This window comes from Pseudomonas sp. ADAK18, from assembly GCF_012935695.1.
In the GTDB taxonomy this organism is placed as follows: domain Bacteria; phylum Pseudomonadota; class Gammaproteobacteria; order Pseudomonadales; family Pseudomonadaceae; genus Aquipseudomonas.
On record NZ_CP052859.1, the window covers coordinates 3,770,703 to 3,828,373 of the forward strand.

At 53.8% G+C, this 57,671-nt stretch carries 49 protein-coding genes and 1 tRNA gene (2 of these 50 cut by a window edge); 22 read left to right on the plus strand and 28 right to left on the minus strand.

Going from position 1 to position 57,671, the window contains the following annotated elements; all coding sequences use genetic code 11:
* The 10 genes from HKK55_RS16920 to HKK55_RS16965 all read left to right on the plus strand — a co-directional run.
* Positions 1–1,257, plus strand: the 3' portion of a protein-coding gene (locus HKK55_RS16920; RefSeq protein WP_169355730.1) for a TldD/PmbA family protein. Its footprint begins 144 nt before the window's first position; the window shows 1,257 of its 1,401 coding nt (coding positions 145–1,401); its start codon lies beyond the left edge, outside the window; it ends in the stop codon at positions 1,255–1,257.
* Positions 1,257–2,591 (plus strand): TldD/PmbA family protein, encoded by a 1,335-nt coding sequence (locus tag HKK55_RS16925; RefSeq protein ID WP_169355731.1) that lies wholly within the window; start codon positions 1,257–1,259, stop codon positions 2,589–2,591. Before HKK55_RS16920 ends, HKK55_RS16925 begins: the two co-directional genes overlap by 1 nt.
* A 485-nt stretch (positions 2,592–3,076) precedes the next feature.
* A complete protein-coding gene (locus HKK55_RS16930; RefSeq protein WP_169355732.1) occupies positions 3,077–3,871 on the plus strand; it encodes an energy transducer TonB in 795 nt (264 codons plus the stop codon).
* A gap of 62 nt (positions 3,872–3,933) precedes the next feature.
* Positions 3,934–4,638, plus strand: coding sequence for a MotA/TolQ/ExbB proton channel family protein (locus HKK55_RS16935; protein WP_178128852.1), 705 nt, complete (start codon positions 3,934–3,936; stop codon positions 4,636–4,638).
* Positions 4,638–5,039 (plus strand): biopolymer transporter ExbD, encoded by a 402-nt coding sequence (locus tag HKK55_RS16940; RefSeq protein WP_169355733.1) that lies wholly within the window; start codon positions 4,638–4,640, stop codon positions 5,037–5,039. Before HKK55_RS16935 ends, HKK55_RS16940 begins: the two co-directional genes overlap by 1 nt.
* Positions 5,040–5,252: 213 nt before the next feature.
* Positions 5,253–7,970, plus strand: coding sequence for a TonB-dependent receptor (locus tag HKK55_RS16945; protein WP_169355734.1), 2,718 nt, complete (start codon positions 5,253–5,255; stop codon positions 7,968–7,970).
* 191 nt (positions 7,971–8,161) lie between these two features.
* Positions 8,162–9,979, plus strand: coding sequence for an extracellular solute-binding protein (locus HKK55_RS16950; protein ID WP_237151375.1), 1,818 nt, complete (start codon positions 8,162–8,164; stop codon positions 9,977–9,979).
* A gap of 1 nt (position 9,980) precedes the next feature.
* Entirely contained in the window at positions 9,981–11,051 is a 1,071-nt protein-coding gene (locus HKK55_RS16955; protein ID WP_169355736.1) for a microcin C ABC transporter permease YejB, read from the plus strand.
* Positions 11,051–12,073: an ABC transporter permease gene (locus HKK55_RS16960; RefSeq protein WP_169355737.1), complete on the plus strand. Its 1,023-nt coding sequence runs from the start codon at positions 11,051–11,053 to the stop codon at positions 12,071–12,073. Before HKK55_RS16955 ends, HKK55_RS16960 begins: the two co-directional genes overlap by 1 nt.
* Before the next feature lies 1 nt (position 12,074).
* Complete coding sequence (locus tag HKK55_RS16965; protein WP_169355738.1) at positions 12,075–13,667, plus strand: ABC transporter ATP-binding protein; 1,593 nt, start codon at positions 12,075–12,077, stop codon at positions 13,665–13,667.
* Positions 13,668–13,852: 185 nt separating this feature from the next.
* Here the strand turns inward: HKK55_RS16965 and HKK55_RS16970 are convergent, their stop codons facing one another.
* The 12 genes from HKK55_RS16970 to HKK55_RS17025 all read right to left on the minus strand — a co-directional run bounded on the left by HKK55_RS16970 (position 13,853) and on the right by HKK55_RS17025 (position 28,528).
* Positions 13,853–16,219 carry a DUF3772 domain-containing protein gene (locus HKK55_RS16970; RefSeq protein ID WP_169357889.1) on the minus strand — a complete coding sequence of 789 codons (2,367 nt, stop codon included), beginning with the start codon at positions 16,217–16,219 and terminating at the stop codon, positions 13,853–13,855.
* A gap of 179 nt (positions 16,220–16,398) precedes the next feature.
* On the minus strand, positions 16,399–17,337 hold the full coding sequence (locus HKK55_RS16975; protein WP_169355739.1) for an alpha/beta hydrolase: 939 nt from the start codon (positions 17,335–17,337) through the stop codon (positions 16,399–16,401).
* A gap of 58 nt (positions 17,338–17,395) precedes the next feature.
* A complete protein-coding gene (locus tag HKK55_RS16980) occupies positions 17,396–18,574 on the minus strand; it encodes an acetyl-CoA C-acyltransferase (RefSeq protein WP_169355740.1) in 1,179 nt (392 codons plus the stop codon).
* Positions 18,575–18,591: 17 nt separating this feature from the next.
* A complete protein-coding gene (locus HKK55_RS16985) occupies positions 18,592–19,473 on the minus strand; it encodes an SDR family NAD(P)-dependent oxidoreductase (RefSeq protein ID WP_169355741.1) in 882 nt (293 codons plus the stop codon).
* A gap of 5 nt (positions 19,474–19,478) precedes the next feature.
* On the minus strand, positions 19,479–21,017 hold the full coding sequence (locus HKK55_RS16990) for a class I adenylate-forming enzyme family protein (RefSeq protein ID WP_169355742.1): 1,539 nt from the start codon (positions 21,015–21,017) through the stop codon (positions 19,479–19,481).
* Between the two features lie 181 nt (positions 21,018–21,198).
* Positions 21,199–22,173, minus strand: a complete 975-nt coding sequence (locus tag HKK55_RS16995) for a LysR family transcriptional regulator (protein ID WP_169355743.1) — start codon at positions 22,171–22,173, stop codon at positions 21,199–21,201.
* Positions 22,174–22,398: 225 nt separating this feature from the next.
* On the minus strand, positions 22,399–24,240 hold the full coding sequence (locus HKK55_RS17000) for an SMP-30/gluconolactonase/LRE family protein (protein WP_169355744.1): 1,842 nt from the start codon (positions 24,238–24,240) through the stop codon (positions 22,399–22,401).
* A gap of 142 nt (positions 24,241–24,382) precedes the next feature.
* Entirely contained in the window at positions 24,383–24,973 is a 591-nt protein-coding gene (locus HKK55_RS17005) for a membrane integrity-associated transporter subunit PqiC (protein ID WP_169355745.1), read from the minus strand.
* 5 nt (positions 24,974–24,978) lie between these two features.
* Positions 24,979–26,643 (minus strand): intermembrane transport protein PqiB, encoded by a 1,665-nt coding sequence (locus HKK55_RS17010; protein WP_169355746.1) that lies wholly within the window; start codon positions 26,641–26,643, stop codon positions 24,979–24,981.
* On the minus strand, positions 26,636–27,223 hold the full coding sequence (locus HKK55_RS17015) for a paraquat-inducible protein A (protein WP_169357890.1): 588 nt from the start codon (positions 27,221–27,223) through the stop codon (positions 26,636–26,638). Before HKK55_RS17015 ends, HKK55_RS17010 begins: the two co-directional genes overlap by 8 nt.
* 23 nt (positions 27,224–27,246) lie before the next feature.
* The gene (locus tag HKK55_RS17020) at positions 27,247–27,855 is read right to left on the minus strand and encodes a paraquat-inducible protein A (RefSeq protein WP_169355747.1); all 609 of its coding nucleotides are present in this window, start codon (positions 27,853–27,855) and stop codon (positions 27,247–27,249) included.
* Positions 27,856–27,955: 100 nt separating this feature from the next.
* Positions 27,956–28,528: a hypothetical protein gene (locus tag HKK55_RS17025; protein WP_169355748.1), complete on the minus strand. Its 573-nt coding sequence runs from the start codon at positions 28,526–28,528 to the stop codon at positions 27,956–27,958.
* A gap of 508 nt (positions 28,529–29,036) precedes the next feature.
* Between HKK55_RS17025 and HKK55_RS17030 the strand changes: the two genes are divergently transcribed.
* Positions 29,037–31,412, plus strand: a complete 2,376-nt coding sequence (locus HKK55_RS17030) for a membrane-bound PQQ-dependent dehydrogenase, glucose/quinate/shikimate family (protein ID WP_169355749.1) — start codon at positions 29,037–29,039, stop codon at positions 31,410–31,412.
* A gap of 34 nt (positions 31,413–31,446) precedes the next feature.
* On the opposite strand, the gene tnpB is transcribed toward HKK55_RS17030, so the two are convergent.
* On the minus strand, positions 31,447–31,758 hold the full coding sequence (gene tnpB / locus HKK55_RS17035) for an IS66 family insertion sequence element accessory protein TnpB (RefSeq protein ID WP_169355750.1): 312 nt from the start codon (positions 31,756–31,758) through the stop codon (positions 31,447–31,449).
* On the minus strand, positions 31,755–32,087 hold the full coding sequence (locus HKK55_RS29505; RefSeq protein ID WP_169355751.1) for a transposase: 333 nt from the start codon (positions 32,085–32,087) through the stop codon (positions 31,755–31,757). The genes tnpB and HKK55_RS29505 overlap by 4 nt, the downstream gene beginning before the upstream one ends.
* Before the next feature lie 46 nt (positions 32,088–32,133).
* Here HKK55_RS29505 and HKK55_RS17045 point away from each other — a divergent pair, with 46 nt between their 5' ends.
* The 4 genes from HKK55_RS17045 to HKK55_RS17060 all read left to right on the plus strand — a co-directional run bounded on the left by HKK55_RS17045 (position 32,134) and on the right by HKK55_RS17060 (position 34,032).
* The gene (locus HKK55_RS17045) at positions 32,134–32,349 is read left to right on the plus strand and encodes a hypothetical protein (protein WP_169355752.1); all 216 of its coding nucleotides are present in this window, start codon (positions 32,134–32,136) and stop codon (positions 32,347–32,349) included.
* A 34-nt stretch (positions 32,350–32,383) separates the two neighbouring features.
* Entirely contained in the window at positions 32,384–32,713 is a 330-nt protein-coding gene (locus tag HKK55_RS29305; protein ID WP_169355753.1) for a hypothetical protein, read from the plus strand.
* A gap of 91 nt (positions 32,714–32,804) precedes the next feature.
* The gene (locus HKK55_RS17055) at positions 32,805–33,773 is read left to right on the plus strand and encodes a DUF932 domain-containing protein (RefSeq protein WP_034120719.1); all 969 of its coding nucleotides are present in this window, start codon (positions 32,805–32,807) and stop codon (positions 33,771–33,773) included.
* Between the two features lie 67 nt (positions 33,774–33,840).
* A complete protein-coding gene (locus HKK55_RS17060; RefSeq protein WP_169355754.1) occupies positions 33,841–34,032 on the plus strand; it encodes a hypothetical protein in 192 nt (63 codons plus the stop codon).
* 29 nt (positions 34,033–34,061) lie between these two features.
* Here the strand turns inward: HKK55_RS17060 and HKK55_RS17065 are convergent, their stop codons facing one another.
* Positions 34,062–34,370, minus strand: a complete 309-nt coding sequence (locus HKK55_RS17065; protein ID WP_124415349.1) for a helix-turn-helix domain-containing protein — start codon at positions 34,368–34,370, stop codon at positions 34,062–34,064.
* A 121-nt stretch (positions 34,371–34,491) separates the two neighbouring features.
* On the opposite strand from HKK55_RS17065, the gene HKK55_RS17070 reads away from it, so the two are divergent.
* Both HKK55_RS17070 and HKK55_RS17075 read left to right on the plus strand, forming a co-directional pair.
* A complete protein-coding gene (locus HKK55_RS17070; RefSeq protein WP_169355755.1) occupies positions 34,492–35,148 on the plus strand; it encodes a hypothetical protein in 657 nt (218 codons plus the stop codon).
* A gap of 33 nt (positions 35,149–35,181) precedes the next feature.
* Entirely contained in the window at positions 35,182–35,514 is a 333-nt protein-coding gene (locus tag HKK55_RS17075) for a hypothetical protein (protein ID WP_169355756.1), read from the plus strand.
* A gap of 580 nt (positions 35,515–36,094) precedes the next feature.
* On the opposite strand, the gene HKK55_RS17080 is transcribed toward HKK55_RS17075, so the two are convergent.
* The 5 genes from HKK55_RS17080 to HKK55_RS17100 form a co-directional block, all read right to left on the minus strand.
* Positions 36,095–36,562 carry a HEPN domain-containing protein gene (locus HKK55_RS17080; protein ID WP_169355757.1) on the minus strand — a complete coding sequence of 156 codons (468 nt, stop codon included), beginning with the start codon at positions 36,560–36,562 and terminating at the stop codon, positions 36,095–36,097.
* Between the two features lie 191 nt (positions 36,563–36,753).
* The gene (locus HKK55_RS17085) at positions 36,754–37,143 is read right to left on the minus strand and encodes a hypothetical protein (protein ID WP_169355758.1); all 390 of its coding nucleotides are present in this window, start codon (positions 37,141–37,143) and stop codon (positions 36,754–36,756) included.
* 309 nt (positions 37,144–37,452) lie between these two features.
* On the minus strand, positions 37,453–37,761 hold the full coding sequence (locus HKK55_RS17090; protein WP_169355759.1) for a hypothetical protein: 309 nt from the start codon (positions 37,759–37,761) through the stop codon (positions 37,453–37,455).
* Between the two features lie 78 nt (positions 37,762–37,839).
* Positions 37,840–38,715 (minus strand): hypothetical protein, encoded by an 876-nt coding sequence (locus HKK55_RS17095; RefSeq protein WP_169355760.1) that lies wholly within the window; start codon positions 38,713–38,715, stop codon positions 37,840–37,842.
* Between the two features lie 272 nt (positions 38,716–38,987).
* Positions 38,988–41,024 carry an SEC-C metal-binding domain-containing protein gene (locus HKK55_RS17100; RefSeq protein ID WP_237151264.1) on the minus strand — a complete coding sequence of 679 codons (2,037 nt, stop codon included), beginning with the start codon at positions 41,022–41,024 and terminating at the stop codon, positions 38,988–38,990.
* 788 nt (positions 41,025–41,812) lie between these two features.
* On the opposite strand from HKK55_RS17100, the gene HKK55_RS17105 reads away from it, so the two are divergent.
* The 3 genes from HKK55_RS17105 to HKK55_RS17115 all read left to right on the plus strand — a co-directional run bounded on the left by HKK55_RS17105 (position 41,813) and on the right by HKK55_RS17115 (position 48,658).
* Complete coding sequence (locus HKK55_RS17105; protein WP_169355762.1) at positions 41,813–46,306, plus strand: ATP-binding protein; 4,494 nt, start codon at positions 41,813–41,815, stop codon at positions 46,304–46,306.
* Positions 46,306–47,748, plus strand: a complete 1,443-nt coding sequence (locus tag HKK55_RS17110; RefSeq protein ID WP_169355763.1) for a multidrug DMT transporter permease — start codon at positions 46,306–46,308, stop codon at positions 47,746–47,748. The genes HKK55_RS17105 and HKK55_RS17110 overlap by 1 nt, the downstream gene beginning before the upstream one ends.
* A 325-nt stretch (positions 47,749–48,073) precedes the next feature.
* On the plus strand, positions 48,074–48,658 hold the full coding sequence (locus HKK55_RS17115; RefSeq protein ID WP_169355764.1) for a hypothetical protein: 585 nt from the start codon (positions 48,074–48,076) through the stop codon (positions 48,656–48,658).
* A 247-nt stretch (positions 48,659–48,905) separates the two neighbouring features.
* Here HKK55_RS17115 and HKK55_RS17120 read toward each other — a convergent pair whose 3' ends face one another.
* The 7 genes from HKK55_RS17120 to HKK55_RS17150 all read right to left on the minus strand — a co-directional run bounded on the left by HKK55_RS17120 (position 48,906) and on the right by HKK55_RS17150 (position 56,034).
* The gene (locus HKK55_RS17120; RefSeq protein ID WP_169355765.1) at positions 48,906–49,787 is read right to left on the minus strand and encodes a plasmid partitioning protein RepB C-terminal domain-containing protein; all 882 of its coding nucleotides are present in this window, start codon (positions 49,785–49,787) and stop codon (positions 48,906–48,908) included.
* Entirely contained in the window at positions 49,784–50,683 is a 900-nt protein-coding gene (locus tag HKK55_RS17125) for a plasmid partitioning protein RepB C-terminal domain-containing protein (RefSeq protein WP_034120738.1), read from the minus strand. The genes HKK55_RS17120 and HKK55_RS17125 overlap by 4 nt, the downstream gene beginning before the upstream one ends.
* Positions 50,680–52,218, minus strand: coding sequence for a recombinase family protein (locus HKK55_RS17130; RefSeq protein WP_169357891.1), 1,539 nt, complete (start codon positions 52,216–52,218; stop codon positions 50,680–50,682). The genes HKK55_RS17125 and HKK55_RS17130 overlap by 4 nt, the downstream gene beginning before the upstream one ends.
* Before the next feature lie 205 nt (positions 52,219–52,423).
* Complete coding sequence (locus tag HKK55_RS17135; protein ID WP_169355766.1) at positions 52,424–52,882, minus strand: hypothetical protein; 459 nt, start codon at positions 52,880–52,882, stop codon at positions 52,424–52,426.
* A 143-nt stretch (positions 52,883–53,025) separates the two neighbouring features.
* A complete protein-coding gene (locus HKK55_RS17140) occupies positions 53,026–53,991 on the minus strand; it encodes an inovirus-type Gp2 protein (protein WP_169355767.1) in 966 nt (321 codons plus the stop codon).
* Positions 53,992–54,391: 400 nt separating this feature from the next.
* A complete protein-coding gene (locus tag HKK55_RS17145) occupies positions 54,392–54,580 on the minus strand; it encodes an AlpA family transcriptional regulator (protein WP_169355768.1) in 189 nt (62 codons plus the stop codon).
* A gap of 53 nt (positions 54,581–54,633) precedes the next feature.
* Positions 54,634–56,034 carry a hypothetical protein gene (locus HKK55_RS17150; RefSeq protein ID WP_169355769.1) on the minus strand — a complete coding sequence of 467 codons (1,401 nt, stop codon included), beginning with the start codon at positions 56,032–56,034 and terminating at the stop codon, positions 54,634–54,636.
* A 162-nt stretch (positions 56,035–56,196) separates the two neighbouring features.
* On the opposite strand from HKK55_RS17150, the gene HKK55_RS17155 reads away from it, so the two are divergent.
* A complete protein-coding gene (locus HKK55_RS17155) occupies positions 56,197–56,868 on the plus strand; it encodes a hypothetical protein (RefSeq protein WP_169355770.1) in 672 nt (223 codons plus the stop codon).
* A 275-nt stretch (positions 56,869–57,143) separates the two neighbouring features.
* Here the strand turns inward: HKK55_RS17155 and HKK55_RS17160 are convergent.
* Positions 57,144–57,233, minus strand: a tRNA-Ser gene (locus tag HKK55_RS17160).
* A 333-nt stretch (positions 57,234–57,566) separates the two neighbouring features.
* Between HKK55_RS17160 and HKK55_RS17165 the strand changes: the two genes are divergently transcribed.
* Positions 57,567–57,671: the start of a crotonase/enoyl-CoA hydratase family protein gene (locus HKK55_RS17165; RefSeq protein WP_169355771.1), read on the plus strand. Its footprint extends 585 nt past the window's final position; the window shows 105 of its 690 coding nt (coding positions 1–105); the start codon lies at positions 57,567–57,569; its stop codon lies beyond the right edge, outside the window.

Here is a 57,671-nt window from a genome sequence, read left to right on the forward strand (position 1 = left end):
GGCCAGCAAGGTTTCGCCGCCACCAGCGATATTACCCAATCCGGATTACGCTACGCCCTTGACCGTGCCAGCCAAACCGCCAGAGCATTACGCGGTCGCGGCCTGTTGAATTACAGCCGCGCACAAAACCCGCCCACCCAGGCCCATTACCTCTCCCCCGAACTGGACCTGCCATTTCCCGAGACCGCTGACTGGCTGGCGCTACTGATGGAAACCTCACAGCGGGTGCCCGCTGACCCGCGCCTGGTGCATTGGTCAAGCAGCCTGCAGGTGATGCATGAACAACAGCTGTACCTGGATAATCAGGGCAACGACATTCAGCGCAGCCAGCAACAACTGTTTCCGGCGCTCGCGGTGACCGCGTTTGATGGCCATGAAAGCCAGCACCGCACCTATCAGCTTGCCAGGCAAGGCGGCGCGAGCCTGATCACCGAATCCGGTTTTATCGACGAGGCCCGGCGTGTGGCGGATGAGGCCTTGCAACTGCTGCTGGCGCCCAACACCCCGGAAGGCACACGGGACGTGCTGTTGATGCCAGACCAAATGATCCTGCAAATCCACGAATCCATCGGTCACCCCCTTGAGCTGGATCGCATCCTCGGGGATGAGCGCAACTATGCTGGCACCAGCTTCATCACACCGGACATGTTTGGCCATTACCAGTATGGCTCCGAGCTGCTTAATGTCAGTTTCGACCCCAGCGTCAGCGGCGAACTGGCCAGCTACGGCCACGACGATGAAGGCTTGAAGGCCGAAAAACACTTTCTGATCGAACAAGGCATCCTGCAACGCCCCATGGGCGGTGCCTTGTCCCAGGCCCGCAGTGAAATGCCGGGCGTTGCCAATAGCCGTGCCTGCAACTGGAACCGCGCACCGATTGACCGCATGGCCAACTTGAACATCGAGCCGGGCGATCAGTCGATGCGGCAACTGATTGGCGGGATCGAGCACGGCATTTTAATGGCCACCAACCGCTCGTGGTCGATCGACGATGCGCGCAACAAGTTCCAGTTCGGCTGCGAATGGGGGCAGTTGATCGAAAACGGCGAGCTCGGAGGTGTAGTCAAGAACCCGAACTATCGCGGGATTTCATCGCAGTTTTGGCGCAATTTGCGCGCCGTAGGCGATGCCTCGACGTCCAGCGTGATGGGCACCCCCAACTGCGGCAAGGGTGAACCCAACCAGGCTGTCACCGTGGGCCATGCGTCCCCGGCATGTGTGTTCAGCCGTATTGATGTGTTCGGAGGTCAGATCTGATGAACGTTTGTCTATTCGCCAGCGAATTCAAGGCGCTGGAACAATGGCTTAAACGCCAGCTGCGCGCCGACGAACATTTCACCCTGAGATACGAGGCCGAAGACAGCCAGTTCGTGCGCTTCAATCACGGCAAGGTGCGCCAGGCCTACCCCGTCCTGCAAATGGAATTGACCGTTCGTTTAATCCGTAACCAACGCCACTCCAGCGCACGCATCAACCTCAGCGGCGCGTTTGAACACGATACCGTGCAACTGGGGGACACACTGCAACAGTTGCGTGGCCTGCTGGATGTGTTGCCCGCTGACCCATATTTAGTGCTTAACACCCTCGACTGGACATCCGAGCACCAGGTGCCGGGCCGCGTGCCTGAGATGCAAAACGTGATCGACTCCATCTGCGACTTGAGCCAAGGCCTGGACATGGTCGGCATCTATGCCGGCGGCAAGCTATATCGTGGATTCGCCAGCAGTTGGGGCGCCCATGGCTGGCATCAGTGCGCCAATACCGTATTTGACTGGAGCCTGTTCGACACCAGCGGTGAAGCGGTCAAGACCACTTATGGCTCGGCGCAATGGGACGTGGTGGAACTGAAGGAGTTGTTCCACAACGCCCGCGAGCAACTGGAACACCTAGGCAAACCACGCGTCAACCTCAAGCCGGGTCAATACCGCGCCTACCTGGCCCCCGCCGCATTGGATGAAGTACTGAGCATGCTCAGTTACAGCGGTTTTTCGGCCAAGGCATTTGCCACCCGCCAAAGCCCGCTGCAACTGTTGCAACTGGGCAAGCAACAGCTGTCCCCTCTGGTCAGCATACGCCAACAGGCATCCACAGGTTTCGAGCCCGGTTTCGGGCATAACGGCGTGCCGTCCCAGGACGTGGAACTGATTGGGGCAGGCAAACTCGTAGGACAATTGATCAATTCGCGCTCGGGCGCCGAATACGGTTTACAGACCAATGACGCCGGGGAAGCGGAAACCCCACATTCACTGGTCATGGACCCTGGCGAACTGGCCACCGAGGAGGTGTTGCGCGAACTGGGCACCGGCTTATACATCAGTAATCTGTGGTACTTGAACTACTCGGATGTGGGCGCAGGGCGCCTGACAGGCATGACCCGTTTCGCCACCTTTTGGGTCGAAAACGGGCGGATTGTCGGCCCCATTGAAACCATGCGTTTTGATGACTCGGTCTACGACATTCTCGGCACTCACCTGCTGGCGCTGACCCGCGAACAGGCGCTATGCATCGACTCCGATACCTACGAACGCCGGCACTTGGGCAGCCATACGATCCCGGGCGCTCTATTGGAGAGCCTGACGTTGACCTTATAACACGCACATTTAAGCGCCGCACTAATAACAGGCAATGTGAAGTTAGTTTGGTGCACGAAGTTATTAGTGCCGTTCAACACAACCGAATTGTCGGACAACATAGGTAATTATAAAACACGAACACCTCCTGTAACGCCGCGATTACAAGCAATGTAATTAATACAACAACTTTTTACTGCCGATTATGCGGCAAGTAATGGCAGGTCAATTATGAAGAAGCGTCTACCAGCGGTTGAATCGATTAGGTTGGCATAGAGGTTGCTGTGCATACAGTAACAAACTTTGTACATCGCCGACTTGAGGCGCCCCGATAACGATAAGGAGATCCAATGATTATTCCAAACCTGAGCGGCTAGTGCCGTTTCTCGAGTGAGCCATCACTTTTTAATGGTTCCACTGCAATAGCCGTTGAATACATAGCTCTCGTCGCTGCGTGCAGGCGCGAACGGAGCGTTATTGCCCTTTATTTAGTCGGGGGACTCTTAATGAGTGACGAGGTAAAACACATAGAGCGGCCCACCTCTCTACTCGGCGCTGAGCGTGTGCAGCAGTGGACCCGTATTCCACATGTGCCCAACGCTTCGCAGCCGGTCGGGCTGAGCAAACCGCAAATGCTGTTATTGATCGGCGTGGTTGCGCTGTTGCACGCCGGTGCCTGGTGGATTTTCCAGCAACCCAAGGCGACCCCAGTGGTGACGCCGCCCGAGATCCCGGAAATGACCGTCGAACTCACCAGCCCGGCACCGCCGGTAGAGGAGCCACCTCCACCGCCGCCCGAACCGACCTCCCCCCAGGAAGATGAAGATGCGGTGAAGGAGCCGCCACCCAAGCCTGTGGAGAAACCCAAGCCCATTGAAAAACCCAAGCCTGCAGTCAAGCCCAAGCCGGTGCAAAAGCCGCAACCGCCCAAGCCCGCGCCACCGGCTCCCCTTGTGCCTGCAGCCCCTGTCACACCGACACCTGCGGCGCCTGCAGCAGCGCCTGGACCGGTCAAGGAAACGGCAGCGGTCTCCGGGCTGGCCAGCCTGGGCAACCCACCACCGGAATACCCGTCGCTGGCCTTGCGCCGCAACTGGGAAGGCTCAGTGGGCCTGCGGATTAAAGTGCTGCCCAACGGCCGCGCCGGCTCCGTGGAAGTCATCAAGTCCAGTGGCAAACAAGTCCTGGATGACGCCGCTGTGGAAGCGGTACGCAACTGGAAGTTCGTCCCGGCCAAACGCGGGGACACCCCTATTGAAGGGTTTGCCACACAAACCATCGGTTTCAAGTTGCCGGAATAAACCCAGCGGGTGCCGACCTTGATCTTTAACCACGTTATTTAATTGCAGTGCGAGGTATAGCCATGAACGAGTCTCTGTCTTCCATGATTGTCCCAGGGGTACTTTGGGCCTTGGTGCTGTTTTCGGTGGTAAGTTGGGCTTTGTTGCTCATCAAGTCGTCGCAATACCTGCGTCAGAAATCCCAGAACAACCAGTTCACCAAGGCCTTCTGGGACGCCCCAGACCTATTGACCGCCGCCGAACACGCCAGCCAATACCCCGGTTCTCTCGCACGCATCGCTAACAGTGGTTTTGAAGCGATGATTGTCGATGATACGCCGCGCACCACCCAGCAACTGGCCCATACCATCAACCGTTCGGACCGCCTGGAACGTAACCTGCGCCAGCAGATCCAGAAAGAACGACGCGTCCTGGAGAGCGGCCAGGCCATACTCGCCAGTATCGGCAGCACCGCGCCGTTTATCGGCCTGTTCGGTACGGTCTGGGGGATCATGGAAGCCCTGCAAACCATCGGCGCCACCGGCTCGGCCAGCCTGGAAACCGTCGCAGGCCCCATCGGCCATGCCCTGATCGCCACCGGTGTAGGCATCGCCGTCGCCGTACCGGCAGTTCTGATCTACAACTTCTTCCTGCGGCGCTTGAAGCTGGCCAGCGCCAACATGGACGACTTCGCTCATGACTTCGACGCCCTCGCCCAACGCAGCGCCTTCGCCATCGACCGCCAGGCTATCTCCAGCAAACGCTCACCAGTACGGGAGGCAAGCTGATGTCTTTCTCAACCCAAGACAGCGACGAAGTGCTTAGCGAAATGAACGTCACCCCTCTGGTGGACGTGATGCTGGTACTGCTAGTGGTCTTCATCGTGACCACGCCGATGATGACCAACGCCATCAAGATCAACCTGCCCAAGACCGATGCGGTCGCCACCGAGAAAAAGAAAGATCCGGTGGTGGTCAGCGTCGACCAGGACGGCAAGTTTTTCCTGGCCAAGAACGAAGTGGCCCCCGATCAGCTGGAAAAAAGCCTGCAGGACGTCAAGGCCCAGGACCCGGAAGTGCGGGTTCAGCTACAGGCCGACGCCGGGGTCAATTACGGCCAGGTCGCCAAGGCGATGGCCTCCATTGAGCGCTCCGGCATCACCAAGATCTCGGTGATGACCGCGAGGTAGCGCTCAACTCAACGCCCCCTGCGGGAGCGCATACAGCCGCGCCCGCAGGACCTCCGTAACCGAGCTGTACCAAGCCATACCAAGGCTGTTTGGCCCCGGCAGGGGAACGGCTTACTTGAAGAAAGTGTTTTGCCACGGGTCGACACAGCCCAAACGGAGTCATGAAGGTCCACAAGACCATTCCAATAAACGTCTAAAAAGTCGGAAATAACCATGCAAATGAAAAGTTCAGGTCTCACCCTCAAACCGCTCGTTGCCAGTGTTCGGCGGCACCGCTTTGTACCGTTGTACCTGATGGCCATGGGGATGGGCGCAGGTCAATTGCAGGCAGCCGAAGCCACGGTTTCGGAAGACTCGGCCACCGTGAGTAGCGACGCAGCAGCAACCGCTCCAGTGTCCACCACCACGCAATTGGATCGCGTGGAAGTGACCGGCTCGGCGATTCGCCGGGTCGACGCCGAAACCTCCGTGCCGATCACAATTCTGCGCACCGATCAGTTGCGTAATGAGGGAGTGACCACCACCGCTGAAATCATGCAGCGGGTCACAGGCAACCAGTCGTTGCGCAACTCGGCCAGCTCCGTCGGCGCCGCCACCGGTGGCTCCAGTTTTGCCGACATGCGCGGCATCGGCGCGAACAAAACCCTGGTACTGCTCAACGGCCGCCGCTTGGGTAACAACGCTATCGACGGCTCGGCGGTTGACCTGAACACCATCCCTTTCGCTGCCATTGACCGAGTTGAAGTGTTGCGCGACGGAGCATCGGCTTTGTACGGCACTGATGCGATCGGCGGGGTGATCAACTTCATCACCAAAAAATCAATGACCGACGGCACCCTGTCCCTGGGTGGAGAAGGCGCTGATGCCAGCGGCGGCGGCGACAGCAAGGACTTGAGCGCCAGTTGGGGCTTTGGCGACCTGGAGCAGGACCGCTTCAACCTGATGGCGGTGATGGGCTACAACAAGCAGAACGCCCTCCATGGCAAGGACCGTACCTTCTCCACCAACTACGCCCCGGGCCGTGGCCTGGACCAGACCTCGGGCACATCATACCCGGCCAACTACAGCCAGGGCGGCGTCACCACCAACCCGCTGTCGGCCGGCAACTGCAACGGACCGAACCTGGTGTCGCGCCAGGGCGTATGCCGCTTCGATACGCGCAACTACATCGACTTGCTGCCCGAAACCGAAAAAACCTCATTCTTCGGCAAGGCCACTGGCAAGATCACCGATGAGGACAACGTCAACCTAGAGTACTTCTGGGCCCGCAACAACAACGCGACAGCCGTGGCTCCCGCGCCCTTGACCGGCCTAACTATGGGCTCAACGTCGCCGTACTTTCCTGGCAATGGCATCACCCCTGGGTCAACCAGCGCCTCGTTCGACTCGACCCAACCCATCGACCTCAACTGGCGAGAAACGGCAGCCGGAGGCCGTCAAGCCAAAGACCAGAACACCAGCCAGCGTCTGGTGCTGAGCTTTGACGGTGTAGCCAAGGGCTGGGATTACAACGTTGGCGCCTCGTACAACCAGAACAAGGTGATTTCCAGCGTCACCGGCGGTTATGTCAGCGACGCAGCCATGATCAATGGCATCGCCGACGGCATCATCAACCCGTTTGGTCCCCAGAGCGCTGCAGGCCAGGCGCTGATTGACGCCAACCAGTACCATGGCCAGTACTCCTCTTCAGTGGGCCGAGTCACCGGGCTTGATGGCCGGATGAGCCGCGAAGTCGGAGACTGGTTTGGTGCTGGGCCTTCGGGCCTTGCGATTGGTGGCGAGTTTCGTCAGGAGAAATTCCATCAAAGCTACGAAGCCTTCGCTGGGGACATTTCCAGCTTGGGCGTAGACCCAAACGGCAGCGTCGAGGGTGATCGTACCGTCAAGGCCGTGTACACCGAACTGAACGTACCGGTACTCGATAGCCTGGAGTTGTCGGCCGCCGTGCGTCACGACAAATACAGCGACTTCGGCAGCACCACCAACCCGAAATACTCTTTCCGCTACCAGCCTGTCAAAGAGCTGGTGGTGCGTGGCGCGTACAGCGAAGGCTTCCGCGCCCCATCGCTGTACGAGCTGTACAACCCGCAATACACCACCTTCACCCAGGGTTACTACAACGACCCGAACCTCTGTACCGGCGGGACGGTGCAGGCTGGCGGTAACGCCGGTCGCGATTGCGGTCAACAGTTTCATAACCGTACTGGGGGCAACACTGCGCTGTCACCTGAAAAAGCGCGCAACGTGACTGTTGGCTTCGTCTATCAACCCGTCCGTAATCTCTCGATGGGTCTGGATTTCTGGTGGATTCATATCGCCAACCAGATCGCTGAGTTCCCGGAATCCACCGTCTTTGACGACCCTAGTGCTTACGCAGACCGCTTCATCCGCAATGCCGATGGCTCACTCAACTACGTACAAACCGGCCTCGCTAACCTGGGTGCGGTCAAAACCAGCGGTGTCGACGTGTCACTGGACTACAAGTTCCCGAACACCCCCTATGGTCAATTCGGCCTGGGTCTGCAAGGCACTTACGTGTCGCGATATGACTACCAGACGACCATTGGCGGTAGCTACACCGACAACGTGGGCGCGTTTGAAGGCGACGGCATGATCGCGCGGTGGAAACACGTGTTGAGCGGTACCTGGAACCTGGGCGCCTACCGTGCCTCGCTGGTCAACCGCTTCACCAGCGGCTACGACGACGCTGATCCTGAAACCCATTCCCGTGTTGCGTCTTACACCCTATGGGACCTGTCAGGTGGGTACACCTTCGACAAAACCGTGGACCTAGATATGGGGATTAAAAACATGTTTGACCGCAACCCTCCGTTCTCGAACCAAGCCTACAACTTCCAGAACGGCTATGACCCACGTTACAGCGACCCGATGGGCCGTACATTCTTTGCCCGTGCGACTTACCACTTCTGAGTGATCACCGGCGGGGGTCCGCTCCTGCCGGTGCAATTGCAAGATCGCGCCCCCCACGGCCTTTTGACACGCCAGGCGATGGGGACTTTTCCAAGCACTCGATGGTTCAACGCGCGGTACAAGGAAATCTCATTATGTCTTCGTTATTACTGCCCCTGCTTCGTTCATTGCTGGTGCCTGTGCTGTCGTGCATGTGCCTGGCCGTGAACGCCGCGCCCAGCCAGGCCATGACGGTCTACGGCGAGGCGCCCAAATACCCGGCCAATTTCCAGCACTTCGATTACACCAACCCGAACGCCCCCAAAGGCGGCTCCCTGAGCCGGTCGGCGATGGAAATCGGTCAATTCAATTACATCGTGCCGTACATTGACCAAGGCACCGGTGTGGTCCAGGTCGATCAATGGGTGTACTCACCCCTGGCGTTTCGCGCTCTGGACGAGCCCTACACGGTCTATGGCCTGATCGCGCAGAAGATGGAGCGCGACCCCGACGGCCTGTGGGTGAGGTTCTACCTGAACCCCAAGGCGCGCTTTGCCGACAACACGCCGATCACCGCCCTGGACGTGGCCTTCACCTACAGCACACTGATGACCAAAGGCAGCCTGAGCTTTCGCATGCTCTATGGCGAGGTCAAGGCGGCGGTGGTGGAAAACCCGCTGCAGATCCGCTTCGACTTCAAGAACAATCAGAACCGCACATTGGCCCTGGACCTGGCCAGTATGCGCATTCTCCCCGAGCACTGGTGGAAGACCCGTGACTTCACCACAGGCGGCGGCTTCGAACCGCCCCTGGGCAGCGGCCCATATTCGGTCAGCCAGGTCGACCCAGGGCGCAGCATCAGTTTCGAGCGCAACAAGAACTGGTGGGCCAAAGACTTGCCCGCGAGCAAGGGCCTGTACAACTTCGACCGCTTGACCGTGAATTTCTACAGCGACTCCGACGTGGCCCGTCAGTTGATCAAGGCTGGCGCGTTTGACTACAACCGCGAATTTTCGGCCACAGGTTTCAGCATCGGCTATGACGGCCCGGCCCTCAGTGACGGGCGTCTACAACGCGGCGTATTCGCCAAGGACAAACCCGGCACAGCCCAGGGCTTTGCCTTCAACTTGCTCAACCCGTTTTTCCAGGACCGCCGGGTGCGCCAGGCGCTGAGCATGCTGTGGGATTTTGAGTGGACCAACAAACAGATGATGCGCAATTTCTATGTGCGTCAGCAGAGCTACTTTCCGAAAAGCGAAATGGCCGCCAATGCACTGCCCGATGCCCGCGAGCTGGAGATTCTTGAACCCTTGCGCGGCAAGGTCCCGGACGAGGTGTTCACCCAGGTGTACGAGGCGCCCAAGACCGACGGCAGCGGCTATATCCGCGACAAGCAATTGCAAGCGCTGGCGTTGCTCAAGGCCGCCGGCTGGCACCCCAAAGGCAACAAGCTGGTCAACGACCAAGGCCAGCAAATGAGCTTTACCTTCCTCGATGGGCAAGGCGGCTTTGACCGCATGATCCTGCCGTTCAAACGCACCCTAGCGCAGATCGGCATCAACATGAACATTCGCAAGATCGACTCGGCGCAATACATCAACCGGGTCAACGCCCGCGACTACGACATGATCGTGGTGCAGTTCCCCCGTGGCGGCCAACCCATCGTGTCGCCAGGTCGCGAGATGTACGACATGTACGGTTCACGCAGTGCCACCCAGGTCGGTTCCTCCAACTCCTTTGTACTGCGCGATCCGGCCGTCGACAGCCTGATCGACGGACTGGTGCAGGCCAACAGCCGCGACGAGATGGTGCACTACGCCCGCGCCCTCGACCGGGTGCTGCAATGGGGCTACTACATGATCCCCAACTACTACTCGGTGGGCACCCCTACGGTGTACCTGAACCGTTTCGGCCGCCCGACCCTGGAGCCCAAGTTTGACGAAGGCCTGGACAGCTGGTGGGAAGTCAGTAAGACCGCGCTGACCACTGACGCGCTCAACAAAGCCGACACACCGCCAGAGGGTCATTGAGATGTGGCATTACACCAGTCGACGTTTACTCCTGATTATCCCCACCCTGCTGTGCATCCTGGTGGTGAACTTCCTGATCGTGCAGGCCGCCCCCGGTGGCCCGGTGGATCAGGCCATTGCACGCTTGCAGGGTTTCAGCGGGGCGTCCGTGGGGGGGGGCGGCGGTGAAATGTCCGCCGCCAACGCTGGCGCCAGCCGCAGCAGTCGCGGCCTGGACCCGGCGCTGATCGAAGAGATCACCAAGCATTACGGCTTCGACAAACCCATGCATGAGCGCTTGTGGCTGATGCTCAAGAACTATGCGCAGCTGGATTTCGGCAGCAGTTTCTTTCGCGGCTCCAAGGTCACCGACCTGATCCTGCAAAAGCTGCCGGTGACGATTTCCCTGGGGTTGTGGGCCACCCTGATCACCTACCTGGTGTCGATCCCGCTGGGCATTCGCAAGGCGATCCACAACGGCAGCACCTTCGATATGTGGACCAGCACCGCCATCATCATCGGCTATGCCATGCCGGCGTTTCTGTTTGCCATTTTGCTGATTGTGGTACTCGCCGGTGGCAGTTATGTGAGTTGGTTCCCGATCCAGGGGCTGATCTCGGATGACTTCGCCAGCCTGGGCTTTTTCGGCAAGATCGGCGACTACCTGTGGCACATGGTGCTACCGGTCAGCGCCCTGGTGATCGGCGGTTTTGCCACCCTGACCATTCTCACTAAAAACAGCTTCCTCAACGAAATAAGCCGCCAGTACGTAGTGACGGCGCGGGCCAAAGGCCTCACCGAACAGCGGGTGTTGTACGGCCATGTGCTACGCAACGCGATGTTGCTGGTGGTGGCCGGGATTCCCCAGACGCTGATCGAGGTGTTCTTTGCCGGCTCCCTGCTGATCGAGACCATCTTCAACCTCGACGGCATCGGGCGCATGAGCTACGAAGCGGCGGTGTCGCGGGACTACCCGGTGGTGTTCGGCACGCTGTTTCTATTCACCCTGTTCGGCCTGCTGATCAAGCTGATCGGCGACCTCTGCTACACCCTGCTCGACCCCCGTATCGACTTCTCGGCGAGGACTGCCTGATGTTTACCCTGTCTCCCCTGGGCCGTCGACGCCTTGCCCACTTCCGGGCCAACCGCCGTGGCTGGTGGTCGTTGTGGTTGTTTGTCGGCCTGTTCGTGCTGTGCCTGGGCGGTGAACTGATCGCCAATGACAAGCCCCTGGCGATTCACTACAAAGACCATTGGTACTTTCCGATAGTAGCCGAATACACCGAGACCGACTTTAGCGGCGAACTGCCCTTTGAACCCGACTACAGCAGCGACTACGTGCGCCAACTGATCACCGGCCAAGGCGGCTGGATGCTCTTTGCGCCCATCCCGTTCAGCTACGACACGATCAACTACGACCTGGCTGAACCTGCGCCCAGCCCACCTACCTCCCAGAACTGGCTGGGCACTGACGAGCAAGCACGGGACGTGTTGGCACGGGTGATTTTCGGCGCACGGATTTCGATCCTGTTTGCCTTGATCCTCACCGCCTTCAGCGCCCTGGTGGGGATTACCGCCGGGGCCTTGCAGGGCTTTTACGGCGGGCTGGTGGACCTGATCGGCCAGCGCGTGCAAGAGGTGTGGGCCGGGCTGCCGGTGCTGTACCTGTTGATCATTCTGTCGGGGTTTGTAGCGCCGAGTTTCTGGTGGTTGCTGGGCATCATGGCGCTGTTCAGCTGGCTGGCGCTGGTGGACGTGGTGCGTGCCGAGTTCCTGCGCGGGCGCAGCCTGGAATACGTCAAGGCCGCAAGGGCACTGGGCCTCACCAACGGCGCCCTGATGCGCCGGCACATCCTGCCCAACGCCATGACCTCGACCCTGACGTACCTGCCCTTCATCTTGACCGGAGCGATTTCCACCCTCACCGCCCTGGACTTCCTCGGCTTCGGCATGCCACCGGGCACCGCCTCGCTGGGCGAGTTGATCGGCCAGGCCAAGCGCAACCTACAAGCACCGTGGCTGGGCCTGACGGCGTTCTGCGCCCTGGCGTTGATTTTGTCGTTGCTGGTGTTTATCGGCGAAGCCTGCCGTGATGCTTTTGATCCCCGGAGTTGAAATGACCAACACACTGATAGAAATACGCGACCTGCGCGTGAGCTTTGCCGGTAAGGAAGTGGTGCACGGGGTCAACCTGGATGTTCGCCGTGGCGAGTGCCTGGCCCTAGTCGGCGAGTCGGGCTCGGGCAAGTCTGTGACCGCGCACTCGATCCTGCGCCTGCTGCCCGGTAAGGACGTGCAGACCCAAGGCAGTATCCGCTACGACGGCATCGACCTAGTCAACGCCAGTGAAAGCCAATTGCGCAGCCTGCGCGGCAACCGCATCGCGATGATCTTTCAAGAACCGATGACCTCTCTCAACCCACTGCACACCGTGCAAAAGCAAATCAGCGAAGTACTGATCATCCACAAAGGCCTGAAAAAACGTGCCGCCCACGAGCGCACCCTGGAATTGCTCAAGCTGGTAGGCATTCGTGAACCGCACAAACGCCTGAACGCCTACCCCCATCAACTCTCCGGTGGCCAGCGACAACGGGTGATGATCGCCATGGCCCTGGCCAACGAACCAGAACTGCTGATCGCCGATGAACCAACCACGGCGCTGGATGTGACGGTGCAGCAAAAAATCCTCGAACTGCTGATAGAACTGCAACAACGCCTGGGCATGTCTCTGCTGCTGATCAGCCACGACCTCAACCTGGTGCGCAAAATCGCCCAGCATGTGTGCGTGATGCGTAACGGCGAGATCGTCGAGCGAGCCAGTTGCGAAGCGCTGTTCAGCGCACCGCAACACCCTTACAGCCGTAAACTGATCGACGCCGAGCCTAACGGTTGCCCAGTGCCCTGCGACTATCATCACACCCTGCTGGAAGTCGATAACCTAAAGGTCTGGTTTCCCTTGCCAACACCGCTGTTCAGCCGCGAGCGGCACTTCATCAAGGCCGTGGACGGGGTCAGCTTCGAGCTGAAAAAAGGCAAGACCCTGGGCATTGTCGGCGAGTCCGGTTCGGGCAAATCGACCCTTGGCCAAGCAATTTTGCGGCTGGTGGACTCCGAAGGTGAGATTCGCTTTGGCAACAAACACCTCAGCCTGCTCAATCAAAACCTTCTTCGCCCGCTGCGGCGACAAATGCAGGTGGTCTTTCAGGACCCGTTTGGCAGCTTGAGCCCGCGCATGTCGGTGCAGCAGATCATCGCCGAAGGGTTGCGGGCCCATCGTATCGGCACAGCGCAAGAGTGTGAGGACGCGGTGATTCGCGTGTTACAAGAAGTAGGGCTGGACCCGCAAAGCCGCCACCGTTACCCGCATGAGTTCTCCGGCGGCCAGCGCCAGCGCATCTCCATTGCTCGCGCGTTGATCATGGAGCCGGCGTTGATCCTGCTGGATGAACCCACCTCGGCACTCGACCGCACCGTGCAGAAACAAGTGGTCGACTTGCTGCGCGAATTGCAAGCCCGGCACGGGCTCACCTACCTTTTTATCAGCCACGACCTGGCAGTGGTCCACGCCCTGGCCCACGACATAATTGTGATCAAGGACGGCAAAGTGGTGGAGCAAGGTGCGGCGCAGTCGATATTCGACAATCCACAACACTCCTACACGCAGGAGCTGCTGCAAGCGAGCAGCCTAAAGTTAAGGCGAAACGCTTAGTCAGCGTTGTCAGTACTGAATACCCATTTGGATTTTCGCTCGAAGAGGACACAGCTCAGCGTGCTGATCATAGTCTTGCTGCCGCCCTTCCTTAAATTTGCTCACGCATAGAGGGTATGCCTCGACACGCCAGGATAGGCAGCTACACCAGCGGCGACAACTATCCTGACACCGGGGGGTACTCCTCACTGAGGTTGCGCCAAAGCTTCAGGCGTCAATTGACGAACGTCTCCCTGGACCAGCACCATACTTTGGGGTGAAGACAATCCAATACCCATATCTTGAAGACGGGCAAGTAGGTTGAACAGTAAATCGCTGCGGGTAGCGGACACCGAACGCGGGCTATTAACGTAGCCACTGACTCCGATAATAAGACCCTCTTTGGCCAGATCCTTGAACGTGACGGAAGGCGCTGGGGTGTCAAGAATCACCTCGTGCTCGGTAAAGGTTTGCATGAACAGCTCGCGAACTTTCAATACATCGGTGTCTAGCGGTAAGGTCAGGGTGATACCGACTACACCTAGAGCATTACCCATAGTTACATTGCGCACGTTTTGCGAAATAAACTGCGAGTTCGGTACGATCACCGTCGAACGATCGGACATCTGAATCTCGGTAGCTCGCACATTGATTCGGCGAATATCCCCTTCAACCCCCGCCAGACTGACCCAATCGCCAACCTTAACGGGTCGCTCGGTTAACAGAATCAACCCCGAAATGAAGTTTTGCACAATCGCCTGCAAGCCAAAGCCAATACCCACCGATAACGCACTGACCACCCAGGTCAGGCTCGTTAGATTGATTTGGAGGGTGGACATCACCAATAGCGCCAACAAGACAAAGCCGATGTACCCCACCAGTGTCACCAGCGATGAACGCATGCCGGCGTCCATGTTGGTCTCCGGCAGTAACCTCTCACTCAGCCAGCGTTTCAACGTCTGCACAGCAAATAAACCAGCAACGATGGTCACCAGCGCAACAAGGATATCTCGCGGGATAATGTGCAAATTACCCAGCGCTTTACTCGTCTCCTCCAATTGGCTGACGCTCTGGAGCATGTCACTTGGGCTGGCTCCAGCGGGTAGCAGTGCAGCCATGATGGCAGTGAGCAGCAACACGGTACGGCCGACACCAGCAAGCACAGTGCTAGCCTGGGCTTGATGCCGCTGCGATAGGCCGAGCGCGCCGGCTAGCGCCAGTCCACTAGGCTGCTTAGGTGAGAGAAGCATTTCGCAAATGTCGCTAAAAAAGGCCATGAGTATAAAAGCCGTGCCCGCCACAACACTGATCCACAGCAGTTTGATCGTAAGGAAGTACGCCAGCGATAGGTACCCTGTCAGTAACGTCAGGACAATAGCGACGATCCAAACGCAAGTAACAAAAGGCAAAATACTTGCCAGCCCGCTATGGGGTTTCAACTTGTGCGTTTTGCGTACATAACGTAAACGCAGGAGCGCAGCGGCGAAGATCAACGCCGTGCTGAGCGCCGTCAAGCCATTGAGCGCTACAGTCAACGCCAAACTGGTGCCCGTGACATTGTTTATTCGTTCTTCGGTGGCCATGACCATAAGCGCCGCCGCGAGAGTCGCTGGAAACGGCCCTAGAGCAGAGGCTATCTCATCCGGAATGGCCGCCAGTCGCCAAGAAGGTCGCGGCAACATCAGCAAGGCGCGCCCCAAGCCCGCAATAAACGCGCAGAAGGTTGCCACCGTAACGAGGCTGTCCAACAAACGGGCTAACGTGTCGCCTAAAACGACATTGCTTTCCACTCCCCAATGCACCAGTGAGACGGCCCCCATTACAGTCAGGATGGACGACAAACCAATAGCCAACGCGAGTGTACTGCGCCGCAGTCGTCCCTCGGGCAACCACCTGATCATCGCCCAGGTAAGCACATGTTCAAGCAAACGTCTGCCTACGCTCCAGATGACTACAGCCGCTAGTAGAACGCCGAACAAGGCCCAGCGGCGCTCAGCAATAACGGCACTCTGCAGGGCTATAAGGGTCTGATCCTTCAAACTATCGAGCCGCTTGAGATCTTCATCCGTGGGACGAATCAAGATTGACCAAAACGAAGGGCTAAGAGGCGAATTTGCACGCGAGGTGACCTGGGAATTGAACAAATTGCGTCGCAAGTTGACGATCTGTTCAGCGAGTTCCCTGCTCATCTGACCCAGTTGTTTGGCCTCGCGCCCATTACCTAGCAAACTATTCTTTCGCTGGGTTAAGGCATCACGCTGGACCTTAATACTAGGCGCTTCCTCAGGCTGCGCTTCGCCCAGCACTTTCAGTTGATCATCAAGCCGTTCGATTTCGACAGAAAGTACCTTAAACAGCGTTTCGGCCTTTTCCTGCACCTGTATAGCGCCTCGTCGAAACTCCGCAAGGGTTTCGTCGCTGGTACTGAGGGGTACGCTCTGACGGATGAGGTCAAGCTGTTGTCCAAGATCCGTCAAATCAGCGTCTTCTGGCAGGGAAGACGGCCCGGTTAAACCCATAATAGGCCTTACAGTATCGGGCTCACCCGCCCAGGCTGATACGTTAACTACCATGGCGATAATCAATAACGCATGACAGAGCTTTTTTTTAAGGATTAGTCGAATCAAATCGCCTCCTCCGCAGTGAAGGCACAATAGCCAATGCTAAGTAAACATAGACTACGACAGTGCCATCACATACGAAGATTAAACCATCTCAATTCCATCAGAAATTTAGATGGAGGTATGTTTGTTTATAACTGAACGCCGCGCATTGTTTTAACGGAAGCTGCGATGCTCTGAAACGCGTGTTTTGCTTCTCGTGTAAAGGTAGCGGCCACGAAAACATGAAAAGCACCGGGGTACTCTTCATACACTAATTCCACACCGGCAAAAGTCGCTTTTGCAGAAAACGTCCGTGCATCAATCACAAATATATCGTGATCCCCCTGAAACAGGCTAATGGGCGGCAACCCTGAAAGATGCGCATATAAAGGACTCATATGCGCAGAGGATGGATCTTCAGACCCTGCCCACCATTTACCGCACTCTCGCAATGCATCGACCCTCAACATAATATCCTTATCCTCTAACGCATAAACGCGCTCGTCCCTTAGACCAAGATCCAGCCAAGGCGAAAATAGGATAAGTCTGTCAGGCAATGCAAGCCCAGCATCACGCCGTCTTATGGCAAGCGTTAACGCAAAATTTCCACCCGCACTATCGCCCGCGACAATAATGCGCTCGCCAGGCCATTTCGCTAACACTCTCTCATAAACATTATCAATTAACGATGTTCCCCTACGAGCGTCATTTTCGGGCGCAAGGGCATAAAACGGCACGGTAACACTGAATCCAGTAACATCAATGAGCGCCGCTATAATATCCCAATGAGATTTTCTCAATGGATATATATACGCACCTCCGTGCAAGTAGATAATACGCCCGCTCCTGACATGCGAGTACTTGGGCGTGAGCGTAAGCACTTTTTGCCCGTCAAACTCCCACTCGTCCACAACGCACGTTGAACGTAGCTGTGAGGGTATTTCCGCGGCACTCGGATACTGGCGATTCGCAACGAGCCCAGAAACACTGCCCGAATCGCGAATGACTTTCCATTTCCAGCCTAAAAAAATGCGCGCAAAGTAAAGGAAAAGACTTACTCGTTTAAGCTTATTATTTTGCTTCAGCATATAAACCCCAAACAAAACAACCTGCGATAGCGCCCTATATACACGCCATACGCAACTGCTAAAAAATCTCGAACAAACCAGCCGCTCCCATGCCACCGCCAATACACATTGTAACTACCGCGTATTTAACACCACGACGATGCCCTTCAATCAATGCATGGCCGGTCATTCTTGCGCCCGACATTCCGTACGGATGGCCAATTGAAATAGCGCCTCCATTAACATTAAGTTTATCTGCCGGAATACCTAGTCTTTCGCGGCAATACAACACTTGTACTGCGAATGCTTCATTAAGCTCCCACAAGCCGATGTCATCCATCTTCAAACCGTTGAGGCTCAATAGCTTTGGTATGGCAAAAACGGGCCCTATTCCCATCTCATCGGGTTCCAACCCAGCGACTGCCATTCCCACATAACGCCCCAACGGCTGTAGGCCTCTGCGCTCAGCCTCGAGTCTCTCCATCAGTACAAGTGCGCTAGCCCCGTCCGAGAGCTGGCTTGCATTTCCGGCAGTAACGTTCTTCCCCGGTCCGCTAACAGGGTAGAGCCCCTGGAGACTTTCCAACGTAGTGTTGGGTCGATTGCCTTCGTCTCTCTGAAGAAAGACTTCCTTGTAGGACACATCGCCCGTCTCAATGTCTCGGTACGCCATCATGGAGGTGAAGGGCACAATCTCGTCGTCAAATAAATTACTTTTCTGAGCTGCCGAAGTCCGTATTTGCGATAGAAGAGCGTACTCATCGCATTCATCTCTGCTAATACCATACCGCCTGGCAACGATATCCGCAGTCTCGACCATCTGCATGTACACGGTCTTTTTTATCGCAAAAAGCTCCATATCTGGTTCTATTCGCAGATGTTCATTTTGTACCATGGAGATGGACTCGACACCGCCGGCAACTGCTATCGTAACTCCGTCAACAATAATCTGTTTTGCAGCAGTCGCGATCGCCATAAGGCCAGAACCACACTGACGATCAATAGACATTCCGGAAACTTGAACTGGCAAACCTGCCCTGAGGGAAGCAAGACGACCAATATTCAAGCCTGAAACGCCCTGTTGCAATGAACATCCCATAATGACGTCTTCTACTTCCCCACCCTCAATACCGGCTCTTAACACAGCGTGCTTGATCGCATGCCCTGCCAAGGTCGCAGAAGGCGTTGCGTTGAAAGCGCCTCGATAGGCCTTACCGATTGGAGTTCGAGCGGTCGACACAATGACGGCTTCGCGCATAAAAATTATCCTTTTCTTCACACAATTCTTGGGCGGAATGCCGCAATTAGCTCTTGCTGCGACTGCTCTAAACCTGACTCCGGGACGAACTGGTTTTCGCGATCACCGATCTCGGCCCAATTGGCGATTACCCCATCAGCTGCGTCTTCGGAGTTACCTACGTAAACACCCGGTGTCAGTGTTATATAGGCGCGGGCGACATTGCCTCCACCCGCACATACGATTGTTTTAGTAGGCGCATTATTGTGTACGAGAGAGAGAAGAACGGCGCTGACCGCCTCCGGCTTGAGCACGCGCTTTGCTTGCGGACCTAGAAGGCCGTCGGTCATTGATGTCAAAGCGGTAGGAGCGAGACAGTTGACTAGAATATTGTTCTTTACACCCTCCAGGGCCAGAGTTTGCATCAAACCCACCAGCGCCATTTTCGCTGCACCATAATTGGCTTGACCAAAGTTCCCGTACAGTCCGGAAGACGACGTTGTAAATACGATGCGTCCATAGTTCTGCTTACGCATCACATCCCATACCGCTTTTGTACAAACAACACTTCCCATTAAATGAACATCAAGAACAGTCTTGAAGTCATCCAACGTCATTTTTGAAAACGAACGGTCACGCAAAATGCCCGCATTGCAAATTAAAATATCAATGCTGCCCCATCGTTCCACCGTGAGTGAAACCATCTCGGCGATCTTCGCCTCATCGGTGACCGAGCCTAAGAAAGCGATAGCGTCGCCACCTTTCGCGTTAATTTCATCGGCAACTATTTGAGCCGCAACTCCCACATCATTTACAATGACCCGAGCGCCCTGATGAGCCAAGAAATGGGCATGAGCACGGCCCAAACCTGCTCCAGCGCCAGTAACGATAGCAACGCGACCTTTCAACTCTGCACTCATTAAAATCAAACTCCTTTGCTTGAAATCACACGCGCTGTATAGCGCTCGCGTAACGCACGTTTGAGTACTTTACCTATCGGACTGATCGGCAGTTCATCGATAACCTCCCCTCCAGACAGGCGCTGTGTTTTACCTACTTTCGCGTTAACCCACTCGATAAGACTCAACGAATCAATCACTGTGTTTTTTAGAACAAAAAAAGCAAATGGCGTTTCTCCCCAAACATCACTAGGTACACCAATAACAGCGCAGTCCTCGACAGCTGGGTGTTGCCGAATTATTGATTCGATGTCGGGTGGATAAATGTTAAACCCACCACTTATAATCATATCCTTGGAGCGCCCGTGGAGCGTTAAAAACCCGTCCTCATCAAATCGACCCAGGTCTCCATGACGAATAAATATATCCCCGTGAGAGTCGGTCCATAAAGCAGCTTCAGTGATGTCTGCACGACCGTGATAACCTTGCATCATAATATTAGATCGGCCAACGACCTCTCCAACCACTCCCTTCGCGCACTCTTTTCCATTCTCGTCGATAACACGGATATCATGTCCAGGCGCTGGCCGTCCGACCGTATGAAGCTTCTCCGGAAACTCATTAGCAAATAGAAGACAGGCGCCGCCGCCCTCGGTCATGCCATAAATTTCCATCAGGACGCCAGGCCAGCGACTGACAACATCTCTTTTTAGCTCTGCCGAAAAAGGTGCACTCGTGCAGGACTTGAAACGGAAACTGTCGAGATTGAAGTTACCAAAGTCAGTTAAGTTCATGATTCTTTGGTATTGGATGGGCACTAGCATCGTATGCGTTGCACACGTTCGCTCGGCCTCTTTTAGAAACGTCCTTGCGTCAAACTTTTCCATGAGCACTACCGTACCACCGTACGCCAGGGTCGGTAGCAAGCTAACAAGGGTTGTATTTGAATACAAAGGTGTAGCGACCAACGTCACCGCGTCGCAAAACTCTGCAATGGCGTAACCTGCAATTTGGCGCCAGCGCATACCGTGGGTTTGAACGATTCCTTTGGGAACACCCGTGGTGCCCGATGAATAAATTATATTAAAAGCATCACTGGATTTAACGTTTGGCGCTACATAATCCAAATTTTCGGGCCAGGTATTAATCCAATCTTCCAGCAATTCCAACTCAACGACTTGCGCCCCCTTTAAGGAAAGTCTATTTTTCGAAAATGAGTCGATAAAGACAAGAGGTGCAGCACAATCGCCAATCATTGCTTCGATCTGCTCAGCACTACCTGACGGCGCGATCGGAGCTACAACACAACCCGCAGTCACGACGCCCAAAAAAACCAGTAGCGACGAAACATTTGTATTTGAGACTACTGCAATAACGCTTCCGCGGGCTATTTTAGCCTGCTCAAGAGCGGATGCGATTTTCAGTACGGTGTCATGTAATTGTTCATAGTCAATTTCTTCCTGCCCCGAAATGATTGCTTTTTTGGACGGACACTTACTTGCGTGCAATTCAATCAATTCGGACAACCGAACAAACGCGCGAGATGAAATATTCATAGTGGTCATAGTGATTATCCTTTTTATGCAGGATCTACTATCACCTTTAAGATAACGCACGAAAAGACGTCATACAGAAACGAAGCGTTTCAAAAATGAAACGATAGAGCAATGCACGCGCAGAACTAAAACCAGCGCTGAATGGCCTATCAAAAAAAATAACACGAAACTTGATAAGCACTTTAAAATATCAAGTGCGCTGCTTTAAATAATGTTCGATTACTCGACCAGCGCGTTTTTTTTGGTCGGCAATTACATCCTCAACAAACCCTAGAAAAACTTGCAACTTTGGCACCATTGAAACCCGATCAGTGTATAGCGCATAGAGCGCTGGACAGCTTGAGATCCTGTAATCAGGCAAGATATGGACAAAATCACCACTAAGAATACCGCCTATCATTGACGCTATTGGCAATGGTGCAATAACTTGTCCGTTTTTTACCAACTCCAAAATTTGATGGTGGTCTGTTGATGCAAACCTTTTCCATGTTGGCAATACATATTTCTTATCACCCCGAATGAGTTCAAGCTTAGGCACATAGGCGGGTAACCGCCCAGGATTAGTTGAATCAACGTCTAGATAGTAATTACCTATTACCGCGTGTTCAGACAATTCTTCTGGTGAAACCGGCATGCCCTTGCTCGAAGCATACTGCTTGCTGGCCACCAGTATAGTTTGTATCTCTGTCATTTTTCGTGCAACTAAACGCGAATCGGACAACCATCCCGAGTGCAGCACAACATCAAGGGATGTTGCTTCCGGCATTAACCGCTCCCCCACATTTATACGAAGATCGATATCAGGATACCTCTCCAGAAAGTTATGTAGATAGGGCGTTAATATGATCCGAGCGAGATCACTCGGACAACCGACTCTAAGAGTTCCCATGGGTTCACCGCGATAGGCGGCAATTTCAGAACCTACATCAGCGATCTCTTCACGTATCCTGCAGCATCGAGCATACATTATCTTTCCCGCTTCAGTTAATTGGCTTTTGCGAGCCGTTCTTTCAATCAGCTTAACTTTAAAAACTGATTCTAGATTCGAAACTGCACGACTAACGGTAGCCTTGGGCAGCCCCAAAGCCCTCGCGGCACCTGAAATTGACTCGACATCACCGACCGTTGCAAAAATTACAAATCCATCTTGCTTATCTGAAGTCATGCTGACACCCTCATTGCAAAAACTCGCGTAATGCGTCATACCAAGACTGCCTCTCGATAAGTCTAGCCGATTCAATGAGCAACGCACATCCACTCAACCCTATAAATTCTACCTACACCCCCAACAGAATTCACACTTCAAAATAGCCAATAAATAATGTTAAGCCAGAAAAAGTATATACACCCTCATGAACTGCATTTATCTTTTTTACTTGCCGAATTAGTCTTAAGCATCCAATTCCAGATCGATCTCCAACAACGACCTTTCATTAGATGCGACAGTCCCTAGGTACAGTCGCCCATTTAGCTCCGCAACACCCGTTACCTCGCTATAGCTTAAGTCAGAACTTTGCAAATCTTCGAGCAATCGTCCATCTTGATCAAAGCACATCACCCACGCTGTGTGCGCGGGTTTAGGTTGGATTTTTTGAGGCATTGCCCAGATAATTTTACGAAGTAGCACTGAAGAATTTGCAAATGAATCCAGCGCGGCTATGCGTGGGCTAACCATGGCTACCCAAAAACGCCCGTTCTTTATACGGGACATGTTATCAGGTAGCCCTGGGAGATTATCAGCCAACACTTCACAATCGCCCTCGCGTTCGCCTTGCACCCAAAGGCGGCTTAGCCTGTAAGCGGCAGTTTCAACGAACAGCACCGCACTCTCATCATCATTCAAACTGAGCCCGTTCGGAAAATAGAGCCCCGATAACACAACGGTAACTTCACCATTTGGATCACGACGTAACAGGCGTCCTGATGGTCTATGCTCGATGAACGCTCCCGCTGCTTGTTCAAAGTCAAAACGGGAGGTCGACTCGGTGAACCAAATGGTTCCATCTTTAGCAATTGTTGCATTTGAACAAAATCTGAGAGGAAAAGTATTAACAAACTCCACCAAAGGTACCAACACCTGCGTCTGAAAATCGAAAGAAAGCAGGCCCTTGTGTGCATCACAAATTATCAGCCGTCCATCTGCAGTAAGCTCTAAGCCAAGGGGGCGTCCTCCCGTACTGCACAAGGTAACTTCCAATCGCGTTATAGGGTCTACTCTTAGTATCCGACCGTCGGCCACTCCGCAAATAAGTCGACCTTGAGTATCAACAATGACGTCCTCAGGAGTAGACCCGGATATGGGTAATTTTAAAGCCTTTGGAATTTTCCGCTCGGACGATGATTTCGCAGCTCGCTCAGTGGGTGGAGCAATAGTCCGCTTCAGTGGCTCAATCGTGGCTTTCGGCGCAGGTGCAAGTTGCGGAAGTGTCGGACGGCCTTCTCGGCAATAAGTATAAGTGTTCTCGACCTCATAGGCATGAATAGCACTGCAGAACCAAGCTTGTTTGGAAGGAAAATCACCATCTGTTACGCGGTCCAGGGCTTGCAGCATGTCGGCCTTAGAGCGACTTCCTATGATCACTGCCGCATGATATTGGTCATCTTCAGGGTTATCATGAGCGACGCCAGGAGAATCCCACTGACTCTGATCCCATTCCAAAAATACTTGGCTACGCAGCTCCAGTATATCCACTGACTGATTTAAAACTGTACAGAGCTCCTGACTGATAAATCGTTCAAACTGCTCACCACTGATACCTATTTTACGCTTGATCAGTGCAACACATCGAAAACCGACGGGCTCGTCATAGCCGCTTTTGAACCATGCCCCCCCTCTAATCGATGTAATATATAAAATCGTACGAGCAAATACATTAACCTCATCACTCAATATTTTTTTACTGTATCGACTGTTGAGAAGTAACGAAACTCTTCCTTTAAGGCGAACTTCCGGCATGCCATCAATTCTTCGAAACAGTGGAATAGTTGTTTCGACACCATCCATATCTGGCCACAGCCCGGTAGACTCGTAAGCAAAGTGGTGTTGCCGATAGTCTGACAGTGCAGGATTACGAGCGACAATTTGCGCATGCCCTTCCCTCCAGTAAGATCGCGCCGCCTCTCGCGGCAAATCAGACCGATACCAGAGAAGGACTGCCAAGTCCATAGCATAAACAGGGCCGTCTGCCTGTCCTGCAGCGCTTTTAGGAACTGTGCTAAAACCTTTCATCATCTCTGCTCCGCTATCTTATTATTGAGATTTGTGGCTAAGCGTTAGCGTAAAGCTAGCCACTGTTTCCTTGTTAGTAAATTTTTTCAGCCCTCTGACCTGCACTATCATCCGTGATCTTTTTTAATATTAGACAGTTTAATATTTACAACGTTGGGCAGGCCCACACCTTTGAAGCCTGTGCTATATCATTGGCTAAGCGGTCAATATTCCTCTGATGCGCTAACACAAGGGTGTCCAATGTCAAGCCTGCTGGCTCCCTAATCACGCTCGCACAGGTAATATCGAAAGGCTTGTTTCCTTCGCCGTGTTTACTCAAACTCCAGACAGCGTCAACTAACGCATAATTCCCCAAGAGTGAATCAAATCGGCGGATATCGAGCTGTACCAAAATAAGTGGTGTGTTGGTCGCTTTGGTAAAGCCTGTAATATTACGCCCCCCCAACTTTAACTCCAGTTGCCCGGCCACTGCGTCATGAAATTCATCGGCCAAAGGCGCACTCCAGCGTGCGCTTTCCAATAACATCAATCCGTCTGCACTCTTGCGCACCACTATTTGCGGTTGATCTACCTGCATCGGCACTCGTACATCCAACATTTCAAACTGAATTGACGGTGAGTTCATTACCTGGCGTTGCTCGGGCGCCGTGGGCATCAGCGTGTAGTATCGTATCGGCGGCGAACCACATGCCGACAAAGCAAGTAAGAAAAATAGGGCTATGGAACGTAGAATCATGTCGGTCATTCCTGATCAATTTTATGAGAACCTGAAGAGGTTGGCTGATAGGCGTCGGGCTTGCCCTCTTTCAAGCGCCCTCGGATCAGAGATTCTGGCTGGCGCCCAAGGAAATCGGTGAGTACGCGAATCGAACGCGCAGTACGCTGTACTTCATACATCGCTTGGCCAAGTTGCCGACGTTGAGGTGAATCTTCGTCTAAACTGTTATTTACAGTTGCTAGGGTTTTTCGAGTCTGCACAAGCGTTTCGTGCATTTCCGGAAGGACCTGGCCGTTGAATGTAACCAGGGTTTTGTTCAACTGCCCCAAGCTGCCATTAAAGTTATTGGCGATCTGATCGATAGGTACCTTGCTAAGCTTGTCAAGGAAGGCTTGCAATTGCTCCTGGGCCTTGTCAAGGCTTCCGGGGATAGTCGGGATAAGCAACGGTTGCGCAGACGCATCAAACACGACAGGCTTCGCGTTTGATACAAAGTTCATTGATATATACAGTTGCCCCGTGAGCAGGTTAGCACTTCGAGCCTGGGCGCGAAGGCCGTGCGCGACCATTTGTGAAATCAGATGAGCGCCTTTGGCATCATCAGCACCTTTCATCTCGATTAACTTATCGTTAGCCTTGCCTAAACGATTGGGATATATAACGACACCGATAATCGTTGGAAAGGATTCTTCCTTGTTGTCGTAATCCAGATCTACCGAAACCACGCGACCAACATTCACTCCCAAAAACTCTACCGGCGAGTTTACCGCAAGACCACGCAAAGACTGATCGAAACGCATCTGTACATAAAACCCTGGGCCATCTGGTCGCGCCAAGGCGGTTTCCATATCATCAAACAAAGTGAATTCAGAGCGCTCGTCAGCGACAGACTTATCATCGCTGTAATTAGGCTCGATAAAGGCGATACCGCCCGCTAAGATTGAAGCCACCGATTGAGTATTTACCTTTAACCCGTTGGCACCAAGGCTGACATCCACCCCGCTAGCATTCCAGAACCTACTGTTTTTACGCACGTACTGATCATTCGGAGCATTGACGAAGATATCAACATCTACGCCTTTTCCTTCGCCGGCAAGATTATATGAAACCACTTGGCCGACCGGTATGTGACGGTAATAGACAGGAGAGCCTATATCCAACGACCCCAGGTCTGCGGAGTGCAGAGTGAAGCGCTTACCCTTCTTTCCGTAAACGATCGCAGGCGGATTTTCCAGGCCAATGAACGTTTCATCCCGGGCTTTAGACTCACCAGGATCGGCGCCGATAAACGCCCCAGACAACAGTGTATCCACACCCGACACGCCACTCGCACCGATACGCGGGCGTACCACCCAAAAGCGCGTGCCACGGGAACTAAACGCATCAGCCGACTGATCCAGTTCAATGTTCGCATCAACGTATGCCCGATCGTCACTTAGAGCAATTGAAACGACCTTGCCAATGACCACGTTCTTGTATTTGACCTGAGTCTTATTGGCCTCTAGCCCCTCCGCGGTGAGAAAGGTCACTACAATTTTTGGGCCAGCTGACATGGCTTTGTGCACCACCATCGACAAGCCGATCAAGCCAGCAATGATAGGCACAAGCCAGACAATGGAAATATTGAAGCGTTGGCTACTCACTTCTGGACTCGAAAGCGTTGAGTTGGAGCGTTGGTGATCAGGCATCTTCTACCTCTGCATCCCAGATAAGCCGGGGATCAAAACTCATGGCTGCTAACATGGTTAGCACCACAACTAAACCAAAAAACAAAATGCCCTCACGGGGTTCGATACTACTGAGCGAACGAAACTGTACGAGGGCCGCTACCAATGCAACGACTAGGACATCAAGCATTGACCAATAACCGATCACCTCAATCAAGCGATAGAGCTTGGAGCGTTCTCGCATAGCCCATCGACTGCGCAGTCGACAAGTCACCAGTAACGTGCCAAGTACCAGAAATTTCAAACATGGCACCAGCACGCTAGCTATGAAAATCAACAGTGCGATATCCCACGATCCGCTGTCCCAAAACTCGACCACCCCGCTCAAGATTGTGTTTTCGCTACCACTACCGAGCATGTCGGTGTACATCATTGGCAGCAAGTTGGCGGGTATGTAAAAAATTAGACCCGCGATAAAAAACGCGGCGGTACGTGCCAGACTGTCGGGTTTTCTGCGGTGCAATATTGAATGGCAGCGCGGACAACGACGAGCGACATCAGCGCAGGCTTTACCGCAGAAATGGCATAATATTAAATTCATATCGCTGGCATTAAAAAACTTTCTCACGGAAGTCCACCTTCAAACTCGCCCCAAAGACGGCGAATGCTCTTGCCGGAAATAGGGATGATCAATAACGTCAGCATCGCCAATGCCCAGAGCCCTAGGCCAGGATGCACATCGAGCAGTCCCCCGAGCTTGATGATTGCTACTAAAATCCCCAGCAAACATACTTCCAGCATGCTCCACGGACGAAGGTATTCAAGCGCGCGCATACAAACGCTAAAACCAGGAGCTGCAACGCCTGCCACGGCAAAGCTCAGCACCCAACACAACAATATGATTTGAAGTAAGGGTGCTAATATGATTGTCAGGCCGGCTACGGCAGCGATCACGCTAATATGGCCTTGGGCCAAGGCATTTATCGACTGCCACAACGTCGCTTCATTACTTAAGCCCTGCACGCTGATTGACATCACTGGAAACGCATTGGCTACACAAAAGACAATCAAGGCGCAGACGGAAAGTGCCAGCATTTGTTGAATGTTCAACCGACCAACCACCTCAAGAACAGTACCGCAACGCAAGCAGTAGGTTTTTTGCCCCTGTTCTAGAAATATGGATGGATAGACGGCATCGCAGTGCTCGCATATTGTCCAGCTCGTTTTGGTCATTGTACCATCGCTCATCATTGCCGAATTTTTAGATAGGGATTTGGACGTACAGAACGCTTGCTCTATCGACGGTTATACAAGCAAATCGCTGGTTGCGGAGCTACGCGCTCAATGACAATCGGCTATTGTTACAAACCGCACACAAAACCTTAATTACACTCAAGCGACCAACCTTAAGAAAGTCCTTACTCTTTTTGATTTTTTTAGTATTGATAAGTTGATCGCCAAGTTTATAAGAGACTGCAGACCGGGCAATCGGGCATTCAACCTCATTCTCATAATAACAATAGGCTTTATCATAATGGCTGAGATCAATCAAATAACCACCACACCTCCGATTACTACAATCAAATCCGTCTAAATACGCAGCACTTAAAAATGAAGCCTCACACCCACGATAGTGATTTTCAAACCGCCCTCCACGGCCTTTTAAAAAGCCCTTATCAATACCATCGCGATCGAAAAAATAAACTTCTTCCTTATATTTTCTACCTTTGAAATCAAGACTTATGAAATTGTTATATCCAGCACTCTCAGGAATAACAAAATCGCTGATTTCTATGTCTTCAGAACCCTGAACTAGATGCTCCTGAGGAACAAAAAAATAAGCTTCCGAAAAATAACCTGCACACATAGCGAATATTGAAAAAAGCCTTAATCCAGCATAGCCCACATTGAAAACCTCTTTAAAATATACGTCGGACTCTATAGACAATCTGACAGTCGACGTCCCAGCGCTTACCCTCAACAAACAATAAGAATTTTTAGTCCCTCTATCAAAAAACACCCAACCACAACAAAACCATAAAACCTAAGTTAAACAACGACTATAGTTGAAGCCCTGCCCCCCTCAAAATCTCTGCCTATCACAATCCCACCGCCGCAGTATATTCCAAACACAACCCGATAAAACACACCTCGATCAGCCAGAAATAGAAACGCAGAGTTTCATAATTGGAACGACGAGGACCTGCTAATTAGTTCCCAGCCGTGAAACAATGTAAATATCAAATAGCCTTTCTTATAATCACCTGCTACTCGATACGGCTTAAACGCTAGTCAGCTTAACCCACTAAAACTCAACGCTACCATCGTATTACGGCACATAACGACTAAGGCTCAAGTTCACTAAGGCGCGATCGGTCTCCGACGCCTCACGTCCAATCTCAGGAGGTAACCATATGCCTGCACTGTCAAGCAGTCCTACACGAATACAAGCGTTCGTAGCCGGACTGGTAAGCTTTACCTTCCTGACCATGGGCTTTTTTTTGGTTTGGTTTGGGCTTGAACTCATTGATCTTGGAGGTGCTTACTATTACGCGCTTTATGGCGTATTTATGATAGCGATCGCTGTATTGCTAATAAGACGCTCAGCGATGACTGTCAAAGTATCCGTTATGGGTGCCGTTGCAACAGTTGCATGGGCACTCTGGGAATCAGGGGATAATGCCTGGTATCTTTTCCCTCGGATATTCGCACCAATCGCGGCCACATTGGCTATCGTACTGCTTCACTTGTGGCTGCCTCGCACAAACCCTAAAGCGTATAGTCCGCGCACGCACGTTGCTTTGGCTGCTGTATTGGTAGTGACACTGTTCCTCAGCTTCGGCAGCCTCTTCCTCGTCTATGGGATTGCCAAAGATGCCAACCCCGTAGCCGATGGCCCACTCAGCGATGCAGGACAATCTTGGACCCAGTTTGCGGGCTCCAATGAACGGTTCAGTCATGTTCCGTATAGCGAAATAAATCGCAAAAACGTTAAACATCTCAAGGTCGCGTGGATGTATCGCACTGGAGATATCGCTAAAGATGGTGCAGAAGATCAAAATACGCCGCTCGAAGTGAACGGCGCGGTTTATGTTTGTACGCCTAGCGACACTGTTGTCGCTCTAGATGCTGACAGTGGCTTGAAAAAATGGGAATTCAGGAGCGAAGCAAAATCACCTCTTTGGCAACGATGCAGAAGCTTGGCGTACGTAGACACTTCGAAGAATACTTTTCGTCCAACCGTACTAGAGTCGCCCGACACCACCTGTGCTCACCGTATTGTGTTGTCAACCATCGATAATCGCCTGATCGAGTTGGATGCTGACAAAGGGACGACCTGTAATGCCTTCGGCGACGCTGGCAGCGTTAACCTTAAAGCTGGTATGGGAGAAGTCTCACCTGGTTATTACATGCAGACCTCAGGGCCTACCTTGGTCGAAAACGGCATGATAATTATCGCTGGCTGGGTATGGGACAACATGTCGGTTGACGAGCCTTCTGGAGTAGTGAGGGCTTTCGACGTGATGGATGGTTCGCTTTTATGGGCATGGGATTTGGGTAACGCTCACATCGATAAACTCCCACCAGCGGGTCAAAGCTATACACGTGGCACTCCAAATGTTTGGGCGTTTCCAACCGTTGACGAAAAACTAGGTTTAGTGTTCCTTCCAACGGGCAACTCGACGCCAGACTATTGGGGCGGTAAAAGAACGGCGGCATCGGATGAGTACAGCTCTTCTGTCGTGGCGGTTGATTATCATACGAGTAAAGAAAAGTGGCATTTCCAGACAACTCATCACGACGTTTGGGACTACGATGTTCCCGCACATCCCAACTTGTACGACATACCGGGCGAAAATGGCGCAGCCGACACCCCTGCACTCATCCAGATAACCAAGCGCGGCGAAATCTTCATACTAGATCGCCGAACCGGAGTGCCGTTGTCGGAAGTTGAAGAGAAACCGGTTCCCACTAACGATCCCGCGCAAGGAGAGCGCCTCTCCACCACTCAGCCATATTCAGTAGCGATGCCGCAGATACGTACAGGAAAACTGCGAGAAGCGGACATGTGGGGAATGACGATGTTCGATCAGCTACTGTGCCGGATCGAGTTTCACAAATATAGATACCAGGGCGACTTCACTCCCCCATCTGTACAGGGCACACTCGTATATCCGGCAAACTTGGGAGGAATGAATTGGGGAGGTGCGTCTCTGGATAAAAAACGCCAGTACTTGATTCTTAACGATTCTCGTATAGTGATGTTATCGAAGCTGGTGCCAAGAGATCAGACTCAAGCAAATGCAGGAGACGGTCACACGGGTTATGCCCCGCAGATAGGCACACCTTTCGGTGTAAACAACAGCCTTTTTAGTTCGCCTTTGGGCGTGCCTTGTAACGCTCCGATGCTGGGAACCTTAACCGCAGTCGACCTTCGTACCCGCAAAATAGCCTGGCAGGTTCCACTTGGCACTCCGGCTGACACCGGTCCGCTAGGCCTAAAGACCCACCTACCAATGGAAACGGGAATGCCTTCACTCGGCGGCCCCTTGACGACGGGAGGCGGGATAACCTTTTACAGCGGCACGCTCGATTATTACCTCAGAGCTTTCGACACAGATACAGGGCGCCTGCTATGGAAAGGAAAGCTTCCTGTTGGTGGTCAAAGCACCCCAACATCTTACTTATCCAAAAAGTCAGGTAAACAATTTGTAGTGCTAACCGCCAGTGGATCTCGTGGTTCATCTGATCGGGGGGATTACGTAATCGCATTCGCGCTGGATGAATAACACTCGAATGAGGGGCAGGTTTTAGCTGGATCAACTAGCGAAAAAGCGCGAGCTGAAACGAGCCTACTAAAGCCTGAAGCTGCTCGTTATCGAGTTCGACTTCCAATCCGTGCCGAATGCCGGGCCAGTGAAACTTGCCTTGATTCAGCCTTCGCGCCGCAAACCAGATACCCACGCCGTCATGTACCAGAACTTTCATCCGCTTGGCGCGGCGATTGGCGAACAGATAAGCAAAATGCGGCTTTGCCGCACCGAACACGGCAATAACCCGGGTTAACGCCGTTTCGGTGCCGACGCGCATGTCCATCGGTTCGGTGGCGAGCCAGATCGCATCGATTCGAATCACTGCAACAGGTCTCGCAGAAAGGAGGCATATGCGTCAGCGCTTTCGGTCGGCCAGTTCACTTTGACGGTGCCACACGAATGCTGGATTTCAACGCAGATGCTCGATAGCGGAGCATGGGAATGCCCTCCGGCGAGCGGCAAAGGAAGCGGGATGAAAGCAGGTCGCAGGTCCATGGTTTCGTTCGTTTGTACCCGAATCCATTTATGGACGAGGTTCGCGTTAAGGCTGTGGTGCTGTGCGACGCTTGCAATCGACGCGCCGGGCGGAGCCCACTCTTGGAGTACCTGGACCTTGAAGGATTTGGAATAAGATCGGCGTTGTGGCTGCATGGAAAGACCCGCTTAAAAGGCTAGAAATGGTGTGGTGCTCAGGAAGGTGAGTTGGCCGGACACTTACGATTTGCATACAGATCCGGCAGCGGGATGGTGGAATCCGACCATTGAGCCCTACTCCATTCTTCAAGCTGCTGATTTAGAAAAGCTCACTAAGGATCGTCTCGAGCATCTCGGCTACTGGCCGACTGCGGTCTATCAGAGCAAACAGCAACGCAATAATGCCCATTCGATTCTAAAAATTCTCAAACACACATAACTGCTATGACATCACTACCAAAGAGGTTCGCCCCATGTCATTACAGTGCCCTAGCTGTAACTCACCAAAAATCGCCTCTCTCCACCAGGCTATGAAAATTGCAGCTGCACTCGGTACGGTCGGCGGCGCAGCACGCGGCGTCAGTGGAGCATTAGCCGGCAGTCAAGCGGGTGCCACCGTCGGCGCAGTTGCCGGTCCCTTCGGCGTCACTCTCGGAGCCGTTTCTGGCGCGATTCTCGGCGGGCTTGTTGGCGGCGCTGGCGGCTGTGCATTAGGCGCTCAACTGGGCGACAAGCTTGACCGTCATGTACTCGCCCACAACCTCTGCCTGATCTGTGGGCATCGCTTCAACCTCCCTGCTTAAACCGTTTCCCACTTCCCTCTATTAATACGACCGGACAGGGCCACGCGATGCGTGGCCTTTATGCCGGCTTGCACCCTAAGGAATCATAATCATGGCTCATCAAATCGAACAAATGGCTTACGTTGGTGCAACTCCGTGGCACGGCCTCGGCAGTCAACTGACTCAAAAACAACCTATTGAAATCTGGCAGCGTGAAGCCGGTATGGACTGGCAGATCCAGGAAAGCCCCGTCCACTTCAAAGCCGACGCTATCGGCCATATGGGCAGCATTCACTCATTCCCAGAGCAAAAGGTACTGTACCGTTCCGACACCAAGGCGCCTCTGTCCGTGGTATCCAACCGCTACCAAATTGTCCAGCCGCGTGAGGTGATGGAGTTTTACCGTGACCTGACTGAAGTGTCCGGCTATGAGCTGGAAACGGCAGGTGTGCTGAAGGGAGGGCGTAAGTTTTGGGCATTAGCGCGAACCGGGCAAAACGCCACCTTGAAGGGCAACGATCAGGTTAATGGCTACTTGTTGCTGGCGACCTCGTGTGACGGCACCCTCGCGACCACAGCCACGCCGACCACCGTTCGCGTGGTTTGCAACAACACGTTGAGCATTGCCTTGGATGGTATTCCCCATGCAATCAAGGTCCCACATAACACGCGATTCAATCCTCAGTCGGTGAAAAAGCAACTCGGTATTGCCGTCTCGCAATGGGACGAATTCATGTACCGGATGCGCGTGCTCTCCGAACGCAAAGTTCAGTGGCCTGAGGCGATGAGCTTTTTTATGGAGGTGCTATGTGAGACCTACGCCCATGATCCCATTCCCGACGTACTACCCAACAAACGAGCGCTGGAGAAGGTTCAAAACTTGTACGAAGGCAAAGGTCGCGGATCAGACATGGAGTCCGCTCGCGGCACCGCGTGGGGCCTGCTAAACGCAGTAACTGAGTATGTCGATCACGAGCGTCGTGCCAGGAGTTCAGAGTACCGGATGGACTCAGCTTGGTTCGGGCAAGGAGCACAAATCAAGCAACGAGCACTCGACTCGGCTCTACGACTAGTTGCATAAAGTTGTTTTCGACCAACATGCCTGAGCGATCAACGCTCAGGCATTTTTCCGCCTGAAGGAAAATACGATGAATTTCATACGCTTTGTCGGTCTGCTTTTCATGTTTTTCGGCATTCTGGCCAGCTGCCTGTTGGCAGTTGCACTAGCAGTTCTCATGGCTCGCTATTGGCCAATCCTGATTGCAGTGCTGCTGGCAGCCTTGCTATTCGAGTTGATCACGACAGAAGCCGGGGTCGAAATATCTTTGAACCCGTGCTGAAGGTAGGCCAAAGGCGCATTGCTGAGTCGCTATTGAGATTCCAGCAGCTCGTCCAGGTATCGCATTAGCTGCACGCGCTCATCTGCATCCAGCTTACTAAACTTGATAAGCAGCTCAGCTTCGTCATCTTCGACCGCGTAAAAATACGCCGCAGGAACACTGAGCACCTCGCTCAGCCGCTCGACCAAATCCGGGGCAGGAACCCGCTTCCCCAACTCGTATCGGTTCATACGGGTGCTTGCAGACATCTCGTCTAAGCCGGCATCAAGTCCTAGTCGTTCTTGCGACAACCCCGCCCTAATACGCGCCTGCTTTATCCGCTTTGCCAGTACTGACATGCACACACCCAATTTCCAAAGGGGCATCGTGCATGCGCAGCTTTTTCCAAATACTACCGTTTTGGTAGTATTCGAATATCATACGAACTCAATCCAACCACCGACAAAACCGAGCGCTCAGATGAAAGTCAAAATCTCGCTGATCAATACAATGCTTTTTGCCGCTTTACAGGCAGGTGTGTCCCTGACAGCTGCCGCCGACCCGAACATACGTGTATGCGATACGACCCCCACCCCCATGCCCATCCTTGCGATCAAGCACATCGACTGCTCCATCCCCAACTCTCCGTCTTCAGTAAATAGGGCCTACGTCGATCAAAACGGCAACAAAACTTTGCAACGTGTTGATGGAAGGCGAATCGTCAACTGCGACAGCGCAGGGACCTGCGCGCACCGTGGTGAATTCATGGGCAATGCTCCTGAAGGGATCTACGGGATCACAACCGGATGGTATCTGGGCACAGATACGGCGGGAGCGGTCGTGGCTTACAAGGAAGGTACCGGTCCTGGCTACGGTGGAAATCGTTACGAACCACAAGCAACGAAAAAACCATCGTCAAGCCCGGTAGACGTAAGCAAACTTGACGTTGTATGCATGGCAACAGCGGTTTTTAACTGTTCGATCAATGGGCAAGATATAGAAGATCAGGATTTACCTAAATATCTTCCGTTGGTGGATAAAAAGGATGTAAAGAAACAAGGTGGAAACTGCGACTCAGTACCACTTTGCTATGACAAGAACATGATGCTCTTGGGCCTGAACAAAGATTTATTTTAAATCCCGTTAGTATCACTAGCAACTGGAACCAATATGGACATCAGTGTTTATTCAGCCAGCGAAATATCCAATGAGGACATTTCCTCAATGATCTCAGAAAAAAAGTCTTTCAAAATAAAAGAAATCGAATCTGATTTTTTTGGTGACACGGTAGAAACCTTAGAAAAGCTAATTGAATCTCAAGGATTCACATGCCGAGTATATACCGCAGGACGCATAGCAGCCCTTGGAGTCGGTGCACTTACTATCGCTGGAGGAGTAGCAGCCGGAATTACAATTGCAGCTCACAACATTGCAACCTACAATCCAGACTACGAAATAGCTAAATTTTATCCGACAACGCTCGCTGTCACCTACAAAAAATAGAAACTCTACCAACATAAATCAAACTTACGCCTTCCTTAGCAAAACTGAGGAAGGCATAAGGCTCCAGAGTTTTATTTTTGAGTAACAGCTAATCATGACTCCACTCGTGCATCTTCTAATTCACTTCAAATAACTGACAAAATACTTATCAGCCACCATTATTTCGACAATCTCGCATAACTCTTCCCTCCATAGTTATCAAAGCAAAGAGGTATCAGCCGCTTACGGTGTGATTTATGGCATCTGGGACGATTCGGCCACGATGACCTTCAACCGTAACTTCAACGCCTAAAACTGTCGCGCTTCCAGTAAGCCCGATAGCGGCACCTTCAATCTATTATCCAGCGCCGATACGCTAAGACAGGCCGCTACATCAGCAAAAGATAACTTTTTTTCGTTCACTTAATGACAACTTGTATCTCGAACTATTCGGGGCAACGCGGTTGCTCATGGCACATCCTAACGGGACTCATTTTAAGGCTTAAAGGTGTCTACGAAACTAGAAGCGATTTATTCGGCGATCGCAGTCAGTTTGCGGGATAAATCCAACGCATGGCGTAAAGTTGAACTTCAAGACTTTCTACACGGAAAAATCATCTGACAACACGCCAGACATTTGCTCTTCAATTTTCAGTCCGTACCAACCGTTCTCCACTAGAGCTTGTAGCGACAATACAACTAAATTGAAGCCGAATTGCGATACTTCAAGAAGCTTCTTGAAATCCTCATTTAAGCTTTGATCCATGATTTCATTTTTCATAGGATGGTGCACTCTGTACCCGCCGTGTACAAAAGAACTTCGGCAGTCGTACATTTCACGCAAGTGCTTCTTTAACATCCTTTTGCCCTGAGCATCTAGCTTTAAGAGTGTTGAGATCCGCTCAACTAGATTAGTGAATCCTTCTCCTACCTTTGTACCATAAATGGCCTCTAATGCATGAAATGCCCAAATAACCCAAACGACATCTGCGTCTGCGCCACAGCAAATATGCAAAACTGAAAAAATTGCTTTTTCTACGCCAGACTCGGCTCTTTGCCTGACCCCCATATTGAGTTTCTTATACCAACAAACAACCGATGACAAAGGTAATATTCTAGGCGCGAAGAGCGAGTCCCCTGCCAACAAGTTTCTAAACCCTGACTCAAAACAATCTGCTGAAAGTCGTAACTCAGTAATTAGCCCTCTTCCCGAATCGATACGTATACCAAGAAAATCGCATACACCTGGGCGAGCAATGTTTAGGATAAAAAAATATCGTACAGGAACTGCTCAACAAAATGGCTTACATACCACTGTTGCCGACCGAGCTCCTCATCACTCTCCAAAGTTACCTTCACCACAAATTCCAACTCTGGAAACAAGGCAAACTCTATTTGCTCTATGGATAACGTATGACTTAGCTCCGCAACGTTGAGCGACTCAATATTGATTTTGTACGCCTCTACAAAAGGAAAAAAATCGCACTCAACAATAACTTTTACGTCGCCATGCATATAGTGCCAAGGCCCAATTACGCTGATGGCTTGCATCAATAATTCCATATCTCCAGACTTAATCTCCTCCCGACGCTCACCACCATCTAAACGCCCCCATCCCCTCCTGCGAACCGTCACCAATGAAACCGTCATATTACCCCCCCTCACGCCAGTTATTATTTAGAGGATATAGCATCAGCTCCTGGGGTATCAATCGTGCGAGTGAGTGCGTAACTGCGAGGGAGCGGTTCAAGAAACGGATCAAATCCGATTTAGACGCATCGATACGCATGATGAAGTTCGGTGCCGAAGCTGGAGATATATCCTCATAGCGGTCCTACTCTGGCACGCTACAGAATCTCGACCGAGTAATCCTGGGTTTGGGAAAGGCCTTTTCCTTCTTCAGCAATGGCCAGTGGATAAAGAGTTTGGATGACTACATCACAACGAAATCTGGTGAGATTACCTCTTCACTATGTGCTCATAAACTAGTTCATAGAGCTTCTGCGCTAAGGATTCGTCGTAGGCGATTCTAAAGCCGGTGACTGCCATCCCCTGGCTGCTCCAAACACCACCGTCTGATGTATCGGTGTAGATCCACCAGATGGAATGACCTCTCACGACAGCAAACCAATTCGAATAGCCAGAAGGAAGATTTTCTTGCAATAAGGGTGTTGCCTGACTCTCCTTTGCCTCTGCCCAGGTGCGCCACCTACTGACCTTCTCACCAACCTGAGCTATGTGCTTTTGAATACTGCTGCGCGTGTGCATCAGACCATTTCCTCACGTTGTTCAAACATTCAGATTGAGGTTCTAGATAAAAGATCGAGTGACCTCCAATTGACTCCACTACCGGCACCGGGCTTTCGATAAGGCTGCCATTACATTTTCGATCGCACGCTTGCTATGGTGATCGTCTGATGATGGGGTCAAAAAAAGGCCGTGGGGAAAAATCGCGCTGATCCATTCTTCAGGAATGCGTTGTAGCTTATTGAACCATTCGAATTCCTCACGGAAAACCTCATAGATAACTTCATCCGTTTCAGAGACTGAATCGTCACGCAAGTGGGCACGGGGCAATTCGACTTTGGAGATGGTTCCCTCCGCCCAGGTCATTTGGCTGAAGCTACTCATTATCGAACCGCCACCACGTGGGTAATCGTAATGCGTTGATAGTGGCTTCAGTCCCCACAATAAATCGCCTGACGGCACTGGTACTGTTTCGGCAATCACTAGGTACGATCCCATGCTTGTATCGCAGATTCCGACGATGTTGCCGTTCTGTTTTTGGCGCTCCAGTTCTTGGGCTATCTTCGGATGAACTACCTTCAGGCTGGCTCGGAGGCCTTCCAGCTGCGAGTGTCGGAACGCAATGAGTTCCGACACTCGCTCGTTACGATGTGCCTCCTTTTCCTTTTTAAATTTCTCGCGAGCAATACCAGCTTGTGAACGCTGAATCGGCCTCTCGAGCAACGCGACTAGCTCCCCTCCACTGATCGTTACGTGTGGATGCAGGTCCTGGTTGTCTTTCAAATATTGCAGCAAACGCGGTAAGCAACTGGTACTGAACCATTCGCTTGCGCCATCTGCGCTTCCTCCACTTGCGACCACCTCGATTGGGTCAACGCTAGCGAGGCGGAAGGTACGGTGTAAGATTTTTTCTAAGGTATAGGCATCGGTTTCAGATGCTAGGCGAAGGCCAAGTGACTGATGAAAATCAATCAACTCCCACCGAAAACTCCGCGCTCTAGCGAGGATTTTGTTCGCTTTGCCAATCTTGAACCTAGGGTGTTTTAGGTCTCGCAGAATGTAAACGTGGGACGTCAAATGCTGATCCTCAAGACTAGATTTTTCACCGTCCGCTTTTGGCCGAATAGCTGTTATTTTACAACGATTGCTCAATCCGCAGAGTGTCGAGGCCAATTGAAACAACAGGCCGACGAGCCGCAAGGATGAGGTGTCTCGGCTCGTCTAGGTTCAAGCAGCATCAAATAGCGTTACGGCATGCAACACTTTTTGTATTTTTTACCGCTTCGGCAGGAGCAAGGGTCGTTGCGTCCCACTTTCTGGCCATGGCTTTGGCGAATGAGGGACGACAACGATGATATTGGTGCTGGGGCCTGGGCATCCCTAGTCAGCTCGTTCATCTGCTCAGATTCTGTCCATGTGGAATTAAGACTCACGCCGAACTGAATGTCGCAATCTCCACCGACGGCCAAGCCGAACCACGTATCTGATCGCAGGATGTACTTACGCTTGTGGCAATGGAACTGCAGCCGGCGCAAGGCTGCCGCCGAGGGGACTACATTAGAGTGGAAGCAAATGCCGGCCCTTCCTTGCTCGGCTCCGATTGTAAAATCGTGCCCCTGCCCATCCTTTCGCGTCATGCGAGTTATGGCCTCAAGGCCCCGATGGATATTAAAAGCGGCGTCCTCATTCATGGCCAGAAGCTGAAATCCGAGTTCGAGCGTTGCTGGATTGGCCTCAGCTTCAATCTGGGAAATCACCTGCTCATACCTCGTACCAGCTAATCTGGTCAGTATGCCTTCGGGAGTGCGCTGGCCCGGATGCCCCTCCCGCCGGACAGTCATGGCGGTGTCGAGATCGATCGAATATGAGTCATCAATCATCACGTGATTGATTTCGTCATCGAGCCACATATTTCGTTTCAAGTGAAACCCCAAAGCCGTCAGCTCGTGACTGAGATTCAGCTTACCCACCGCGGCGATTCGAAGGCGGATGTAGCTAAGGAACCTGAGCGGTGACGTGAGCATCTCAGCGAGGGCGTCCAAGAGGAAGACATCCATCACGAAAGGCGCTTTAACAACCTCGGTCGTCTGATACGACAGGTATTGGCTGGATTGGAATGCCAATGCCGGGTAGTGCTCGGAAACGATGTTGAAGAGGTAAATTTCTTTCACGGGATGAGGTAGCTTTACTTCCCTGCCTTGGTCGTCCTCCAGCCGATACCCACCCTCAACAATAATGCTCGCACACTCCCATCCTTGCTCGTACGACTGCTGAATTGCCGCGGCGAAGTCTGACTTGAGTTGACCATCATTGCCTTTCCGGGCCTCAAGGGTCAGTTTTTTTGACTTCGCCTGAACAATGATCAACCGATCGCCGAAAACGACCAGCACGTCGGCCTCACCAGCAATGTCCTTGCCTTTAAACAAATTTACGTTGGTATGGACATTGCCTTCACCAAAGACTGCGGCAAGCCGCCGAGCTGCGAACTGCTCCGCAAATGCGCCACGATTTGCCATGGCTTTCGGTCGGTACGGCTTGTCGGCCCACATCCAGAAAAATGGCGATTCGTAGAGAGCCTCGTAGATGGCGTAATGCTGGAAGAGCAACACCGTACCGCGACCGGTCAGCAGTAGCGGCGTGGCCGCGACGGCATTGAAATCGCCAATGGTCTGAAATTGCAGATTGTCACCAGTCAGCGTCAAAGCGCGGAATACGGCCTCGACAATGGCTACATCCAGTCCGCTTAAATCCGAGACAAGCTTCGCCGAATACTCAAATGCTGCGAGCAACATGTGAGGCTCAACCTCTGGCGTATTGGAGCCGGTGAAGGCGGCGCATGACCTCTCGTCCATAAGGGCGCACATGGCGTGTGCAACCACCTGTGCCTGGCCGATGGAAAAGCCCATTTTCTCAACGAGCCAGTGGTCATCTTCACCGTACTTCGCGGGAAGAAAATCACGGTACTGGAAACTGTAGGCGGACTCGGTCCCATAAAAAATCGGCTCTCGCATGGACATGCCGTCCCAGGCTGCTCCCGTGTTGCTCCCGCTCATGGCCTGATCTTTCAGGGCTGACATCATCGGCCGAGAAAGAGCTTGGTGTAGCTCCACCATGAGTGTATCGGTGCGGGCTACCAATTCGCCCAAGACCTCTACAGTGGGCACGCTCATGTCCAGATCCTGACGAACCATCAACCCGAGCAGAGTTGTGATTTCAGTCCTTAATAAGCGGTCATTGCTAAAAAGCGGAGCAATGTCATCCGGATTCAACTCGTCGTTGTACATGACTAGGTTGTCCCGATGACATATGAAAGCAATACCATGGACATAGCCTGGAGAGGCTGTCAGCTCAACAAGATCAGCAAGAACCTCAGTTTCGGATCGACCTATTAGTGTCGGCATGCGGCGTTCCTCCCAGAGATACATCAGTCAAAGATGCGCAAGTATCTTGGACTACTGTGAATCTAGCGTAGGTGCCAAGAATGAAGAGGACGGATTTATTTTCTCCACTCCAAACGTCCGCTTTTGGCCGGTGCTGTCCGTCGTAAGGGGGGCAATCGACCAAAAGAGGCTATTCGATCGTGTTACGAATCTTGGGACGATTCAACACGAATGCTCTAGGCATTACAGGCGCCATAATGCGACTAAGAAAGTTATAAGCCTAAACTTATGTCTCGCATATCCTTATTCATCAGCCGAGCCCCTGCCCTATGCCGCCGATCGCATAAGGCAGAAAACGACCCGAGCTTGCCCAAATAGCGGAAAGGCAAAGTGATGTAACAGAACTGTCGGGGAGACTTGAGGTGTAGTTGAGTCAGTCGGTACGTCATTTACCATCGGCATTACGGCGTTGGCCGAGTGGGCTGCTGATCCTTTGTGGGATGGGACAATGGTGGGGGCGGCAATGAATTGCAGCTACAGTTGCGCGGGAGTCTGCCGGAAGCCTATGTGCGCATCACGCGCGACAAGCTTTCCAGTCGTGACCAATAATTTTCGCATCGTCGTGTTCAACCGCATCGCGGATTTCGCGGCGCGTGCCGACGCTGTTTTCGCGTCGAAAAGGACGGCAAACGATGACTGAGAACATCAAGAGCACGGCAATCACCTCTGCCGGCTACATCTATCAGAACCGGCAGGGGCTGCGGGTGTTGTGCGACTGGCTGGATGCGCCGAGTCGCTACGCGAAGGTCAAGTTCGAGTGTGACGTTGAGGCGGAAGCACCAAAGGGTTTGGACGACATCGTGGTCGAGCGCTCGGACGGACTGCAAGACCTTAAGCAGGTCAAGTTCACGCCAAACCCTGATGCACATCCGCTGTCCTGGGATTGGCTGCTTGAGAAATCCGGCAAGACGGAGCGGTCCCGGTCAATGCTGAAGAAGTGGTTTGACGCGTACAGGTCGCTGGACCTAGCACGTATCGGTGATCTCTCCCTGTTGACCAACCGGCGGCCTGATGCTGAGATCGAAGCCTGCCTGACCGGTAGCAAGATTGATTTCGCCAAGGTCCCTGACCCGAGGCGCGCGGCGCTCATCGCCGAACTCGGCGGCGAGGCGGATTGTGAGGACTTTCTCGGTCGACTACAGATCACGCACAGCGACAAGGGCTACGAGACGCTCGAGCACGAGGTTGACGCGCGGCTGCGTGCGCATGGAACGCCGGAGGGCATCGCCGTCCTCAAAAACGTCGCTCTGAACTGGGCGACGCAGAAGTACTCTCCACCGCCGTCCGGCTGGATCACGTTGCCAGACCTTCGCGCGATCCTGCAGGCGACACCGCCGGCACCTCTCCCGGAAGACTTTGCGGTCCCCAAGGGCTATGAGGTGCCCGATGCAGAATTCCACGGCGCTTTCGTCAAGGATGCTCTGCGGTCAGGCGGCAAGGCGATCGTTCTGACCGGTCCGCCTGGTCGCGGCAAGAGCACCTACCTCAGCGCGCTGTGCGACATATTCGCCGACAAAGACATTCCGACGGTCCGCCACCACTACTTCCTGTCCACGACGGAGCGCGGTCGGGATCGCTTACACAGCTACGTCGTCGAAGAGTCGATCCGATCGCAGATCGAGCGATTCCATCCCGACGTCCTCCGCCCGCCCGGTGGCCTGCGCGCGCAGTTGGACGCCACTGCGGCGCACTACAAAGCGCTCGACAAGCCCTTCGTACTGATTTTGGATGGTCTCGACCACGTCTGGCGCACCAACGGGGAGGACAAACAGCCGCTAGAGGACTTGTTTGCCCAGTTGGTGCCGTGTGCTGAGAACTTGGTACTGCTCGTGGGTACACAGCCGGTGGACGACGCACAACTTCCGGCAGACTTGTTGATCGCTGCGCCGAAGGCAAGTTGGAAGACGCTGCCCGCCATGTCCGGCGACGCCGTCCTTTCGTACTTGCGTCAGGCGGTGCACGCCGGTCGGTTGAGCACGGGGTTTGGGCCTGCGGAGCCTAATGAGAAGGATGTTCACGCAGAGCCTGAGGCGCCTGAAACGACCGAGGTTGCCGCAGCGCACGAGGCTGTTGCTGAGGAAGAGTTGCAGAGCGCCGCGGCCGCGCTCCGCGCCAGGACCAACGGTCACCCACTGCACGTCATCTACGCGACCTCTGCACTTGTGCTTGCCGGTGGCAAGGTCACGCGATGGGACGTCGAGCAACTCACCGGAGATCTGAGTCAGGGCGTGAAGTTCTACTACGGGTCGCTGTGGGAGCGGGTTTCACCCAGCCTAAAGGATGCGCTGCGACTGGTTTGCGCCTTCCCGTTCTTCTGGCCACGGACTGCATTCGGCGAGATCGCGACCGCGATGAGGCTGGCGGCGCCCGAGATCGAAAAGGTGGAACATCTGCTTCATTCGTCGGCCGCCGGTTTGAAGGTCTTCCACGAGAGCCTGGCGGTGTACGTGCGGTCGACCGATGGCTACGCCGATCGCATCGCTGCACTCAGGCCGGAGGTTGCGCGCTGGCTGGAGACGTTGGCTCCCAACGCTTTGCGGGTGAACTGGCTCTGGACGGTCCAGGCGCAGCTTGGCGATCCAAGCCATCTGATCGCGGGCTTGACCCGAGACTGGGTGCTGCTGCGACTGGAAGAGGGCTATCCGCAGTCGCTGTTTGACACATTGATCACCGACGCCGTGGCTGCCGCGCTGGACCGGGCTGAGTTCGCACAAGCCTATCGCCTCCAGCACCTGAAGGCCCGCATGGTTGAGGGCAGCCAGTACCAAATGCAGGACGAGGACATGGCCCAGCTGGTTTCTTACACGTGGACGCTGGCGTCGGACGATTGGGTTATCCGAGAGGCCGTTGCCTCCAGGCACGAGACGGATATCAAACTTGTGGCGGCGCTGGGGCTAGCGCTGCGAGCGCGCGGAGACCATATCGTGGCCGAGACCTGTGGCGAGGAGACGCTGCGACGCTTCCGGGGCGCGAGTCGCTTCTCGAGAGAGTACTCCACGGGCAACGGCTTGGATGCTTTCAGGTTCCTGGCGGGTGCTTTTGCGCGCCTAGGCGCGGTAGGGGTCACGCCGGAGGGGCTCAAGCAGTTCGTGACACGTGCTAACCCAGAGGGCTGGTTACCGCGCGTACGGCTGATGGCCGCGGAGGGGCAACTGGACGAGTTGATGTCGCTTGCAGCGTCGCTCGGCGATAGCCGGCGTAAGTGCGTTGTCAGCGATGCCTGCCTCCGGGCCGCGGCTCAGCTCAATGTAAGCATCGTCGAACGCGGTGACTTCAAAGCACTCGCCAGAACGCCCTTTGTAGCAGCCATCGAGGCGGCCCACGTGCATGCCGTGACGACCTTAAACGCTTCAATCCCGATCGACTGGCTGGGACTCAACTACCGTGAGCGCAAGCAGGACCTTGCGAAGCTGGTGCACCACTGGTTCTTCAGCGCTGTGCACTTGAGCATGTGCATGTCCGCGGAAGGGCAGACCGAGTTCAGCTTTGCACGCGCACCGGTATATGCCGACCGAGAGAATGTCACTGACTTCCTGAACGTGCTCTCGGGCGTCGCCGGCCAAGTGGCTCATCACTGGTGGCGGGGGGATTTCGTAGACTTTCACGCGGTCTTTGAGCTATTAGACCCGGTGGAGTTTAGGCATTTCCGACAGAGCTACGACTGGCAATCTGCAGCAGAGGATTTTCGGGCTGCCCTGCACCAGGTTGCCTGCGACGTCCGTCTGGGCAGCATTCTGTTGGGCCATGCCGTCGAGGCTAATCTCACCGAGGCGACGCTCGCTGCCGCAGAGTCGTTCAAGTGGTTCGACGCGGCGTCTTTCCGCGAGCAGTACGCCGGAGGGCTGCTGACGAAGATGTCTGATGAGGCCGCTGCGAAATTCGTGCTCTCCCAGCGCGAGCAGTTCGATGCTGAGGTGCGGCAGGAGACCAGCGTGCATCTGCAAACGCCGCTGCAGTTGTGCGGAATTTCGGTGGCCCATGGTTTGGAAACAACGGCGCGCGAACTTTGCCGACAGACCTGGGAGCTTGCGACAGGCTTCTCGCATCGTAAAGATCCGACGCTGAACAAGACCCTCGACGCGATCGGTTTCTTGGTCGAAGCTGCGCCGAAAAATGCACGTCGACTGTTAGCGCAGGTCGCCTCTCAAGTCCACTCCGTGCTGGACTACACGGACGGCAGTGGCACCCGACACGCGCTGACTGCGGCGGACGCGCTGCTGGCCAAGCTGGCTCCCGCCGCATTGGTGGCCAAGTACGAGGAGCATGTCGACGCCGGGCAGTGGTCTCAGGCTGAGAACAGCCTGAGTGTGTACGTCGAGCAGGGAGTGAAGGCCGGCTGGCCGCTTGATGCGCTAATGCGCACGGGCCTGCCCCCGGAAGTTAGGGATGTGCTGCAGCGTCTAGTCAAGGAAGGAGTCGAGGGTGCCGCCGAGCGACTGGGGTTACTCAACGCTCACGGAGGGTGGGACATCGGCGTGCTGAGTCGCGAGGAGCACGCGAACTCAAACACGGATCGAAAGCCCTTCGATGGTGACGTCTCAACCTTCGAGCCCGAGCAGCTAATGGCCTTGCTCGATCGCTTATCGGGTGGCGGCTACGACGACGAGGCGGCGCTTCTGGCTTGGTATCAGTACTGGGAAGGCCAGGGACAGGGGAAGCGGATTCTCCATGCACTGGATGACTCGCTTTTGTCCGACCGAGGTCGAGGCCGTGATCTGCTCCACCTGTCTGGCCATGCCTTTCACACCCGACGTAGGCAGAGCGGTCTGAAGGCTGCTTGGAAGTACCTCGTCAGCGCGCAGATCTACAGCGGCGCCTGGATCGGCTATATGGAGCGCGAAGAGAAGACGCTCGCGCGGCTCGACCTCGTGGCCCAGTACTACCTGAAATATTGCGATGACTTCGTAACCAAGACAGCCTATGCCATGTTCGGCGAACCGGAGCGGCCGCGATTGGCGCCGGGTGAGGCAATGGTCTATTTCTACGTGAAGCAGGGACGCATAGATGCGGCGGTTGAGTTCGCTCAGGTTATGGTCGACTGTGTGCTTGAAGACACCCGAACCCTCCCGCTAGCTAACCCGCGTTGGGGAACAGAACTGGTTGCTGCGGACGCGCGGGAGGAGTGATGGACGAGCTTCGAATTCTCATCTCTCGCCTAGGATGGCCGACGCCATCCTGCCGATGGTGGACATTGCAGGAGTTGGCAAAACTGTTGAGCGACCCTGCGACGACGACAGAGACCGAGTCAGCGCTGCTGAAGCTGCTGCATTCGCGCAAGCTCGAGGCGGAAGTCGTCGAGGCACTCTGCATCTTCTGGATGGCTGCAAGTGAGTACGGCTACGTTCCCAATCCCGATTTGCCGAACCGCACGCCGAAACCGTCACTCCTATCCAACCTGCTCCTCGAGGCTCTCGGCTTCGAGGAGCAGGCGCTAGATACCGACCTCAAAGCGGCGCCAAAGCACTTCGAGATTCCCAGTGATTTCGAAGGTGTGCAGGGGGTGGACCTGGCCAGGATGTTCCGGACCACGCTGAGCAGGCTGGAGCTTCGAACAAAACTCCCGCTTATTCGCCAGATGGCGTTCGAGTGGACTGAAAACCAGGCGGCCTATCCCGAGGCTTCCCTGCAGGGCGACTTCGGGCACTTTGCGCGGCCGCTGGGGAAAGGCTTCGTAGGCACATACTCCGCCCGGGCCACCCTTCGTGCGATCTCCGCCTACTTGCGCACCTTGGCGGTAGCGGAACGGTTGTTGGGGCTGCCCTCTGGGGTTGTGCGCCATTACGCACTAAAGGCGCTGCCCATTCATCCAACGCTGGCTGCGCTGAGGCCTTCACGCCCGGCATGGGTGCCGGTCCGGGAGGACTTCAACGGGAGCGCGAACGCGATCGAGGGAATCATGCGAGAAGTCGTCCTTCGCGTCGCGGCCGAGCGCCCCGGCGATGAGCTGATCGCGCTCAGCACTCCCGTCGAGATGACGATGGGACGCTGCATGGAAGTATCGCTTGTGCGATGGCTGCAGTTCGGCAACAGTGAAGTGGCTGACCAGGATCTTGCTTCACATATTGACTCCTTCTGGCGCGACATGCCAATGCTGCCAAGCGTGCCCACAGCGCCGCTCGACGAGATGACTTGGTTGGGGGCAATACCTATCGATCAGTTACTGGACGTCCCGTCTGCATCGTTGCCTTTGGCCGGACGGATGGACTATGGCCGCATGGGATACCTGCAGCTGAACCTCTATCCATCTCGACTGTTCGTGCCGACGCTCCTAAGGACTGCTCAAGCAGAGGTACGTCGAGTGGGCACCACGCTTGAGGTCCTTGTCGATGAACAGGTAGTGGCGGACTACGCTCATTGGAATACGGGCTGGGGGCCAGTGCGTCCGGGGTCGCTGAATGGAGCCTGCGGTGCGGCCTTAGTTTCTCGCGGAACGAGCTACCGCGAGTTACCGGCCGCCGAAGGGCAGGTGGTTCGATCGTTCTATCTCTGGCAAGTGCGCCTGCTTCACCGGAGCAACTCGTACAACGCGTTCGACGAGACCCTAAAGAGTGGCGTCTTCTTCCTTTAGCCAGCTGTCGTTTCTGGGTTCAGGGGAGCAGCGAGTGTTATAACGAAAAGCGAAATACCGACTCGAGCTGCTTCGCGGACGGCTGATTCGGCCGATTGTTGACTGTCACAAAGGGCTGATAACGACCCAAAACGATCGGTGGCTAGAAGCGGCAATTGGCTTTGGTCATGGACATATGCGAACTCGGGATCTATTAAAGCTAACGGGTACTAGCTTATACGATTTCGATGGCCGCCAATGTCTACCGCGTCTCCAATGGCAGTCAGGAGCACCGATTTACGCTAGACCTCATTACCAACTAACACCCGGGTTCAACGGAGGCACATTGGCTCGCATCGCTTCTCTTGGTTGGGGCTCCCTGATTTGGGAGCCAAAGAAATTTCCGATTCAGGGGCAGTGGATTGAGGATGGACCACTGATACCAGCTGAATTCGCCAGGCAATCGCAAGATGGTCGAATTACGCTTGTGCTAGTCGAAACCGGACGGCTGGTTCCCTCCCTGTGGGCAGTAATGGACTCAGTGGATCTCGCTTCTGCCGTTGAGGCTTTACGCAGCCGCGAAAACATTCTGGGGAAAAATGTAGAAAAGCACGTTTGCAGATGGTCTGCCGGCCAGCCATCTCCGAGGCTGATTCCAGATTTATCCGAATGGGCTAACACTCACGACGTGGCCCACGTGGTCTGGACCGGCCTCCCCCCCAAATTCAACGGTGCAGAAATCACACCGTCTGCTGAGCAGGTCGTGGAGTACTTGGTAAAGCTCACCGGCGAACAGCGCGAGAAAGCCGAGCGGTATGTTCGCCTTGCTCCGCGGCAGATTGATACCCACTACCGGCGCTGCATTGAATCGTCGCTTCACTGGCATGCCTTGGGCGGCGATTCAGGCCGATCCAATCCATCATCGGAGTGAGATATTGGTGTGAGATCTCGTGATAGGCAGCTTTCGACCGAGGCTGTGTAAAAACGTTTTCGAGCGCGACGGGGATTAAAAACCGGATTGGTAATCGCGCATTTGCGTGATATCCACATCTGCTGACGTGCCGATAAATGTCAGATTTAACGTAGACGCGCGAACTTCAATTTTGGCGAAGCGTTTTTACAAACTCTGGACCCGTTGCAGCCGTTCGAGGCGTCTACGAAAGCAGGGGCGATTCAATTCACTTGTCCAGCGATACCGTTACCACAATGTTTTCGAACTCAATTAGCAATTCAGGCTGATTTTTGGTGAGGAAACGGATGACCGCCTCATTTTCCAGCAACTTAGCAAGATAGCCCTTGGCTAGCACGAGATTTAGCACGTCTTGACCGTACGATTGCTCAACCAGCTTGAACTGTCCTTGCAGATTTCCCATTTCACGCTCCATTTTAGCCATCTGCTCGGGAGTGGCACCACCAAGCTTGCGGGGTTTAGCATCGCCCATTAGTAGGTTGCTTGGTGTGGCGGCCATCAAAGCCTGAGCGTAGGGAACGGTAATATTGTTGATGGCCACCATCAGCTCCACGCATTCTACCTGTCGGGTCGGTTTGAGTTTGCGCAACACCGCACCAATTTCAGCAGAGAAGTGCTGATCTTTAAGCAACTCGGCCGCTTCAACGCATACGCCATCAAGAAGATTCATCTTTTTGATGATGTGACTGATGTCGACGCTCAACGCTTTGGCCAGCCTGGCCGGTGCCACGCCGCGCTCGACCGCACGCCGGATCATGAAGTGCTCTTGAATGGTGGAAAGGCGATTGATCCGGTTGTTATAGGTGTAGGTTTCATCGTCCGTAGCGACCAGACATGGCGCATCAGTGAAACCCAATTGCTTGAGCGCCAATAAACGGATGTGCCCATCCAGCAACGTATACCGCCCAGATTGATTGTCGACCTTGCTGACCGTCAGCGGCTCGATTAGCCCGACAGCATCAATTGATGACTGAATCTGTTTGAATTTTTTACTACCGTGGAGCCCTTCAGGAACTTTGCGCGAGGGCAGGATCAGATCCAACGAAACTGATAGTGGTTCCGGAATAAAGCCAAGGGGCAACTGGCTCATGTCGTATGGGCTCCAGCCCAGACCCGCTCGGCGACGTATTTCGGCAGCGTATCCAATCCTTCAGCACGCAGCAGGTTGGTGAAGTTGTCATCGGACAGCAACTGGCGCAAGGCCTCGATCACAAAGAGCAACCGCTGTTGCGCGAACTCAGCCTTTTTGACCATCAGTTTTTGTCGCTCGACCTCTTTCTGATAGCTGCGGATAAGGCTGGATGAGGTGAGCACACCCGCCTTACGCGGTGTGCCACGAGCAATGGATCGCCCCAGTGACCGGCGGCGCTCAATGACCCGACGTGCGTGGATTAGTTGCTTGCCACGCAACTTCCCCGATTCGTAAGCATCTTGCAGAGCAGTCTGTACTTCCGTATCACTGCCTGCTCCCGCGATAGCGAGAGCGGCATTCAGCGGAATACGCCCGCTTTCAACCGCAACCAACAGGCGCTCCTCACCACTTTTGAGTAACTGAAGAATGCCGTAGACATAGTCGACGCTAAGGCCGGTTTTCTGGGCAATGGTCTTTTTGTCATAGCCTTGCTCACGTAACTGCTCGATACCTGCCAGCAACTCAAGAGGACGGCATTGGCGGCGTGCAATATTCTCCGCCAGACTCATAAGAAAGGCGTCCTCGTCGCTAACACTCACTACCATAGCCGGAATACTGCTTTCACCCAACGTCTTGTAGGCTTTGAGCCGTCCCTCACCGCAAATCAGCAGGTAGCGCTCTGATCCGTCTGCATCGGGTCGAGGGGTCACCGTGATCGGCTTCTTAAGACCTATGTTTTTGATGTTGCCGACGATTTCGTCGAACACCCGTCCGTTTCGCTCTCGCGTATTCAGTATCTCGATGCATTCGAGCGGGATTATTTTCAGTTCGCTGGAAAGATGCTCCTTACTCATGCCACCCTCCTGATACGTGCGCGCGCTGCCATGCTGTAGAGATAATCCAGACTGTCGAAGCGATAACTCTCAAATTCAATGCTGTTGTGATCGGCGAGGTTGAAACCCTGCTGGCCGAAGTCCAACCGTGGCAGCAGGTAATAGTCGAGCGGCGCCTGATTGGCTTCGTCCAGACGGACGGCGACCGTGATGTCTGGGGCCAGGCTAGTGTCGAAGCGAACCTTCCACCGCCTGCGTCCGCTGTCCAGCGACTGGCATCGTGACAGGACCAGCGAGATGCTGAACTCCCGATTGACCGTCATTAGGTCAGTGGCGGGATCGCGCTCGATCAACCCACCGATATCAGAAATCACATGTTCGGTCTGACTGACAATTTCCGGATGCAACCGTCGCAAAAAACGATTGATTTCGAGGAAGCGATAGTCTCGATCCGGCGTGAATCCTACGACCTGGTAGGCACTGATCAAACTACCAAAACGGTGGATATAGGCCGAGGCCGACGGCATCCCCTCCGTCTCGTCGATGATAAGGCCCGAAAGGAAGCCGCGATGCTGGTATAGGTTGCGCAGTTTCTCGATCAGTTCTTCATTGCTGAACCGATGCGCCCGGGCGCGCAGGATACCTTGGGCGGTATAGAACGCCTCCGGTGATACGATGGCCTCGAATGCACCTTCCTTCTTGATCCACATGTCCGGCTGGTTACTGACCCGGTGTTTTTTGAGCTTGAAGGAAATCCGGTTGTAGATATTATTACCGATGTATTTTTCATTGCTCAGCACCTCACGCACAGTGGCCCGTGTCCAGTGCCGATCCAGATCGGTGTGAATCCCACGGCTGTTGAGGCGGGAGGCGATTTCAGATTCGGGTAAACCTTCATCGATGAACCAGTGATAGATTTGGTTCACCACCTGTACTTCGGCTTGAGGCCCGGGCATCAAAATCACACGGTCGGTTTGCAGACTCTTGTGCTCGCCCCGCGCCAGCTCGCTTTTGATTGAACCCGCCTGATCGATCAGGACACGCCGCAGGCCGTATCCCGCACTTCCCCCCTGGCGATAGCCCCGCTCAATCAATCGGCACTGGCCCGCGAACACCTTGGCCGACAGTTCCCGGCTGTACTCACCCGCCATCGCACGCTTGACGCCTTTGACAATGGTCGAGCCTGGAGAACCGTCGTTTTCAAACTGCTCGGCACAGTAGGCAAGCTGAATGCCCGCACGGCGGCAGATGTACTCGTAATAGGCGCTTTCATCGGCATCCTGAAATCGCCCCCAGCGACTGACGTCATAGACCAGAATGATCTGGAAGTCCGCCGTCCCAGACTCTACGTCCTTGATCAACTGCTGCAAGGACTGTCGGCCATCTATGCGCAGCCCGCTTTTACCTTGGTCGGCATAGGTACGGACGATCTGCATGCCGTGCCGCTCAGCGTACTCGCGAATCTTGTCTGACTGATTTTCGGTCGAGTACTGCTGGTGCTCAGTCGACATCCTGACGTATTCGGCGGCACGTAGTGCTACCGGCTGATCCGACATATCTGGTGAAGACTCATCTGATTGCATAGGACCCAATCGCTCGCCGTTATTGGTGTGCTTGCTCTCGGGTCTTCCTTTCACATCTTCGCACGGGCCTCGTCCAGAGAAAAACCAACCAAAGCGCACGTCGTTGAGATTGCTGCCACGCAGGATGATCGAGAACTCATTTGGGTTCGTAATTAACGCCTAACCAGCGGAATGACCATCACGTCCTATCTTTGCACCCGTCCTTTTTGCACGGGCAACCGATGCACAATGGCGTGATCTCGACGATCAACGCCTCGCAGCAGACCGCCTCACCGCTGGGAACTAGCTCAATCCGATAGAGCCCAGGTCGCAGCACCGTCACCTGTGACACGTCCATCTTTGCAAGATCGACTTCCTGCTGCAGATCGTGCTTGGATCGCTGGCGTGATTTGTTTCGCTTGACGTATTCGGGGTGAGCGTCCCGATAATTACGCCAATATTCCGGATGGCGATCCAGCCACGCACGCTGATTGCGGCTCTGGTTATCCCGATAATCAGGATCGCTTTGCATCTTGTCGCGTTGCCAGCGCTGGCGTCGTACTCGCTGACAGGCTGGTAGCGAACAGTAGGTTTGGTTGGGTACTTGGGGACGTTTTTCAAACGACAAGCCACAGCAAGCGCAGATATTGTTGGTCATCAACGTTCTCCATATGAAAACTCATATGAGGACTACAACCCAAAAATAATAGGTTCCGTTTCGACGTATGGCATTGCCTAGCGAGCACTGGGACAGCAGTAAGGTGTTTGCTGCAATTCACATAGAAACTTCCGACATCAAGTTCACAGTCGAGGGGTAGCTATCTGCCCTATCCGCAAGCATCGAGCGCCGACAGGCTTCAGCCGCAACTGCTGATCGTCCTTGACCAGGTAGCGCATCGCATAGTGGACATGACTGCGGACCTTCAGGGCACTACGAAGGATCATGCCTATACCCAGTCTGTCGTCGTCTTTGTACTTTTCCTTTTCGTGGTTACAGCTGTTGAAGTAGCCCTGCCCCCGAGTAATATCTTTCCACAGCTCACCAATTTGCTCAGCCTTGTAAACATCTCCGCGCACTTCATTGCCGTTGAAGAAGAAGGCCGCATGGAGGTGAAAGCCACGATCAACGCCCTGCTCTACCACACAGATATAGCCAATGAGGTGGTCGAAAATCGGGTTACGCTCACGCTCAGCAATAAACCGGTCTAGATCGCCGAATACTTGTTCGACACGCTGCCTAGCCTGAACCTTCTGGTAGTAATACAGATTGACCCTAATGATCAGAGTCCGCGAGTAGCGATCAATCATAGCGTCGGAGTATTCACAGACCCGGTCCGCTTGCTGCCTGGCCAGATAACGACGGTCCCCTTTCTCACGGCGATACCATTGTTCACGAGTCAACTGACGGATCCGGATGACAAGAACGTTCATACTGCGGTGATGGTCGAGGTAGATCGTACCCTCCTCATTCAAGCAGACAGGACCTGTAGGGCTCCGCTCCAGACCAATATCTTGACAGGCGTCCTGGAACGCTTGCAGGTGCTCGCTGTAATGGTATTGGGAGCAATCGCTAAACAGGTCGATCATTTGCTGGAGGTAATCGAAGTACCGGGAGAGTCTGGTCGGCATTATCTGCTGGTGACCTGAGCATGTACCTTCAAACCGGAATGCTGGCGTGTCGTGTTGTTCGATGGCCTTAACGAGCCGCTCAATCTGGATGGCAATATCGGATTGCGAGAGAGGGGGGTGGGCATTGCTATTGGTCATGGTTGTGTACCTGGTGGTTGTTCCCATACCAGATACCGTCCATGCATTTTTTAACCGGTTAGCTACTACCTGAAAGCTGTGATGAGCGGACCACAGGGACACTACTTACCTGCTGCTCGTTTACTTACTGATTGCTGCTCATTGGTTACCTAGAAGGTATTACCTACAAGACTATTATCTAGAAGGTATATAACTAGATACAGCTCTGCCTCTGGTCACCGCTCCCGACCAGACAGGGCAAAGAGGATCAATATTCCCAAGCCTGCCGAGCAATTTGCCAAACCATCCTCTGCGAGAGTTAGCTGAGAACAGCGAGACACCCAAGCGGCATAAACGCCATGACCGACAGTGAGCCGGTCATGGCGTTTATGCCGGCTAGCCTGCCCCTCCGTGCCGCAACTCATTCAGCCAGATCGCGTTCCTCGATCCTGGCCAGAATCCAATCATGCACCTCTCCCTCTACCCAGCCAACGCTGCGCTCTCCTAGCGAGACCGGCTTAGGGAAGATTCCTTCAGAGATGTATTTATAGATGGTTGAGCGACCCAAACCGGTTGAGTCGATGACATCTTTCAGACGGATGATCCTCATGAACGGGGCTCCTCTGTTCGTTCAGAGGATTGGCAAGACTTGTAAAAAATGACCTATTTCTTCCCAGCCCTACGCTTGGGCGGAGTGAGCAACCCGAGGTCATAGCGATTTTTCAAGTTGACTTCAGACTCCGACGTCTGCGGTCGAAGACTGACTACGCCAGGTTTCTCCTCCTCCAGCCAGACAAACTCCTTTGAGCCAACCGGGGATGAGCTGACCACCATGGTGATGACCTTGTACCCAAGATCATCAGCAACGGGGAGCAGGCTCATTTGGACCGAATCAAACTGAAGAAAAGTTGCCTGACCAAATCTGCTGCGAAACTCATGGGCGATATCATGGGCCAGCTTGTAGAAATGTTCGATGGCCTCAACCCATTCGGCATCAAGCCTAGCTTGCTCCGCCGCTGCACTCTCATCCGGCACCATCAGTACCGGCTTACGAAAATCAAGCTTGATCATTTCGTAGAGCCTATCATCCCAGAGGTAGGCGCCCGGCAAAAGCGCACGCCAGTGCTGGGACAGTAAAAATGAGGCATACCGATACAGCATGATCTGGAGGACGGGGTAAACACGCGGGCGCTGCCCCACCAAAAAACGAATGACGTTGATCGGCGTCACTGGATCTGAATATTCAAGCTGTCGTTCGTACCTGATGACATCAATACGGAGATCGTCAGTATGGGTATAGCTTTTATCCTCAGGATTCCAAGCCAAATGAACCATCACCGTGCAGTCTCCCTTAAGTTCAAAGCCGGGATGATTCAGATTTAAAAAATAGGTACTGCTTACCTTCGACTTCGCAAAAATTGAACTTGATACACCTGGCACATAACGACGGATCAACCCCAGATCCATCAGTCGTCGCAGGCGATGCTTCAAGCTGGCCTCGTCGAAGCCTGTCAATTTCCGTAACTCCGGGCCGCCGATCCCGCTGACCACTCCACAGTGATCCGCACGAGCAAGTAAGGTGGCAAACAACAACCGATTACACGCACTCAGTTGCTTGCTAGCGCCGGGCGGGGCAGGCCTGCCCGCTTTGGTCACTTTCTGCCTGTCTTTCGCAGTGCTCGGCAGACAGCCAGGCACCTCCATCCCGATGTGCGCACCAGAAAATAGGCATTCCAGTAGCTCGCCATGAACCCCGTACACTGATCCGCTGGCTTTCAGCGTCTGCGCCACCGCTGGAGAGAGCGCATAGGTGATTGCCGGCCTGCCTTTACCCTCCGGTGACCCGCGCTGTCGCAACACCATGCCCAATCGAATCAAATCCCCCAAGGCGTCGCTGACCAGCTTTTGAGACAAGCGAAACTGCACAGCGAGCGCTTTAACTTTGTAACCCTCCACATCGCCCGCTGCGCTCGCAGCTCCAGCCGCGAGCAGCTCAAAAACGAATCTGGTTTCTGGACCTGCACCTTCGAGCGTCGCAGTAAATAGCTGAGAAAAAAGCTTCATAGACTGGAGTACATATCATTAATTAACAGTTTTTATACCCTATATAAAATATTGTATTTGTACAATAACGTTACTCATAACGCGACAGTAACATTATAATAATTGATACACTCGAAAATACACGCACCCGCAAAAACCGCACAACGCTGGTGGATTGAAGCAATGATCAAAGATAGAAATGAACTGAAATGGTTACGCAGAAGTGGTGACGAATGGCGGTGGGTGCAGCAGTACATCAGCAGGCATGCCGACGCGAGAATGCGCGGCAACACAGAGCGCTTTGCTCGCCGAAAGGTAGAGGGTTACGACCAGGTGGTAGTGGATATCGCCGACTTTGAGCAGACAACCGAGGGATTGAAGTTTGTAACGCGCTTGAAAAATGCGCTGAGACAACACCGATATCGCTCAGCTAGCAACGGCAGAAAGCCATGTACCTTTTCGCTCCCAAACTCGACTAGAGCAAGCCTGTCTCGTCGAGCCAAGGACAACAGGGTTACAGAAACAGAAGTCGTTACCATGCTCATCGACGATGCCGAATGGGCCGCAAGAAAGCACAGCGAACGAGAAAAGACGCTCAAGACAACCCTAGCACTGGAACGCATGCGCTCAGAACTCGCGATAGAGTCTCTCAAAGCTCAGTTTGAAGAGACCATGAAGCACCTGGAGCGATCAACAGAGCGACTCGTCATGTGGGAGCAAGCCATGGAGAGCGAGCAGCCACCGTTTGAGGGTGATAAGGAGAACGTAAAGCGAGAGGTGGAAAAACGACTGAAGAAAGTGAAGACTGTGAACGCCATCATTGCCTTGAGCTATGACGTGCCCAGCAGAAACTAAGCTGCAATGAGTGGCACAGGAGTCAACGGGCATGCATGCACTTGAATGTATCGGCCCCCTCCTTATCGATTTACATGCGCTAGAAAGAGCTGTGCGTCCAATGACAGCGCCAACGGTACTAGAGCCTGACGCATTCGCCAGCATGGCAAATAGCTCGATCCCGAGCCATCTAACGACACGGATAACTTTCCAAAATCCAAATGGGGGAACAAATGGGGGAACAAAATCAACAGACACAAAAAAGCCCCGTAAAAACGGGGCTCTTTAGCAGAATATGGCGGTGAAGGAGAGATTCGAACTCTCGATACAATTTCTTGTATACACACTTTCCAGGCGTGCTCCTTAAGCCACTCGGACACTTCACCGTATCTCGTCAAACTGATTCAGTCTGTCGAGGCGCGCTAATGTAGTCGAAAGCTTTTCCGATGGCAAAGGTTTTTTTCAGAATTTTCATGCGGTTAGACGGTTATCCCGTTCCAGGCGCATCCGCTGCCGTGCCCAGGGTGGCGATTCGGCCATTCTCAGGCACGGGCGGCGCTTGTCTATAGTGGGTGCTGCGCCCTGCCTAAGGCCGCTGGCGGGTGGGCATGAGGGAAAAGTCTGACTGGGTAGTCAGTCACGGCGCTTTACCAGGGCGGGCGCGGTGGGTAACGTCTGCTGCCTGTACTTCTATTACAAGTATTACAAGGAATCGCGTCATGAGTGAGTTGATTGCTTACCACCTCGAAGACGGTATCGCGACCCTGACCTTGAGCAACGGCAAGGTCAATGCCATTTCGCCTGCTGTGATCAGCGCCTTTAAT

Coding starts and splice junctions, on each gene's coding strand:
- HKK55_RS16955 (WP_169355736.1), top strand. CDS start 9,981: ATGTGGCATTACACCAGTCGACGTTTACTCCTGATTATCCCCACCCTG.
- HKK55_RS17070 (WP_169355755.1), top strand. CDS start 34,492: ATGAAAGTCAAAATCTCGCTGATCAATACAATGCTTTTTGCCGCTTTA.
- HKK55_RS29505 (WP_169355751.1), bottom strand. CDS start 32,087: ATGCAGCCACAACGCCGATCTTATTCCAAATCCTTCAAGGTCCAGGTA.
- HKK55_RS17000 (WP_169355744.1), bottom strand. CDS start 24,240: ATGATGAAAGGTTTTAGCACAGTTCCTAAAAGCGCTGCAGGACAGGCA.
- HKK55_RS17080 (WP_169355757.1), bottom strand. CDS start 36,562: ATGGGGGTCAGGCAAAGAGCCGAGTCTGGCGTAGAAAAAGCAATTTTT.
- HKK55_RS17120 (WP_169355765.1), bottom strand. CDS start 49,787: ATGAGCCAGTTGCCCCTTGGCTTTATTCCGGAACCACTATCAGTTTCG.
- HKK55_RS16940 (WP_169355733.1), top strand. CDS start 4,638: ATGTCTTTCTCAACCCAAGACAGCGACGAAGTGCTTAGCGAAATGAAC.
- HKK55_RS17030 (WP_169355749.1), top strand. CDS start 29,037: ATGCCTGCACTGTCAAGCAGTCCTACACGAATACAAGCGTTCGTAGCC.
- HKK55_RS17060 (WP_169355754.1), top strand. CDS start 33,841: ATGAATTTCATACGCTTTGTCGGTCTGCTTTTCATGTTTTTCGGCATT.
- HKK55_RS17150 (WP_169355769.1), bottom strand. CDS start 56,034: ATGAAGCTTTTTTCTCAGCTATTTACTGCGACGCTCGAAGGTGCAGGT.
- HKK55_RS16985 (WP_169355741.1), bottom strand. CDS start 19,473: ATGAGTGCAGAGTTGAAAGGTCGCGTTGCTATCGTTACTGGCGCTGGA.
- HKK55_RS16930 (WP_169355732.1), top strand. CDS start 3,077: ATGAGTGACGAGGTAAAACACATAGAGCGGCCCACCTCTCTACTCGGC.
- HKK55_RS17100 (WP_237151264.1), bottom strand. CDS start 41,024: ATGTACAACGACGAGTTGAATCCGGATGACATTGCTCCGCTTTTTAGC.
- HKK55_RS16960 (WP_169355737.1), top strand. CDS start 11,051: ATGTTTACCCTGTCTCCCCTGGGCCGTCGACGCCTTGCCCACTTCCGG.
- HKK55_RS17145 (WP_169355768.1), bottom strand. CDS start 54,580: ATGAGGATCATCCGTCTGAAAGATGTCATCGACTCAACCGGTTTGGGT.
- HKK55_RS29305 (WP_169355753.1), top strand. CDS start 32,384: ATGTCATTACAGTGCCCTAGCTGTAACTCACCAAAAATCGCCTCTCTC.
- HKK55_RS17075 (WP_169355756.1), top strand. CDS start 35,182: ATGGACATCAGTGTTTATTCAGCCAGCGAAATATCCAATGAGGACATT.
- HKK55_RS16965 (WP_169355738.1), top strand. CDS start 12,075: ATGACCAACACACTGATAGAAATACGCGACCTGCGCGTGAGCTTTGCC.
- HKK55_RS16935 (WP_178128852.1), top strand. CDS start 3,934: ATGAACGAGTCTCTGTCTTCCATGATTGTCCCAGGGGTACTTTGGGCC.
- HKK55_RS17140 (WP_169355767.1), bottom strand. CDS start 53,991: ATGACCAATAGCAATGCCCACCCCCCTCTCTCGCAATCCGATATTGCC.
- HKK55_RS17135 (WP_169355766.1), bottom strand. CDS start 52,882: ATGACCAACAATATCTGCGCTTGCTGTGGCTTGTCGTTTGAAAAACGT.
- HKK55_RS17110 (WP_169355763.1), top strand. CDS start 46,306: ATGGACGAGCTTCGAATTCTCATCTCTCGCCTAGGATGGCCGACGCCA.
- HKK55_RS17055 (WP_034120719.1), top strand. CDS start 32,805: ATGGCTCATCAAATCGAACAAATGGCTTACGTTGGTGCAACTCCGTGG.
- HKK55_RS17005 (WP_169355745.1), bottom strand. CDS start 24,973: ATGATTCTACGTTCCATAGCCCTATTTTTCTTACTTGCTTTGTCGGCA.
- HKK55_RS16975 (WP_169355739.1), bottom strand. CDS start 17,337: ATGCTGAAGCAAAATAATAAGCTTAAACGAGTAAGTCTTTTCCTTTAC.
- HKK55_RS16990 (WP_169355742.1), bottom strand. CDS start 21,017: ATGACCACTATGAATATTTCATCTCGCGCGTTTGTTCGGTTGTCCGAA.
- HKK55_RS17155 (WP_169355770.1), top strand. CDS start 56,197: ATGATCAAAGATAGAAATGAACTGAAATGGTTACGCAGAAGTGGTGAC.
- HKK55_RS17085 (WP_169355758.1), bottom strand. CDS start 37,143: ATGACGGTTTCATTGGTGACGGTTCGCAGGAGGGGATGGGGGCGTTTA.
- HKK55_RS17105 (WP_169355762.1), top strand. CDS start 41,813: ATGACTGAGAACATCAAGAGCACGGCAATCACCTCTGCCGGCTACATC.
- HKK55_RS16970 (WP_169357889.1), bottom strand. CDS start 16,219: ATGGTAGTTAACGTATCAGCCTGGGCGGGTGAGCCCGATACTGTAAGG.
- HKK55_RS17010 (WP_169355746.1), bottom strand. CDS start 26,643: ATGCCTGATCACCAACGCTCCAACTCAACGCTTTCGAGTCCAGAAGTG.
- HKK55_RS17015 (WP_169357890.1), bottom strand. CDS start 27,223: ATGAATTTAATATTATGCCATTTCTGCGGTAAAGCCTGCGCTGATGTC.
- HKK55_RS16980 (WP_169355740.1), bottom strand. CDS start 18,574: ATGCGCGAAGCCGTCATTGTGTCGACCGCTCGAACTCCAATCGGTAAG.
- HKK55_RS16925 (WP_169355731.1), top strand. CDS start 1,257: ATGAACGTTTGTCTATTCGCCAGCGAATTCAAGGCGCTGGAACAATGG.
- HKK55_RS16995 (WP_169355743.1), bottom strand. CDS start 22,173: ATGACTTCAGATAAGCAAGATGGATTTGTAATTTTTGCAACGGTCGGT.
- HKK55_RS17130 (WP_169357891.1), bottom strand. CDS start 52,218: ATGTCGGATCAGCCGGTAGCACTACGTGCCGCCGAATACGTCAGGATG.
- HKK55_RS16945 (WP_169355734.1), top strand. CDS start 5,253: ATGCAAATGAAAAGTTCAGGTCTCACCCTCAAACCGCTCGTTGCCAGT.
- HKK55_RS16950 (WP_237151375.1), top strand. CDS start 8,162: ATGTGCCTGGCCGTGAACGCCGCGCCCAGCCAGGCCATGACGGTCTAC.
- HKK55_RS17065 (WP_124415349.1), bottom strand. CDS start 34,370: ATGTCAGTACTGGCAAAGCGGATAAAGCAGGCGCGTATTAGGGCGGGG.
- HKK55_RS17125 (WP_034120738.1), bottom strand. CDS start 50,683: ATGAGTAAGGAGCATCTTTCCAGCGAACTGAAAATAATCCCGCTCGAA.
- HKK55_RS17090 (WP_169355759.1), bottom strand. CDS start 37,761: ATGCACACGCGCAGCAGTATTCAAAAGCACATAGCTCAGGTTGGTGAG.
- HKK55_RS17020 (WP_169355747.1), bottom strand. CDS start 27,855: ATGACCAAAACGAGCTGGACAATATGCGAGCACTGCGATGCCGTCTAT.